42 protein-coding genes and 2 tRNA genes are annotated in these 57,671 nt (G+C 63.4%); 21 read left to right on the top strand and 23 right to left on the bottom strand.

Going from position 1 to position 57,671, the window contains the following annotated elements; translation table 11 throughout:
- Positions 1 to 125 precede the first annotated feature (125 nt).
- The 3 genes from NFX52_RS06110 to NFX52_RS06100 are packed head-to-tail and all read left to right on the top strand — an operon-like array spanning position 126 to position 5,962.
- Complete coding sequence (locus tag NFX52_RS06110; RefSeq protein ID WP_055393823.1) at positions 126 to 2,129, top strand: peptidase U32 family protein; 2,004 nt, start codon at positions 126 to 128, stop codon at positions 2,127 to 2,129.
- Positions 2,130 to 2,184: 55 nt separating this feature from the next.
- Positions 2,185 to 3,267, top strand: a complete 1,083-nt coding sequence (locus NFX52_RS06105; RefSeq protein ID WP_238385464.1) for a sodium:calcium antiporter — start codon at positions 2,185 to 2,187, stop codon at positions 3,265 to 3,267.
- Positions 3,257 to 5,962 carry a cation-translocating P-type ATPase gene (locus NFX52_RS06100; RefSeq protein ID WP_055393822.1) on the top strand — a complete coding sequence of 902 codons (2,706 nt, stop codon included), beginning with the start codon at positions 3,257 to 3,259 and terminating at the stop codon, positions 5,960 to 5,962. The genes NFX52_RS06105 and NFX52_RS06100 overlap by 11 nt, the downstream gene beginning before the upstream one ends.
- A gap of 623 nt (positions 5,963 to 6,585) precedes the next feature.
- On the opposite strand, the gene NFX52_RS06095 is transcribed toward NFX52_RS06100, so the two are convergent.
- Positions 6,586 to 9,765 (bottom strand): transglutaminase-like domain-containing protein, encoded by a 3,180-nt coding sequence (locus NFX52_RS06095; protein ID WP_055393820.1) that lies wholly within the window; start codon positions 9,763 to 9,765, stop codon positions 6,586 to 6,588.
- Between the two features lie 59 nt (positions 9,766 to 9,824).
- Positions 9,825 to 14,120 carry a carboxypeptidase regulatory-like domain-containing protein gene (locus NFX52_RS06090; RefSeq protein ID WP_207401876.1) on the bottom strand — a complete coding sequence of 1,432 codons (4,296 nt, stop codon included), beginning with the start codon at positions 14,118 to 14,120 and terminating at the stop codon, positions 9,825 to 9,827.
- 723 nt (positions 14,121 to 14,843) lie between these two features.
- Between NFX52_RS06090 and NFX52_RS06085 the strand changes: the two genes are divergently transcribed.
- Positions 14,844 to 16,127 (top strand): O-acetylhomoserine aminocarboxypropyltransferase/cysteine synthase family protein, encoded by a 1,284-nt coding sequence (locus tag NFX52_RS06085; protein WP_055393816.1) that lies wholly within the window; start codon positions 14,844 to 14,846, stop codon positions 16,125 to 16,127.
- A gap of 141 nt (positions 16,128 to 16,268) precedes the next feature.
- Here the strand turns inward: NFX52_RS06085 and NFX52_RS06080 are convergent, their stop codons facing one another.
- From NFX52_RS06080 to NFX52_RS06060, 5 genes are all read right to left on the bottom strand, one after another.
- A complete protein-coding gene (locus tag NFX52_RS06080) occupies positions 16,269 to 17,111 on the bottom strand; it encodes an SPFH domain-containing protein (RefSeq protein ID WP_055393814.1) in 843 nt (280 codons plus the stop codon).
- Between the two features lie 154 nt (positions 17,112 to 17,265).
- Positions 17,266 to 18,462, bottom strand: a complete 1,197-nt coding sequence (gene egtB, locus NFX52_RS06075) for an ergothioneine biosynthesis protein EgtB (RefSeq protein ID WP_055393812.1) — start codon at positions 18,460 to 18,462, stop codon at positions 17,266 to 17,268.
- Positions 18,463 to 18,474: 12 nt separating this feature from the next.
- A complete protein-coding gene (egtD, locus tag NFX52_RS06070) occupies positions 18,475 to 19,392 on the bottom strand; it encodes an L-histidine N(alpha)-methyltransferase (protein ID WP_055393810.1) in 918 nt (305 codons plus the stop codon).
- A gap of 403 nt (positions 19,393 to 19,795) precedes the next feature.
- On the bottom strand, positions 19,796 to 20,386 hold the full coding sequence (locus tag NFX52_RS06065) for an OmpW/AlkL family protein (RefSeq protein ID WP_055393808.1): 591 nt from the start codon (positions 20,384 to 20,386) through the stop codon (positions 19,796 to 19,798).
- Between the two features lie 130 nt (positions 20,387 to 20,516).
- Positions 20,517 to 21,503: a DUF808 domain-containing protein gene (locus NFX52_RS06060; protein WP_055393806.1), complete on the bottom strand. Its 987-nt coding sequence runs from the start codon at positions 21,501 to 21,503 to the stop codon at positions 20,517 to 20,519.
- Between the two features lie 276 nt (positions 21,504 to 21,779).
- On the opposite strand from NFX52_RS06060, the gene NFX52_RS06055 reads away from it, so the two are divergent.
- Positions 21,780 to 22,463, top strand: coding sequence for a class I SAM-dependent methyltransferase (locus NFX52_RS06055; RefSeq protein WP_055393804.1), 684 nt, complete (start codon positions 21,780 to 21,782; stop codon positions 22,461 to 22,463).
- 193 nt (positions 22,464 to 22,656) lie between these two features.
- Here NFX52_RS06055 and purL read toward each other — a convergent pair whose 3' ends face one another.
- On the bottom strand, positions 22,657 to 26,664 hold the full coding sequence (gene purL / locus NFX52_RS06050) for a phosphoribosylformylglycinamidine synthase (protein ID WP_055393801.1): 4,008 nt from the start codon (positions 26,662 to 26,664) through the stop codon (positions 22,657 to 22,659).
- A 137-nt stretch (positions 26,665 to 26,801) separates the two neighbouring features.
- Between purL and map the strand changes: the two genes are divergently transcribed.
- Both map and NFX52_RS06040 read left to right on the top strand, forming a co-directional pair.
- Positions 26,802 to 27,617 carry a type I methionyl aminopeptidase gene (map, locus tag NFX52_RS06045; RefSeq protein WP_252635578.1) on the top strand — a complete coding sequence of 272 codons (816 nt, stop codon included), beginning with the start codon at positions 26,802 to 26,804 and terminating at the stop codon, positions 27,615 to 27,617.
- A gap of 86 nt (positions 27,618 to 27,703) precedes the next feature.
- Entirely contained in the window at positions 27,704 to 30,313 is a 2,610-nt protein-coding gene (locus NFX52_RS06040) for a [protein-PII] uridylyltransferase (RefSeq protein WP_055393797.1), read from the top strand.
- A gap of 186 nt (positions 30,314 to 30,499) precedes the next feature.
- On the opposite strand, the gene def is transcribed toward NFX52_RS06040, so the two are convergent.
- Positions 30,500 to 31,039 (bottom strand): peptide deformylase, encoded by a 540-nt coding sequence (gene def / locus NFX52_RS06035; protein WP_055393795.1) that lies wholly within the window; start codon positions 31,037 to 31,039, stop codon positions 30,500 to 30,502.
- 105 nt (positions 31,040 to 31,144) lie between these two features.
- Here def and NFX52_RS06030 point away from each other — a divergent pair, with 105 nt between their 5' ends.
- From NFX52_RS06030 to NFX52_RS06005, 6 genes are all read left to right on the top strand, one after another.
- Positions 31,145 to 31,564, top strand: coding sequence for a YbaN family protein (locus NFX52_RS06030; protein WP_055393793.1), 420 nt, complete (start codon positions 31,145 to 31,147; stop codon positions 31,562 to 31,564).
- Positions 31,565 to 31,701: 137 nt separating this feature from the next.
- Positions 31,702 to 31,777 (top strand) — tRNA-Asn (locus NFX52_RS06025).
- Between the two features lie 52 nt (positions 31,778 to 31,829).
- Positions 31,830 to 31,905, top strand: a tRNA-Asn gene (locus NFX52_RS06020).
- Between the two features lie 198 nt (positions 31,906 to 32,103).
- Entirely contained in the window at positions 32,104 to 32,859 is a 756-nt protein-coding gene (aat, locus tag NFX52_RS06015; RefSeq protein WP_055393791.1) for a leucyl/phenylalanyl-tRNA--protein transferase, read from the top strand.
- Positions 32,856 to 33,617: an arginyltransferase gene (locus NFX52_RS06010; RefSeq protein WP_055393789.1), complete on the top strand. Its 762-nt coding sequence runs from the start codon at positions 32,856 to 32,858 to the stop codon at positions 33,615 to 33,617. The genes aat and NFX52_RS06010 overlap by 4 nt, the downstream gene beginning before the upstream one ends.
- Positions 33,618 to 33,673: 56 nt before the next feature.
- Positions 33,674 to 34,501, top strand: coding sequence for an IclR family transcriptional regulator (locus NFX52_RS06005; RefSeq protein ID WP_055393786.1), 828 nt, complete (start codon positions 33,674 to 33,676; stop codon positions 34,499 to 34,501).
- Between the two features lie 199 nt (positions 34,502 to 34,700).
- Here NFX52_RS06005 and pbpG read toward each other — a convergent pair whose 3' ends face one another.
- From pbpG to NFX52_RS05975, 6 genes are all read right to left on the bottom strand, one after another.
- Positions 34,701 to 35,777, bottom strand: coding sequence for a D-alanyl-D-alanine endopeptidase (gene pbpG, locus NFX52_RS06000; RefSeq protein ID WP_055393785.1), 1,077 nt, complete (start codon positions 35,775 to 35,777; stop codon positions 34,701 to 34,703).
- Positions 35,778 to 35,893: 116 nt separating this feature from the next.
- Entirely contained in the window at positions 35,894 to 37,432 is a 1,539-nt protein-coding gene (locus NFX52_RS05995; RefSeq protein WP_055393783.1) for a 2-isopropylmalate synthase, read from the bottom strand.
- A 213-nt stretch (positions 37,433 to 37,645) separates the two neighbouring features.
- Positions 37,646 to 38,479: a CDP-diacylglycerol--serine O-phosphatidyltransferase gene (pssA, locus tag NFX52_RS05990; protein ID WP_055393781.1), complete on the bottom strand. Its 834-nt coding sequence runs from the start codon at positions 38,477 to 38,479 to the stop codon at positions 37,646 to 37,648.
- 193 nt (positions 38,480 to 38,672) lie between these two features.
- Entirely contained in the window at positions 38,673 to 39,689 is a 1,017-nt protein-coding gene (gene ilvC, locus NFX52_RS05985; RefSeq protein WP_055393779.1) for a ketol-acid reductoisomerase, read from the bottom strand.
- A gap of 61 nt (positions 39,690 to 39,750) precedes the next feature.
- Positions 39,751 to 40,242: an acetolactate synthase small subunit gene (gene ilvN / locus NFX52_RS05980; RefSeq protein ID WP_007857867.1), complete on the bottom strand. Its 492-nt coding sequence runs from the start codon at positions 40,240 to 40,242 to the stop codon at positions 39,751 to 39,753.
- 143 nt (positions 40,243 to 40,385) lie between these two features.
- The gene (locus tag NFX52_RS05975; protein ID WP_055393777.1) at positions 40,386 to 42,179 is read right to left on the bottom strand and encodes an acetolactate synthase 3 catalytic subunit; all 1,794 of its coding nucleotides are present in this window, start codon (positions 42,177 to 42,179) and stop codon (positions 40,386 to 40,388) included.
- A gap of 293 nt (positions 42,180 to 42,472) precedes the next feature.
- Here NFX52_RS05975 and NFX52_RS05970 point away from each other — a divergent pair, with 293 nt between their 5' ends.
- Genes NFX52_RS05970 through NFX52_RS05945 form a run of 6 tightly spaced genes read left to right on the top strand, consistent with a single transcriptional unit; the run spans position 42,473 to position 46,052 of the window.
- Complete coding sequence (locus NFX52_RS05970) at positions 42,473 to 43,042, top strand: RNA polymerase sigma factor (protein WP_055393776.1); 570 nt, start codon at positions 42,473 to 42,475, stop codon at positions 43,040 to 43,042.
- A complete protein-coding gene (locus tag NFX52_RS05965; protein WP_055393774.1) occupies positions 43,039 to 43,491 on the top strand; it encodes a DUF3619 family protein in 453 nt (150 codons plus the stop codon). Before NFX52_RS05970 ends, NFX52_RS05965 begins: the two co-directional genes overlap by 4 nt.
- 24 nt (positions 43,492 to 43,515) lie before the next feature.
- The gene (locus NFX52_RS05960) at positions 43,516 to 44,406 is read left to right on the top strand and encodes a DUF3106 domain-containing protein (RefSeq protein WP_207401877.1); all 891 of its coding nucleotides are present in this window, start codon (positions 43,516 to 43,518) and stop codon (positions 44,404 to 44,406) included.
- A gap of 45 nt (positions 44,407 to 44,451) precedes the next feature.
- A complete protein-coding gene (locus NFX52_RS05955) occupies positions 44,452 to 45,000 on the top strand; it encodes an RDD family protein (protein ID WP_055393768.1) in 549 nt (182 codons plus the stop codon).
- A 55-nt stretch (positions 45,001 to 45,055) separates the two neighbouring features.
- The gene (locus tag NFX52_RS05950; protein WP_055393766.1) at positions 45,056 to 45,466 is read left to right on the top strand and encodes a diacylglycerol kinase; all 411 of its coding nucleotides are present in this window, start codon (positions 45,056 to 45,058) and stop codon (positions 45,464 to 45,466) included.
- On the top strand, positions 45,459 to 46,052 hold the full coding sequence (locus NFX52_RS05945; RefSeq protein WP_055393764.1) for an LOG family protein: 594 nt from the start codon (positions 45,459 to 45,461) through the stop codon (positions 46,050 to 46,052). Before NFX52_RS05950 ends, NFX52_RS05945 begins: the two co-directional genes overlap by 8 nt.
- A gap of 112 nt (positions 46,053 to 46,164) precedes the next feature.
- Here the strand turns inward: NFX52_RS05945 and NFX52_RS05940 are convergent, their stop codons facing one another.
- Complete coding sequence (locus tag NFX52_RS05940; RefSeq protein ID WP_007857855.1) at positions 46,165 to 46,503, bottom strand: P-II family nitrogen regulator; 339 nt, start codon at positions 46,501 to 46,503, stop codon at positions 46,165 to 46,167.
- 56 nt (positions 46,504 to 46,559) lie between these two features.
- Positions 46,560 to 48,218 (bottom strand): NAD+ synthase, encoded by a 1,659-nt coding sequence (locus NFX52_RS05935; protein ID WP_055393928.1) that lies wholly within the window; start codon positions 48,216 to 48,218, stop codon positions 46,560 to 46,562.
- Positions 48,219 to 48,298: 80 nt separating this feature from the next.
- Here NFX52_RS05935 and NFX52_RS05930 point away from each other — a divergent pair, with 80 nt between their 5' ends.
- Together NFX52_RS05930 and NFX52_RS05925 are read left to right on the top strand one after the other, a co-directional pair.
- Positions 48,299 to 49,480, top strand: a complete 1,182-nt coding sequence (locus tag NFX52_RS05930; RefSeq protein ID WP_055393762.1) for a GNAT family N-acetyltransferase — start codon at positions 48,299 to 48,301, stop codon at positions 49,478 to 49,480.
- Between the two features lie 194 nt (positions 49,481 to 49,674).
- Complete coding sequence (locus tag NFX52_RS05925; protein ID WP_010461104.1) at positions 49,675 to 50,025, top strand: hypothetical protein; 351 nt, start codon at positions 49,675 to 49,677, stop codon at positions 50,023 to 50,025.
- An 84-nt stretch (positions 50,026 to 50,109) separates the two neighbouring features.
- Here NFX52_RS05925 and NFX52_RS05920 read toward each other — a convergent pair whose 3' ends face one another.
- From NFX52_RS05920 to NFX52_RS05895, 6 genes are all read right to left on the bottom strand, one after another.
- Positions 50,110 to 51,294: a Gfo/Idh/MocA family protein gene (locus tag NFX52_RS05920; protein ID WP_055393760.1), complete on the bottom strand. Its 1,185-nt coding sequence runs from the start codon at positions 51,292 to 51,294 to the stop codon at positions 50,110 to 50,112.
- Between the two features lie 53 nt (positions 51,295 to 51,347).
- Entirely contained in the window at positions 51,348 to 52,358 is a 1,011-nt protein-coding gene (locus NFX52_RS05915; RefSeq protein ID WP_055393758.1) for a sugar phosphate isomerase/epimerase family protein, read from the bottom strand.
- A gap of 113 nt (positions 52,359 to 52,471) precedes the next feature.
- The gene (locus tag NFX52_RS05910) at positions 52,472 to 53,452 is read right to left on the bottom strand and encodes a substrate-binding domain-containing protein (RefSeq protein ID WP_055393756.1); all 981 of its coding nucleotides are present in this window, start codon (positions 53,450 to 53,452) and stop codon (positions 52,472 to 52,474) included.
- 94 nt (positions 53,453 to 53,546) lie between these two features.
- Positions 53,547 to 54,602: an ABC transporter permease gene (locus NFX52_RS05905; protein ID WP_202907106.1), complete on the bottom strand. Its 1,056-nt coding sequence runs from the start codon at positions 54,600 to 54,602 to the stop codon at positions 53,547 to 53,549.
- Positions 54,583 to 56,073: a sugar ABC transporter ATP-binding protein gene (locus tag NFX52_RS05900; protein WP_055393754.1), complete on the bottom strand. Its 1,491-nt coding sequence runs from the start codon at positions 56,071 to 56,073 to the stop codon at positions 54,583 to 54,585. The genes NFX52_RS05905 and NFX52_RS05900 overlap by 20 nt, the downstream gene beginning before the upstream one ends.
- The gene (locus tag NFX52_RS05895; protein ID WP_369801313.1) at positions 56,070 to 57,308 is read right to left on the bottom strand and encodes an ROK family transcriptional regulator; all 1,239 of its coding nucleotides are present in this window, start codon (positions 57,306 to 57,308) and stop codon (positions 56,070 to 56,072) included. The genes NFX52_RS05900 and NFX52_RS05895 overlap by 4 nt, the downstream gene beginning before the upstream one ends.
- Between the last annotated feature and the right edge of the window lie 363 nt (positions 57,309 to 57,671).

The following is a 57,671-nucleotide window of genomic DNA, read 5'->3' as shown; positions in this document are numbered from 1 at the left end:
TGCACGCTGCGCCCGTTGTACCAGACCCCCACCGCACAATGCATCGTCACATGGTTACCAAAAGTGCAGTGCCCGATACCCGACGGAAGCTCCACGGCACCGCGAAACTGAAATAATCACGCCCCATGTCTCTCCTGCCCCACCAGCTCGAACTGCTTTCGCCCGCGCGCGACGCAGACATCGGCATCGAAGCCATCAACCACGGCGCCGATGCCGTCTACATCGGCGGCCCCGCCTTTGGCGCGCGGGCCAGTGCGGGCAACGACATCCGCGACATCGAACGCCTGGTGAAGCATGCGCACCGCTTCAACAGCCGCATCTTCATCACGCTCAACACCATCCTGCGCGACGACGAGCTGGAGGCCGCTCGCAAGATGGCCTGGCAGGTGTACGAGGCGGGCGCGGATGCATTGATCATCCAGGACATGGGCCTGCTCGAAATCGACCTGCCGCCCATCCAGCTGCACGCCAGCACCCAGACCGATATCCGCACGCCCGAAAAAGCACGCTTCTTGCAGGACGCGGGCCTGTCGCAGATCGTGCTGGCACGCGAGCTGACGGTGCAGCAGATCGCCGCAGTGCACAAGGCGCTGGGGCCCGTGGATGCGCCGGGGCGCGCCAACATCGAGTTCTTCATCCACGGCGCGCTGTGCGTGGCCTACAGCGGCCAGTGCAACATCAGCCATGCGCAAACGGGCCGCAGCGCCAACCGCGGCGACTGCAGCCAGGCCTGCCGCCTGCCCTACCAGGTGACCGACGCGCAGGGCCGCTTCATCGCGCACGACAAGCACGTGCTGAGCATGAAGGACAACAACCAGAGCGACAACCTGCGCACCCTCATCGACGCGGGCGTGCGCAGCTTCAAGATCGAAGGGCGCTATAAGGACATGGGCTATGTGAAGAACATCACCGCCCACTACCGCACGCTGCTCGACGAAATCATCGAAGAGCGCGAGGCCCAGGGCCGGCCGCTCTCCCGCTCGTCCAGCGGGCGCACCACTTTTACCTTCACGCCCGACCCGCTGCAGAACTTCAACCGCGAATTCACCGACTACTTCGTCACCGGCCGCAAGGAAGACATCGGCGCGTTCGACACCCCCAAGAACCCGGGCCAGGCCATCGGCTGGGTGACGAAGGTAGGCCCCGACTTCGTCGAGCTGGAAGTGAGTGACCCCGTCACCGTGCTGCACAATGGCGACGGCCTGTGCTACTACGACCTGCACAAGGAGCTGGTGGGCATGGCCATCAACGTGGCCGAGCCCGTGTCGGCACGCAGTGTGGGCCAGTGGCGCGTGTACCCCAAGGACCCGATGGAGGGCTTCAAGGACCTGCGCAAGGGCACCGAGGTCAACCGCAACCGCGATATGGACTGGGTGCGCACGCTGGAGAAAAAATCCAGCGACCGCCGCATCGGCCTGTGGGCGCAACTGAGCGAAACGCCCACGGGTTTCAGCCTGCTGCTGACCGACGAGGACGGCAACGTGGGCTGTGCCGAAGTGCAGCAGCCACACCAGAGCGCCACCGATGCCGCCAAGGCTGAGGCCAGCCTACGTGAACAGCTCGGCCGCTTTGGCGCCACGGTGTTTGCGGTGCATGACATTGCGCTTCAACTCTCGCAGCCCTGGTTTTTGCCCGCCTCTGTGCTCAATGCCCTGCGCCGTGATGCCGTGGCCGACCTGGAGGCCAACCGCGTCCGCAACTTTGCCCGCCTGCCACGCGCCACGCCCGTGGAACCCCCTGCGCTCTACCCAGAGGACACGCTTTCTTTCCTGGGCAACGTGTTCAACCACAAGGCCCACGACTTCTACGTGCGCCACGGCGTGAAGGTGATCGCCGCGGCCTACGAGGCGCACGAAGAGGAAGGCGAAGTCAGCCTCATGATCACCAAGCACTGCGTGCGCTTTTCGATGAGCCTGTGCCCCAAGCAGGCCAAGGGCGTGACGGGCGTGCAGGGCACCATCAAAGCCGAACCCTTGATGTTGATCAACGGCAAGGAGAAGCTGACCTTGCGCTTTGACTGCAAGCCCTGTGAAATGCACGTGGTGGGCAAGATCAAGCGCCAGGTGCTGAACCAGGCCAACGAGATCCCATTGACCTTCTACAAAGCCCGGCCGCACAAAGCACATTGATGCACCTGCATGTGGCGGCTCAACAGCAATGCCCCATGCACACTGACCCGTTTTCATGCCCGCCCTGCGGGCCAGCACCATGACGGCCACGCTGCTGGTGTGGCTGCAGTTCGCAGTCTGCGCGGGGCTGATTGGCGCGGCGGGCTACCAGCTGTCGCGCTACGGTGATGCCATTGCCCAGCGCACAGGCTTGTCGGGCAGCTGGATAGGCCTCACGCTGGTGGCCAGCGTGACTTCGCTTCCAGAGCTGGCCACCGGCATCACCAGCGTCACCATCGCAAACACCCCCAACCTGGCTGTGGGCAACGCACTGGGCAGCTGCGTGCTCAACCTGGTGTTTCTGGTGGTGATCGACCTGCTGTACCGGCCAGCACCGGTATGGACCCGGGCCGCCCACGGCCACGTGCTGGCAGGCGCTTTTGGCGTGGTGCTGCTGGGCTTTTTGCTGCTGGGGCTGCTGATGGGCCAACTGGGGGCTACTGCCAGTGCTTCCACCGGCGCTGGCACTGCCTCCCAGCGCAGCGTGGGCCTGCTCACTCCCGTGATCCTGCTGCTGTATCTGGTGGCGATGCGCACCGTCTTTGCGTATGAACGGAGCCACCCCGCTGCGCCACCGGCCGACACAGTGCCGCCCACCAACAACGCAGCACCTACGCTGCCCAGCCTTCGACAAGCGGCCACCCGCTTTGCGATGGCGGCTGCCATCGTGGTGGGGGCCGGCATGTGGCTGCCCTTTGTGGCGGTCAACCTGGCCACCACCATGGGCTGGAACCGCAGCTTTGTGGGCAGCCTGTTTGTGGCCCTGGTCACAACCCTGCCCGAGCTGGCGGTCACGTTGTCCGCCCTGCGGCTGGGTGCGCTCGACATGGCCATTGGCAACCTGTTGGGCAGCAACCTGTTCAACGTGGCCATCGTGGGCATAGATGATCTGTTCTACCGCCCCGGCGATCTGCTGGCCCATGTGTCGCCCGTGCATGCCATCACCGCCGCATCGGCCGTAGTCATGACCGGGCTGGCGGTGGTGGGCCTGTTCTTTCGCCCGCGCAGCCGTGTACTGCGCGCGGTGGGCATGGTCAGCATCGGTATGGCGGCGGTGTACCTGGTCAACACCTACGTGGTCTTTCTGTATGGAAACTGATGCCGTGAAACACCCCCATCCTCATCTGCGCGATGCCATAGACGTGGCACGCGAGCACGCCGTTGACCCTGACGCGGGCCTGCGCCCCGACGAAGCCCTGCGCCGCAGCGCCACCCACGGCGCCAATGAGCTGGCGGCGGGGCAAGACCGCCCCTGGTGGCATCTGCTGGCCGACCAGTTCAAGGACTTCATGGTGCTGGTGTTGCTGGGTGCGGCCGTCATCTCGGGCCTGGTGGGGGAGGTCACCGACACGTTGGTCATCCTGGTGATCGTGGTGCTCAATGCCGTCATCGGCTTTGTTCAGGCATGGCGCGCCGACCAGGCCATGGCCGCGCTGCGCCAGCTGGCGGCGGCGCACGCCACGGTGCTGCGCAGCGGAGCCGTGCAAGTGGTGCCCGCCACGGCGCTGGTGCCGGGTGACATCGTGCTACTGGAGGCGGGCAACCAGATTCCGGCCGACCTGCGGCTGATCGAGATTGCGCAGCTGCAGGTGGATGAATCGGCCCTCACGGGCGAGTCCCTCACCGTAGCCAAGCAGACGGAGGCCCTGGCCGCCGAGGATGTGGGCGCGCTGGGCGACCGCACCAACATGGCCTTCAAGGGCACCACGGCCACGCATGGCCGGGCACGCGGCCTGGTGGTGGCCACCGGCATGCACACCGAGCTGGGCAAGGTGGCCACGCTGCTCGACACCGGCGACCGCAGCACGCCGCTGCAACTGCGCCTGGCGGCCTTTGGCAAGCGCTTGGCGATCGCGGTGCTGGGCATCTGCGCGGTGATCTTTGTGGTCGGCGTGCTGCGCGGCGAGGCGCCGCTGCTCATGGCCCTCACCGCCATCAGTCTGGCCGTGGCCGCCATCCCCGAGGCACTGCCTGCGGTGGTCACCGTGCTCCTGGCCCTGGGCGCACGCCGCATGGTGGCCGTGCATGCGCTGGTGCGGCGCCTGCCTTCGGTGGAGACCCTGGGCTCGGTCACCACCATCTGCTCGGACAAGACCGGCACCCTCACGCAAAACCGCATGCACGCCGAGCTGCTGATGGCCCACGGTGTGCGCTGGGTGCCCGGTGACCCCCTGCCCGGCCCCGCCCATGCCGAGGCCCTGCGCGCCGCAGCGCTGTGCAACGACGCCACGCTCCAGGCGCAGAACGAAGAGGGCCAGTTCGGCACCCGCTGGCAGGGCGACCCCACCGAAACCGCGCTGGTGCTGGCCGCCCATGCGGGCGGACAGGACAAGGCCCAGCTAGATGTGAGCAGCCCCCGCATGCAAGAGCAGCCCTTTGACTCGGACCGCAAGCGCATGACCACCTTCCACCGCGCTGCCGATGGTTTTGTGGCCTACACCAAGGGCGCGCCAGAATCAGTCTTACCCCGCTGCACCGCCCACTGGACGCCAGAAGGCGCTGCCGCACTGGACACCGCCAAGGTCCTCGCCACTGCCCAGCAACTGGCCGCCCAGGGCCTGCGGGTGCTGGCCCTCGCCCGCCGCAGCCACGCCCGCCTGCCCGACACCAACGACATCGACGCGGTCGAAAACCAGCTGGAGCTGCTGGGCCTGATCGCCCTCATCGACCCACCCCGCGCCGAGGCCCAGGCCGCAGTGCGCGACTGCATCAGCGCGGGCATCACGCCCGTAATGATCACGGGCGACCACCCCGCCACCGCACGTGCCATTGCGCACCGCCTGGGCATTGTGCGCAGCACCGATGCGCCCGTGCTGACTGGTGCCGACCTGGCCACGCTGGACGATGCCGCACTGCGCGCCCGCGTGGAACAAGTGCAGGTCTACGCCCGCGTGGACCCGGCGCAGAAGATCCGCATCGTCGAAGCGCTGCAGGCCCAGGGCCACTTCGTGGCCATGACAGGCGACGGCGTGAACGACGCCCCTGCGCTCAAGCGCGCCGACATCGGTATAGCCATGGGCCAGGGCGGCACCGACGTGGCGCGCGAGGCATCCAGCCTGGTGCTGCTAGACGACAACTTCGCCACCATCGTCGCGGCGGTGCGCGAAGGCCGCCGCATCTACGACAACATCCGCAAGTTTGTGCGCTACGCGATGACGGGCAACTCGGGCGAGATCTGGACCATCTTCCTCGCGCCGCTGTTGCTGCTGCCCATCCCTTTGCTGCCCATCCACATCCTGTGGGTCAACCTCGTCACAGACGGCCTGCCCGGCCTGGCGCTGGCCGCCGAACCGGCCGCACGCGGCATCATGCAGCGCCCACCCCGAGCACCGCGCGAAAGCCTGTTTGCCCACGGTATGTGGCAGCACATATTGGGCGTGGGCCTGCTCATTGGTGGGCTGTGCCTGGCGGTGCAGGCCTGGGCACTGCACACCGGCCACGCGCACTGGCAGACCATGGTGTTCACCGTGCTCACGCTGGCGCAAATGGCGCACGTGATCGCCATCCGCTCCGAATCCGAACCCATCTGGCGCCTGGGCCTGCTGAGCAACCGCCCGCTGCTGGGCGCCGTGCTGCTCACCTTTGCGCTGCAGATGGCAACCATCTACGTGCCCTGGCTCAACCCCATCTTCCGCACGGAGCCGCTGAGCCTGGGCGAGCTGGCGCTGTGCATTGGCGCCGCGCTGGTGGTGCTGGTGGTGGTAGAGATTGAAAAGGCCTGGCGCCGAGGCCTGCAGGCGCGGCGCACTGCGGCAGAGTCGGATGGCAGCGCGATGGATGAGCCTGCTGCGTGAATGGCGTTGATCGCTGCCTGTAGATCGTCATTTCTCACCCAGTGGGTATGCCGCAGGTGCCCGATGTCCATGTTCAGGCCCTGAGAGCCTGCTCAAAGTACTTTTGAAGCTGATCTTGGAGGCTGAAGCCGATGGTCACGACGCGGTGTTTGAAGAACTTTTTAGGACGGCCTGCATAACCCTCGCGAGCCGGAGGTGGTGTAAACCGCCCGAGCCCACTCCATCACAGACCGCATGGAGTTATGCAGGCCATCCTTTGCGACTCCACAACACCAATTTTCGAGAAAATAGAAAGAAATTCACAACAAAATAAAAGGCAATGAAAAATCCAAGCGCCCACGGCAGATAAATCATGTCAAAAAAATATGCATTCTCAGTAATTCTGAAGGATGTCAACGCAATTCCTGAGGATATCCACAATCCGAAGATCAGACCCAATCCATTTATGGCCCACATTTTCCTCATTCCGCCCTTCCCCAAGGCCCTTCCGACTATTTCAAGCAAATCAACACATGGCACAAAGAACACAAAAGCCGTAATTAAATAATATGCAAAATCATAGAGATTGAAATACCAAACATAGGCACAATTCAAAATCCATATTATCATCGATAAAACTATCATCAGCAGACACCAGGTATTCTTTTAATAGCACCGGCGACATCAGCATAAAGAGCCGAAATGAGATATCCAGCTATTGCCAATGCAATCGCAGCACCCACCGCACCTCCAAGCAGACCGATCCCGAACACAATAGCAGTTAGCGCCCCAAACAATGCTTGCAAGCCAAGGACACCACATTCCGCATTCGCGATCGCCATCATGTCGTGGTAGATAGAAATAGCAGAAATAACAAAAGACATCAACAACAGAATTGCACCAAGCCACCCTCCAATCCCTGCCACTATTCCCAAGACCAAGGCAGCAATTGCGGACCACCCTGGATTATCTTTCACCCAGTTCACCAAATCCATCCACCCACCATTACCCCTGCCCTCGATCATGTAGGCCCCAGCTCCCGTTTCCGGGTCCGTTATCACATACCCGTACCCCGAAAATCCATGCGCGTTAATCGCACGTTCATGGAATGTCACTTCCTTGCCTGCCTGGACAGCCGAAGTAATCTCCTGTCCCACTGTGCCGCCAAGCGGCAGTCTGGGCAAGGCAGTAGCTGCGTTGCTTTGGTTGATGGTGTAGATGCGCTGGCCTGCAGCTTGGGCGATTGCAATGGCATTCACTGCGCTGATCCCTTGCGCGCATTCCGCCAGCGTGGGGTTGCTGATTTGCCCTTGCTCATCCGTGTACCGGCATTGACTTTTGTCCACCCACAGCTGCTCGGGCACCGCGTGCTCCATAGCGCTGCTGTATTGCCCCCGCAGCTTGTTGTACGCAATCCACCGGTTTTGCGCTGCAGTTTTGCCGTTTGCGGTGAGTTCCGGTTTGGCGTTGATCGCCGCCTGGGGATCGTCATTCTTGACCCACCGGGTGTGCCGCAGGTGCCCGATGTCCATGTTCAGCCCTTGGAAGGTAATGCCCGTGGTCACGATGCCATACAGCTTGTTCGGCCTTACCTGGGCGTGGAACAGGCCGTAGCTCAAGGCGGGCCGGTCGATCATTTGGGCCTGGGCGCTGGCGATGGCGCCGTGGCTCTGCAGGCTGGCGAAGTAACTCCACATCGTTCCTGTCAGCAGATCCCCCGTCAAATTTTCGCCAGTAATGCCTTGCAAGATGGCCGCCCGCTGCGCTTCAGGAGCGGCCTGCGCTTGTTCAAGCTTCTGCTTGTTCACCTTCATCCGGGCTCTCAGCGCTTCCAGTTGGGCTTGGCTGATGCCCTGGATGCTCACGCCAAGGGCTGTTTGCTGGCCTGCGATGAGCTGGTCTTGGGTTTCATCCCAGTCTTGTTGCCCATAGCGGGTAAAACCGCCTTGACCTACGGGTTCGCTGCCTGCACGCATGCCGGGGCCGGTGGCTACCACAGTGCCGTCTACCGAGATTTGGGGCTTGAGGCTGATGCTGCTGGGCAGGCCTCTGGGCAGTTGGCTGGGGTCTAGCTGTTGGCCGGGGGATGGCTTGGGGATGAGGGCTGCGATGGCGGCTTCGTCGGCAGCGCTGGCTGCCACCCAAGCGAGGGTGATCTTTTTACCGGCAATGGCGGCGGTGGGGGTTTGCCAGCTCAGCAGGGGGCTGTCGCCCCAGGCGGCGCTGCGGGCGTCTGCGTAGATTTCGTATTTGAACTGCGCTTTGCTGCTGGCGGGCAGGTCGCTGTGGGTTTGGCTGCGCGTTTTGATGCTGTAGGGCAAGGTGCCTGCCAAGTAGGGCAAGGGGTCGATAGTGGCTTGCCGGGTGCCCAGGACGTCGCCTACTGTGCTCTTACCGGCGTTTTGGCTGTCGATGTAGGTTTTAAGGCGGGCCTGGTAGTTGCTGAGCTGGCTTTGCAGGGCTGTGGTGTTGAGGTTTCTCACCCAGCCTTCAGCCTGGTTGGTTTCTGCGCCTTGCTGGGCTGCATTCAGCAGGGCCTGGGCGTCCAGGGGTACGGCGCTTTGAAGGTCCATGCCTTCTTGGAAGGTGTATTGCTTGTAGCTGCCGTCCAGGGGCACCCAGGTGTCGGGCGTGCTTTGACCGGGCGTGTGGCGGATACCTCGGCCGGGCTGGTATTGGATGAGGGCTTCGACCCAGGTGTGTTCGATGCGCAGGGCTTTGGTTTGTGCGCCCGAGACCAGGGCGACGTTGTTGACCCCGCCTTGGCCCCAGATTTGTTGGGCTGCGTCTACGGTCTGCGCGCCGCCCACCCAGTTGAGGGCCTGGGCGGTGGGGATGTCTACAGTGCCGGTGACGTACCGCGCGGGGATGCCGCTGGCGCGCAGCAGGGCAATAAGCAGGCTGGCGGTGTCAACAGCGTTGCCGGATTTTTTGTCAAGCGTGTCTTGCGCGCCTTGTACGCTGCCTTGCGTGGGCACGTAGTAGATGTTGTCGTGCACCCACTGGTAGATCTTGTGGGGGTTGTGGCCCAGGGTTTGCGCCAGGTTTTTGATGGCGTCGGTATGGGGGGCATCCACAGTGGGCGCCAGATCGGCAACGCTGGGGGCGCTGGCGGCTTTGGTGGTGCTTTGCAGGGTAGCGGCCTTGGCGGCAGCTGCTGGCTGGTCTGCCTCGGAGGCATCCACCTGGATGGGCGCTTGGGGGCGGGCACGCTCTGCCAGCCAGGGCAGCTTGTTCAGGTTGACGGGCAGGTGGGTTTTGCGGGGGGCTTCTGCGTCCACAAACTCTTTGAGCACCTGCAGGGCTGCGGCCTGGCCGCTGCCGCCGGCCTGCACGGCCTCGATCCGCTTGACCAGCTGCTCGTGTTTGTCCCGAAAGACGGCCTCCTGGGCGAGCTGGCGGTCTAGCACGCTGCCTTCCACACCTGCGGTGTGCCAGGTGTTGCGCAGGGTTTGCCATTCTTGCTGCAGCGCCTGGGCCTGGCGGTCCAGGGTTTGCACACCGGGCAGGCTGGACGCTACGTCGGAAAAACTGGGCGCAACGCCGGAGGGGCCGGATTCAGGGTTCAGTGCGTTGACCAACTGCTCCAGGGTGTCGGCATATTGCTCGGAGGGCGCTCCGCTTTTCATGCGCTGCTGGGCCGCCAGCTGGTTGCGCTGCGCCATTTGCGCGTGCACCAGCGGCAGCCCAACGGTGTTGAGCACCGAGGCGGTGAGCAGCCACACGACCGCACGCTTGAACCAGCCGACCGGGCGGTGCTGCAGGGTTGGCTGAGTGGGTTGGCTGCGGGCGTGCTCGTGCTCGGGGGCCTGCGATGGGCGCATGGGGACTTTCTCTCTCAAATGGGGGGTGATCGCGGTGACAGCGGGGTGTTGCAACGACTTCATTGCAGACCTCCGCGCTGGCGCGCCTGGCTGGATGGGCGGGCGCCAGCCAGCAGGGGCTGCGCAGCTGCGGCCGCCAGCAGCACGCCAATGAGCCACAGGAACCAAGGCTGATTGACAGGAATGGGGTTGGCCACGCCAGGCGTGCCGGGGCCGCCAGGGGTGCCGGGCCCGCCTGGTGCGTTGGCCCGCACCACAAAGGTGGCGGTGGCCGTTGCCAGGCTCACATCTACGTCATAGGCCTTGGCCTGGCTTGTGGGCGGCGTGGTTGCGGCCTTGAGGTTGTTGCCGCTGCCGATGAGTACGGCCTCTACCGTGTAGGTGCCCTCCATCGCCGTCTTGAGCGTTTGTTGGGTGTCTGTGGACCGAAGGCCGTTGGCCTGCAACTGGCCCAGCACGTGGACGTGGGTGTAGACCACAGCGTTCTGCGGGTTGCGCACGGTGATGCGTACACGTGCGTTGTCCACCGGCGCATTCACCGTGAGGTTGCGGGCCAGGTTGCTAATGCGCACGCGGTCGTTGGGTGCGTATTCGGCCCTGTCCACTGCCACGGTCAGTGCGGCCTTGCCAGCGCCTTGCGCGGCGTCGGCAATGATGGTGAACAGGGTGCTGCCCACATCCACCACCTCACTCTGGGCGTTCAGGAGCGTGGCAACCAGCGTGTAGGTACCAGCGGGGTAGCGCGCGGTATTCCAGGGCTGTGCATGGGGCACCGTTGCGCCCGCAGCCACTGCACCCAGGTCGTGCGCCGCAAATCGGGCAACCTCCACCCCAGTGGCGTCGTTGATGCGCAGCACCAGCGACAACGCTGCTGGTGTCGTGCCAAGGTTGAGCACTGAGGCTCCCAACTCTACTGCTGCGTCTGCAGGGTATGAAGGCTTGTCGGTGCTGGCACTGACACGCGCCACGATATCGTCGGGTGATGCACCCGCCGAGTACTTGGCACCGATGATGGTCAGATAGCTGTCGTCCTGGCTGAAACCTGCGATGGTGGCCAGAAACGGCTTGGCTGCCTTGATGCGCCCGGGGCCGGTGGGGATCGCGACATGGCCCACGCTGTAGCCACTGGTACCCAAGGGCGTGAAGCCCGAAACGTTCACCGCAACACCGTTGAGCTGGAGGGTGTTCAGCGCAGAGGTCGGAATCGCTACGTTCAGGTAGTTTTCTTTGTAAGGCGACAGATTGGTCGGCGCCGTGAAAACGTAGTCAGAGAGGGTCTGGTCGATGCCGCCCACATAAGTGAATGCGGGGTCACCCAGCACCCCTCCGGTGGTGATCGTGGACCCCTTCAGGAACTGCCCCACCAGCACGGGCGCAGAGGCAACGATGTGGAGGCTCTCTGCATCAGTCACCTGATGAAACTCCCCAGCGTTGAGAGTGGCCACCAGGGCTCCATTCACCCGCACTTGGGTAGCAGCGGTGTTGGCCACAATGCGGACAAGGTTGCCCGCAGCGCCCGTGTTGGCAGTTTTGGGCGCCACGTATTCCGCAGACCAGTATTTCACCGGTGGCAACTGGGTGAACAAATGGTCACAGTACCCGGCGTTGACAGGCACGTTGGCGCATTGCCCTCCTGCGAAGACGGCCACGGGTTTGTTGGTCTGTATGTGGGTGCCCGTGATTTCATTACCGGAGTAGGCGGTGTAAATCACAGACTGGCCTTTTTGCAGGGTCACGTCAAAAGGCACATTGGCAGGTTGACCCGTCGTTAGGCTGCTGGCTGGCGTGATGGTGGCTATCGTGCCGTCCTCCACCGCCGTCAGCGAAAACTGGATCACGCTGTAAGCGTAGTTCCAATCGACGATGCGGTACTCCTGCCCCAAAGCCGTGGCATCAAGCAGATACGACATGTCCGTGGTGTACATCTCGCGGTTCAAGAAATACGCGCTGACACCTTTGCTGGCATACACCTGCAAGGCTTTGTCCACCACCTTGCCCGCTTCGTGCAGAAACTGGTCGTTGGGCACCATGAGTTCTGCCACGCCACTGGCGCCGATGACAAAGCTGTAGTTGATTGCGCCGTCGTTACTCAGAACCTGGCCTGTGGTGCCCTGTTCACCAAAGATGAAGAGATAACCCACAGGTCCCGCCGAAGTCGTCGGATAGTTTGGATGCCCCACTGCCACAGCGCGCAGCGTGTTGTTGGCATCCAGGCCCAAATCTGGCCTCAGCGGCAGGTTGATGACGGTGCTCGTGGCTATGTCAAACCCACTACTGCTGCCTTGATAGCCTGGAGCGTTTGCGGCCAGGTTCCAGCGGCCTGGGGTGATGTTGGCAAACTCATATCGACCATCGGCGCCTGATGTGGTCTCCAGCAAGCTGACGCCAGCCAGAACCACCTTGGCCCCGGCCAGCGGGCGTTGGCTCTGGGCATCCAGCACCACTCCGTGGATACGGTCCTGTCCTAGCACCTTCGGTGTGAGTTCCACTGGCAGCACATAGCGTGTGCCCGCAACCAGATCCACGGCAAAAGCCACGTTGTCATAGCCTTGCGCAGACACCTGCACCTGCGTGGCTCCCGCATTCAAGCCGGAAATTTCCGCCACACCTTGCGCATTGGTCTGGACTACATGCGGGTTGCTGCCCGAAAGGGTGAGCGTTGCACCCGCAATGGGCTGGAGGGTGGCTTTATCCGCAACGGTGGCCTGGACAGAAATGGGTTGCTGAGGATCGACGCTGGGATGCAATGGCACGTCAAACTGGTGCGTACCGTTTTGCACCAGCGTGATGGCTTGCTCGAACCGCTGATAGCCCGTCTTCTGCATGGACACGGTGCGCGAGCCAGCGATGTCCGGCACACCGCCAATGGAGTAGCGCCCGGTAGCATCTGTGGTGGCTGTGCGGCCTGTTCCATCCACGGCCACAGTGACACCTTGCAGGGGCAGCCGTGTGGCGGCATCCGACACGATGCCTTGCAGCAGCGTTTGACTGGGGGGCGTGCTTTGCGCTGTCAACGTCACAGGCAGCGTGATGGTGTGATGGCCTTGCACGTTCATGGTGAGGATGCGGGTATCAAACCCACTGGCAGACACCGTGACGGTGTTGTCGCCCGCTATCACACCAGCATCAAAAGCGGCTTCGCCTTTGGCATTGGTGTTGCGAACCAAGCCATTGAGTGACACGCTGGCCATGGCAATCGCTGCGCCTGTTCCCTGGCTGGTGACAACCACCTTCAGCGTGCTTTGCGCCGTGCTGCGACGGAAGACAGGGTCGAAACGGACCTGTTGCCCCGCCACGCCACTGAAACTGACTTCCACAGCTTGATAGGACGAATAACTTGCCTTGATGTCCACCGCACCTGGCGCAACACCCTCCAGGAGGTACTCCCCACTGGCGTTGGTCTGCGTGGTCCAGTTGCCGACCGAAATGGTGGCGTTCGTAGCGTTTTGGTAACTCACCCCGTCATTGGTGAACTTGGCAACACCTGCAATGGTGACTGTGCTCCCGTTGCCCACGGTGAGCGCCTTGAGGCGGATGGTGCCCAGATCCAGCTGCTGGCCCTTGAGCAACCCGAGGTCTGCAGAGAGCGAAAGGAAGCCGGTAGCATCAACAGCCAACTTGTGGGTTCCAGCCGCCAATTGCAGAAACTCGAAACGCCCCTGGGCATCAGTGATGCTGGATAGGGCGCTGCTGGTCAGACGCACTTGCACCCCCGCCAATGGCAGGCCCGTAGCGTCACTGACCAAAGCCCCTCGGAGACTGGCCAAGTCAGGGTCCGTCACAGGCTGGCTTGCAGCCACGGAAGCGCGCAGGGCCAGGGCTGTGGTGTAAAGGTCTGCATCCCAGCTTCCGTCAGGGCGCTGAGATGCTCGCAGCGCGTCCACAGCAACCTGCACGGTGGCAGCGTTGGTCATGCCGGGCAGCACCGCGATCAGCGCATGTGCACTGCGCACAGAACTGCCCCAGGCGGTCGCACCGTTGCGCTCGGCCAGCATCCAGGAGCGGGCTTTGCTGAGTGCCGAGGCGACGGCAGAAGTCTGTCGGTAAGGCTGAAGCGCCTGAATCGCCAGTGCTGTGGGGATGAGGGCATCGCCATCAGGCGCCAGGCTCCATTGCCCACCCGATTGCTGCGCGCCAAGGAGCCAAGTCACAGCCTGGCCCGCCTGGCCACCATAGACGCTCGCCGAAGCAGTCAGTGCCGACAGCGCCCATGCAGTGTCTTGCGCATTGCTGGCGTAGCCTTTCGCAGCACCAAACCCGCCGTCGGGGTTCTGGTGGAGCACCAGCGCAGCCAGATGGGCGGTCGAAACAGCGGACAACTGCTTGGCCAGGGCCTTCCTGGCCAATACCTCCACAGTGTTATCGCTTGCGGACTCGATAGCATCCAGCAACTGCGGCGCAACCGACCCTGCCAGCGCTTTGAGTGTTGTGGCTGTTTCAGACCGGCTTTGCAAGGGCCATGCTATGGATGTCCCCTCCTGAGCAAGGCTGCCATTGGCCTGAACTTGGGCCTGCAGCCACGACACGCCAGCAGCGTCGCTGGCCCACACAGAACAAGAAAACAAAAAGACAAAAGCACAGCACAACCACTGCGAAAACGCAGTGGTTGCGCGGCTGGCAGCCGCGACACGCATGGAGACCCTCTCTCGTTTTATCTGTGCACCGTGCGCAGGGAGTCGAAATTGGGTTGGTCTGTGGCCACCGCAGATTTCTTGCGCGAACGATGAGCGATGCCTCTACTCGATAGGCAAAGGCAAGCGGATCATAGTTACCGATTTGTTTTATAAATGTGTGGAAATGTGATGTTTGTTGCAGAGCACAAAAGCACGACCAGTCTGCATACCGACGTGCTTCACAAACCGCCTGGGAGCGCTTGCTCCGCCACCCGCCCCCAGATTCAGCGGCCCTAAACCTGCTCACGCAGAGAGGCCGAAAGCCATAAGCACATAGCCAACGATTCGATGACTTGGCGCGCCGCTGGTGCCAGAATGGCCCGCGCTGTCGAACCAGCAAGCTCATTGAGCGAACACTGCCCCCGATGTACCCCTCCCTTCCAACCAACGAAAGAGACAGCACCCATGCAAATCGAAACCCTGGCCGTCCACGCTGGCTACAGCCCCGACCCCACCACCAAGGCCGTGGCCGTGCCCATCTACCAGACAGTGGCCTACGCGTTTGACAGCGCCCAGCACGGCGCGGACCTGTTCGACCTGAAGGTGCCGGGCAACATCTACACCCGCATCATGAACCCCACCACCGACGTGCTCGAAAAGCGCGTCGCAGCGCTCGAAGGCGGCATTGCCGCGCTGGCCGTGGCCTCGGGCATGGCAGCCATCACCTATGCCATCCAGACCATTGCCGAGGCGGGCGACAACATCGTGTCGGCCAGCACGCTCTACGGCGGAACCTACAACCTGTTTGCCCACACGCTGCCGCAGCAAGGCATCACCACGCGCTTTGCCGACCCGCGTGACCCGGCCAGCTTTGCGCAGCACATCGACGCGCGCACCAAGGCCATCTTCATCGAGTCCATCGGCAACCCGCTGGGCAACGTGACCGACATCGCCGCGCTGGCCAAGGTGGCGCACGACCACGGCGTGCCGCTGATCGTGGACAACACGGTGCCCAGCCCCTACCTGCTGCGCCCCATCGAGCATGGCGCCGACATCGTGGTGCACTCGCTCACCAAGTACCTGGGCGGCCACGGCAACAGCGTGGGCGGCGCGATTGTGGACAGCGGCAAGTTCCCGTGGGCCGAGCACAAGGCCCGCTTCCCGCGCCTGAACGAGCCCGATGTGAGCTACCACGGCGTGGTCTACACCGAGGCCCTGGGCCCGGCTGCCTTTATCGGCCGGGCGCGCGTGGTGCCGCTGCGCAATACCGGCGCGGCGCTGGCGCCGCTCAATGCCTTCCTGATCCTGCAAGGCATCGAAACCCTGGCGCTGCGCATGGACCGCATCTGCGACAACACGCTGGCCATTGCCAAGTACCTGCAAAGCCATCCCAAGGTGGAATGGGTGCGCTACGCCGGTCTGCCCGACCACCCGGACCACGCGCTGGTGCAGCGCCAGTCAGGCGGCAAGGCCTCGGGCATTTTGAGCTTTGGCGTGAAGAACAGCGACGCCGACCCACGTGCGGCCGGTGCACGTTTTCTGGATGCGCTGCAACTCTTCACACGCCTGGTCAACATCGGCGATGCGAAGTCCCTCGCCACGCACCCCGCATCAACCACCCACCGCCAGCTCAACCCCGAGGAGCTGGCCAAGGCCGGCGTGAGCGAGGGCATGGTGCGCTTGTCGGTGGGCATCGAGCACATCAACGACCTGCAGGCCGACCTGGCCCAGGCGCTCGACAAGGTGTGAACTGCGAGTGGCCATGCCCTGAAGGCGCGTGGCCACTCAAAATTTCAAGTGTTTTTAGCCTCCAGCGCTTGATTGGTAAGCGCTATTAGCTATTATTTCAATAGCAAATCAACCCACAGTGGCACTGCTTGGCGCCCTGATTCACCGGCCCACGCTGACCAGTGGTGCAGCGCCGCCGCCCATCAGCACCGTGTTGCCCTGCTTGCTGGCAATGGCCAGGGCGGTGTCGCGCTGGATCTCGGCCAGCCGGATTTCCTTGAGCGCGGGCGTGAGCGATGCGCTGATGATCTGGTTGGCCCGTGCCTCGCCTTCGGCCTGCACGATCAGGCGCTCTGCCTCGGCCTTGGCCAGGTCGATCTCCTTGCGCTTTTTCTCGATCGCCTGGTCCGTCTCGGCACGCTGGCGGATGGCGGATTCGATGGCCTTGTCCGTCAGCATGTTGCGAACATTCACGGCGGTGACAGTGAAAGCGCCTTTGTCCGTGGCGTCCAGCTCGGCCTGCAAGGTGGTGCGCACGCTTTCTGCCAGCTCGGCGCGCTTGGTGTGCATGGTGGTCGCATCCATCTGCGCAATGGCCTTGTAGATGGCTTCACGGGCTTCGCGTTGCACGCGGCTGTAGGCCACCAGCAGGTCCGCCGTGCCGTCTTTGACCACTTGTCTGTGCTGCACCACATCGCCCTGGTATTTGACGAACAGCGTAGGGATGGAGGCCGGCGTGGTCTTGAAATAGATGTCGATGTCCACGTCCTGCATGGTCAGGTTGTCACGGCTCTTGGGGGTGAGGTTCTCCAGCGAAAAGCTCACCTCTTTAGCCGTGAATTCATCCACCGTCTTGAACAGCGTGAAGTAAAGCCCCGGCGGCAGGGCCTCCTGCCCCACCTTGCCCAGCGTGCGCTCCACACCCACATTGCCGGTATCGATCTGGCTGCACGCGCCCAGCGCAACACTCAGGCACAACAGGGACAAGGTACGCAAAGCGGTCATGGGAGTCTCACGGATCAAAAGGGGATTGGTAGGCAAGGCGCGCCGTGGCTGCGCCGGCAGGGCGAGCGAGCGCGATTGTAGGAGAGCCCTACCCCACCAAAAAAGTGTGGTTCGCCGGTGCCTACGGCAGTCTTCGGGACGGCAGAGCCCGGTATCAACCCAGGTCGCGTGCCAGCCGGATGCCCGTGAACTGCCAGCGCGCGGTGGCCGGGAAGAAGTTGCGGTAGGTCAGCCGCGCATGCCCCGGTGGCGTAGCGCAGGACGAGCCCCGCAGCACGTACTGATTCACCATGAACTTGCCGTTGTATTCGCCCACGGCACCTGCCGCCACCCGAAAGCCGGGATACGGGGCGTAGCTCGACTGTGTCCATTGCCAGGCGACGCCAAAGAGCTGCGCCACGGGGTCGGCACCCTGCGCGGCCGCGTGCTCCCATTCGGCCTCGGTGGGCAGGCGGGCTCCCGCCCAGCGCGCGTAGGCATCGGCTTCGTAGTACGACAGATGCACCACCGTTTGGTCGCCCTCCAGCGGCTGCAGGCCGGCCAACGTGAAGCAGTACCACTCGCCTTCCACGCGGTGCCAATACAGCGGGTGATTCAGACCCTGTGCTGCCCGCCAATCCCAACCTTCCGCCAGCCAGAGCATGGGGTTCTGGTAGCCCCCGCCCTCCACAAAGGCCGCAAATTCAGCCTGGGTAACAAGGCGCGAGGCCAGTGCGTAAGGGTGCAGGTACGTGCGATGGCGTGGGCCTTCGTTGTCAAACGCAAAGCCTTCGCCTTTATGGCCGATTTCGATGAGCCCTCCGTCGAAAGAATGCCACGTCAAAGTTGCAGCCACGGGCGGTGGCACCACATCGCAAGCCGCCGCATAGACAGGGAACAGCGGGTTGCACGACAGCAGGTGCAGGATGTCGGTAAGCATCAGCTCCTGATGCTGCTGCTCATGCTGCAGGCCCAGTTCGATCAATGCGCACAAAGCGGCACCGTGCGCCACGGTAGACAACAGGCGCGCCATGCGGGCATCCACGTCGGCCCGGTAGGCCAGCACTTCATGGAGCGCGGGGCGCGTAAGCAGCCCCCTCTGCGGGCGCGGGTGCTTGGCCCCCACACCGTTGTAGTAAGAGTTGAAAAGCACTCGGAACGCGGGCGCAAACGGCGCAAACCCGGGCTCGTGTGCTTCGAGCACGAAGGTTTCAAAAAACCAGGTGGTGTGCGCCAGGTGCCATTTGGTGGGGCTGGCGTCCGGCATGGACTGCGCGCTGCAGTCCTCGGGCGACAGGGGCGCCGCCAGTGCCACCGAGCGGCCGCGCACGGCGGTGTAGCGGGACTGCAGTGTGTTGGATGCCATGGTCATTGCAGCCACTGATCAGGGACGCGCGTGCACCACCGCAAACCAGCCGCGCTCGTCCGTCCACGCCTGGGCCTGTGCAAAACCAGCGCGGGCCAGCATGTCGGTGAACACGGGCAAGGGGTATTTGTAGCTGTTCTCGGTGTGAATGCGCTCGCCCTGCTCAAACCTGCGGCCGCCGCCGGGCCAGCACACCTCGGTATCGGATGTCGCCTCCAGGTGCATTTCAATGCGCGACGCCTCGGGGTTAAAGAACGCACGGTGCTGCCACTGCCCCACATCGAAGTCGCTGCCGATCAGGCGGTTCACGTGGCGCAGCACGTTGCGATTGAACTCGGCCGTCACGCCCGCCGCATCGTCGTAGGCCGCCTCCAGCACGGCCACGTCCTTGGGCAGATCGATGCCGATGAGCAGGCCGCCATCGTCATCCACAAGCTCGCGCATGTGGCCCAGCAGCTCCAGGGCGTGCGGAGGATCGAAGTTGCCGATGGAAGATCCCGGGTAGAACACCAGCCGGCCGGTGCGGGGAATGTCGTCCGGCAGTGCCACCCCCAGGGTCATGTCACCCGCCAGTGCGCGGGCATCCAGTGCGGGGAAGTCGTCGCGCAGCCCCTGCACCGCCTGTTCCAGAAAATCCGCTGAAATGTCCACACCCACAAAACACGCCGGCTGCACCAGGCGGCACAGGGTGCGGGCCTTCTGGCAATTGCCTGCGCCCAGTTCGATGAGGGTACGCCCCGGGCCCACCGTGCCTGCAATGCTGTCCGCGTGCGTCTGCATCAGGGCCATCTCGGTGCGCGTGGGGTAGTACTCCGGCAGGCGCGTGATGGCCTCAAACAGCTGCGAGCCGTGCTGGTCGTAAAAATACTTGGGGGAGATGCGTGCGGGCCGCTGGGTCAGCCCGTGCGTGATGTCGGAGTAGCGAGGCAGGAGCATGGGTCAGTGAGACGTTCGGTGCGGCAGCGCCGCCGGGTGGTCAAAAAGCAGAGGCACCTGGGGCGCACGCACCGCGGCAGGCCCCACACGCTCCCTCACGCCATTGTGCGTCGCCTCGCCTGCAACTGTGTGTAGGCCATTTCCGCACCCCGAAAAAAAAGGGCTGGCGCAGGCGCCAGCCCTTTTAACCTTGGAGAACTCTTGCTGCCAGGAATGCAGGGCCAGCCTTGACCCCAGCCTCCCTCGTATGGTGTTGCACGCTATCCGGCACTTAAAACCGCGTCTTTTCGGCCAGGGCTGCGTTGCAAATCCTCGCGATACCTACTGGTATCGCTGTGGTTTGCGCCTTGCCCTGACCAAAAATCCATCGGTTTTAATGTGCCGTCCAGCCTGCAACACCACACTAGAAGCGCCAGCCCAGACCCACGCCCACCAGAACGGGGTCCACCTTGAAGGTGCCCAGCTTGGCACCGCCCGCGCTCACGTCGGTCTTGATGTAGACCTTCTTCACGTCGAAATTCAGGTACAGGTTCTTGGACAGCGGAATGTCCACACCGGCTTGCAAGGCGGGGCCAAAGCTGTTGCGGTCAATGTCCACACCAGCGGGCAGGTGCACGCCGGAGAAGCGCGTGTAGTTCAGGCCCGCACCCACGTAGGGCTTAAAGCCGGCTACGTCAAAGTGGTATTGCACAGTGAGCGTGGGAGGCAGGTGCTTGAGCGTGCCAATGGCAGCGCCGCCCGCACGCAGGGTGTGCTTCTGGGGGACGGTGAGGATCAGCTCGGCGGCGATGTTCTTGTTGAAGAAGTAGGTGATGTCTACTTCAGGGATGGTCTTGTCGTTGACCGTCAGGCCCAGCGGCGTGCTGTCCTTGTTGGCGCTGTCAAGGTTGACAACGCGCGCGCGGACCATCCAGGGGCCTTCTGCTTGTTGCGCCAGCGCAGCGCCAGAAGACAGAACACACAGAGCGGCTACAGCCAGCAGAGTTTTTTTCATGGTGATTTCGCATCGGTTGGACGGGGACGACCCCCGTGCATGTATTGAACCGCTGCATCCACCCGCCAACCTTGCCCTATCTCAAGACCTCCGTACTAACCCTTAGACCTAGATCAAGGCATACCCATTCTCACGCTGTGGACTTGCCGCGCAGGCGCTGCACCAGCGTGACACCGGCCAGCACCAGCCCCCCGGCCACGATGCCCACCACCGCGTTGAGCAGGTTCTCCACCACCACCTTCCACAACCCGCCCGTCGGCCATTGGCCTGCTGCGGCAGCTGCGCCCTCCACAGCATGGTGCAGCACCGGAACGCCATGCACCAGGATGCCACCGCCCACCAAAAACATCGCCGCCGTGCCAGCAATAGACAGGCCCTTCATGAGCCAGGGAGCAGCGCGCAGGATGCCTGCCCCCACGGCACGGGCCGCGCTGCTGGCCTTGTTGTTGAGCCACAGGCCCAGGTCATCGAGCTTGACGATGCCCGCCACCAGGCCATACACACCGATGGTCATGATGACCGCAATGCCCGACAGCACGGTCAACTGCTGAACAAAAGGCGCAGAGGCCACGGTGCCCAGCGTGATCGCAATGATTTCGGCCGAGAGGATGAAGTCGGTGCGCACCGCGCCCTTGATCTTGTCCTTCTCAAAGGCCACCAGGTCCACCGCCGGGTTCGCATTGGCCTTGGCATGGCTTTCGTGCTCGGCCTCATCCTGGTGCTGGGCATGCAGCAGCTTGTGAGCCACTTTTTCAAAGCCCTCAAAACACAAAAATGCGCCCCCCACCATCAACAAAGGCGTGACCGCCCAGGGAGCAAACGCGCTGATCAGCAGCGCTGCAGGCACCAGGATGACCTTGTTGATCATCGAGCCCTTGGCCACGGCCCAGACCACGGGGATTTCGCGCTCGGCCCGCACCCCGGTGACCTGCTGGGCATTGAGTGCCAGGTCATCCCCCAGCACACCCGCCGTCTTCTGGGCGGCCACCTTGGTCATGACCGACACGTCATCGGCCATGGCAGCGCTCTTCTTGGCCGCCACCTTGGTCATGAGGGCCACGTCGTCGAGGATGGTGGCGATATCGTCCAACAGGGCAAGCAGGCTGCCAGTGGCCATGGGGAATCCTTGAAATAAGTCTGTACAAAATCGGCGGGCATGCCGCCATGCGTGCGCCGGACTATAGCAACGCCCAGGCCAACGGCGCCGCGCGGCACAGACCCCTCGATCTGGGCGGCCCTTGCACGACCTGTTTCCCACTGGTGGGCCGCCCCTTGCTCCGCACAGCGATGGATGGCGCGAATGCCGCCCCGCACAAAGCGCATACTCGCGCCCTCACCCATCACCTCTGGGGTCCTGGAGCATGTGCTCTTATTCGGGCTTCATGCCCAAGCCATGCCCGGCTACCTCACCAAACACGAAGACATCGCCATCACTGGCGCAGCCGACCTGATCATTCGATCATTGCTCGACAAGCAACAGTTCTCTGATCCACTGGGAGCCGCCGAGGCGCTTGGCATATCGTCGGCCGCGTGGCCCCTGTTCGGCCTGCTTTGGCCATCGGGGGCACAGTTGGCACAACGCATGGCCAGCCGCCCTTTGCTGACCGGCGAGCGCGTGCTGGAGATTGGCTGTGGCCTGGGCCTGGCAAGCCTGGTGTGCCACCGGCGCGGCATGGATGTGACCGCCAGCGACTGCCACCCGCTGGCACCAACGTTTCTGCTGGAAAACCTGCGGCTCAACGGCCTGCCGCCCCTCAAATACCGCACGGGCCAGTGGGGCGCGGACGCCGCCGCGGGAACAGGCGCGGTACAAGGTCAGTTCGATCTCATCATGGGCAGCGATGTGCTGTATGAACGCGACGCCCGCGCCTCGCTGGCCAGGTTTCTGGACCGCCACGCCGGCCAAGGCGCGCAGATCTGGATCGTGGACCCGAACCGGGGCAACCGCCCTACCTTCCACAAACAGATGGCAGTGCACCGGTTTGAGGTGGTGGAGGAGCGCCTCGACCACCCGGCCCTGGAAGACCGCCCGGCCTACAAGGGCCGCCTGCTGATCTACCAACGCAAGATGGAATAAGCCCCTGAGCCGCCGGGAGCACCCTCACCCGAGGGGGGCCCAGGCCCTCGTTGCGGAGCAGCCCTTGGCTTGCCGCCTTTCACCCGCACCGCCCACCTTCCTCAAGGGTTGGCTCCACGAAAAAAGGCCGACCCCATGAGGGGCCAGCCTTTTGGCAACAACCGCCGCAGCGGTGCAGATGATCAGCGCCGGATCAGCCTACCCACTTGCGCGCGTTGCGCCAAATGCGCATCCAGCCGCTGTACTGCGCCTTGTCTTCACTCGTCCAGCTCATCTGCACGTTGCGGAACACGCGCTCGGGGTGCGGCATCATGGCCGTGAAGCGGCCGTCGGCCGTGGTCACCGCCGTCAGGCCGCCTGCGCTGCCGTTGGGGTTGAAGGGGTACTGCTCCGTCGCGTGCCCGTGGTTGTCCACGTAGCGCATGGCGGCAATGGCCTTGTCGGCGTTGCCCCGGTACTTGAAGTTGGCATAACCCTCGCCATGCGCCACCGCAATCGGCAGTCGGCTGCCGGCCATGCCCTGCAGGAACAGGCTGGGTGATTCGAGCACTTCCACCAGCGAAAGGCGGGCTTCGAAACGCTCGCTCTGGTTGGTGGTGAAGCGTGGCCAGTCCTGCGCGCCGGGGATGATGTCGGCCAGCTCGGCAAACATCTGACAGCCGTTGCAAACACCCAGGCCAAACGTATCGGGGCGGCCAAAGAAGCCCTGGAACTGCGCGGCCAGCACGGGGTTGAAGGTGATGGACCGCGCCCAGCCGATGCCCGCGCCCAAGGTGTCGCCGTAGCTGAAGCCGCCGCAGGCCACCACGCCCTTGAAGTCTTCGAGCTTGACGCGGCCAGTCTGCAGGTCGGTCATGTGCACGTCATAGGCCTCAAAGCCTGCTTCCGTGAACGTGTAGGCCATCTCGATGTGCGAGTTCACACCCTGCTCGCGCAGGATGGCGACCTTGGGTTTGGCGAGGTTCAGGTACGGCGCCGCCACGTTGTCAGTGGCGTCGAACGTGAGGTGCACGTGCATGCCGGGGTCGGTGGGCTCGCCCGCTGCGGCGTGTTCGGCATCGGCATTGGCGGGGTTGTCGCGCTGCTGGCAAATCTTCCAGCTCACCGCGTCCCACACCTGGTGCAGGTCGGCCAGCGGCGCACTGAATACGGCCTTGGCATCGCGCCAGACCTGCAGCTCGCCCTTGCCTGCGTCGATCTCGGACGATGCAGGACGCGTTTTGCCGACGAAGTGGCTGAACTTGGACAGGCCATGCTCGCGCAGGATCTGCATCACGTCGTTGCGCTCGGCCGTGCGCACCTGCAGCAACACACCCAGTTCCTCGTTGAACAGGGCTTTCAGCGTGAGCTCTTCGCGGCGAGCCCCCACCTGGCCTGCCCAGTTCTTGGCATCGCCCGTGTCCATGCGGCTGTCGCTGATGCCGTCGCCTTCAGTGACCAGCAAGTCCACGTTCAGCGCCACGCCCACATGGCCCGCAAAGGCCATTTCGGCGGCGGCCGCCAGCAGCCCACCGTCGCTGCGGTCGTGGTACGCCAGGATCTGGCCCTTGGCGCGCAGTGCGTTCACTGCGTTGACGAGGTTGACCAAGTCTTTCGGGTCGTCCACATCGGGCACCACATCGCCGCTTTGCTCCAGCGTCTGGCCCAGGATGCTGCCGCCCATGCGGTTCTGGCCCTTGCCAAGGTCGATCAGCACCAGCGTGGTGTCGGTCTCGGTGGCGTTGAGCTGGGGCGTGAGCGTGCCGCGCACGTCGGCAAGCGAGGCAAATGCGCTCACGATCAGGCTGACGGGCGAGGTAACTTTCTTCTTCTCAGAACCTTCGCTCCACTGCGTGCGCATGGACAGGCTGTCCTTGCCCACGGGGATGCTGATGCCCAGCGCAGGGCACAGCTCCATGCCCACGGCCTTCACGGTTTCGTACAGCGCGGCATCTTCGCCGGGCTCGCCACACGCGGCCATCCAGTTGGCCGACAGCTTCACGCGCGGCAGCTCGATGGGCGCGGCCAGCAGGTTGGTGATGGCCTCGGCCACGGCCATGCGGCCTGAAGCCGGCGCGTTGATGGCGGCCAGCGGCGTGCGCTCGCCCATGCTCATGGCCTCGCCCGCAAAGCCCTTGTAGTCGGCCAGGGTCACGGCGCAATCGGCCACGGGCACCTGCCAGGGGCCGACCATCTGGTCGCGGTGGCTGAGGCCACCCACGGTGCGGTCGCCAATGGTGATGAGGAAGCGCTTGGAGGCTACCGTGGGGTGGGCCAGCACGTCGATCACGGCTTTTTGCAGCGGCACGCCGGTCAGGGCCATGGGTGCGAATTCGCGCACCACCGTCTTCACATCGCGGTGCATCTTGGGCGGCTTGCCCAGCAGCACGTTCATGGGCATGTCCACGGGCAGCTTCTGGTCGTCGGCCGTGGCAGCAGGGTCGTGCAGCACCAGCTGGCGCTCTTCGGTGGCCGTGCCGATCACGGCAAACGGGCAGCGCTCGCGCTCGCAGAAGGCCTTGAACTGTTCCAGCGACTCGGGCGCGATGGCCAGCACGTAGCGCTCTTGCGATTCGTTGCTCCAGATTTCCTTGGGCGCCATGCCCGACTCTTCGAGCTGCACGGCACGCAGGTCAAAGCGCGCGCCACGGCCTGCGTCGTTGGTCAGCTCGGGAAAGGCATTCGAGAGGCCGCCTGCACCCACGTCGTGGATGGCGAGGATCGGGTTGGCCGCGCCCTGCGCCCAGCAGTGGTTGATGACTTCTTGCGCACGGCGCTCGATCTCGGGGTTGCCGCGCTGCACCGAGTCAAAGTCCAGCTCGGCCGCGTTGGTGCCCGTGGCCATGGAGCTGGCGGCGCTGCCGCCCATGCCGATGCGCATGCCGGGGCCGCCCAGCTGGATCAGCAGCGAACCGGCGGGAAACTCAATCTTCTTCGTCAGCTCGGCATCGATCACGCCCACACCGCCCGCGATCATGATGGGCTTGTGGTAGCCGCGCTGCACGCCGCCGACTTCTTGCTCGTACTCACGGAAGTAGCCGTTCAGGTTGGGCCGGCCGAATTCATTGTTGAACGCCGCGCCGCCCAGGGGGCCTTCAACCATGATCTGCAACGGGCTGGCAATGTGCTCGGGCTTGCCCACTGTGCTGCCCCAGAGCTTGGACACCGTGAAGCCCGTGAGGCCCGCCTTGGGCTTGGAGCCCCGGCCTGTGGCGCCTTCGTCGCGGATCTCGCCGCCTGCGCCGGTCGATGCGCCGGGGAAGGGCGAGATGGCCGTGGGGTGGTTGTGGGTTTCCACCTTCATCAGGACATGCTGGGTAACACTACTCTTTTGATAGCTATTGGCGCTTGATGGATCAGCGCCAGATCCCATTTTTGCCACAAACCGCTCGACCTGGTGGCCTTCCATCACCGAAGCGTTGTCCGAATACGCGATCACCGTGTGCTGGGGCGCCAGCTGGTGCGTGTTGCGGATCATGCCGAACAGGCTCTTGTCCTGCGCCACGCCGTCGATGGTGAACTGCGCGTTGAAGATCTTGTGGCGGCAGTGTTCGCTGTTGGCCTGCGCGAACATCATCAGCTCCACGTCGGTGGGGTTGCGCGCGAGGCCCGTGAAGGCGGTCACGAGGTAGTCGATTTCATCATCGGCCAGGGCCAGGCCAAAGCGGGTGTTGGCGGCTTCGAGTGCAACGCGGCCGCCGGCCAGCACGTCCACATGCTCCATGGGCGCGGGCTGCAGTTCGGTGAACAGCGCGGCGGCGGCGCTGCGGTCGGCCACCACCGATTCGGTCATGCGGTCGTGCAGCAAGGCGGCCACCTGGCCCAGCTGCTCGGCCGTCAGCTCAGGGGTTTTGCCCAGCAGACCGGATTTGAGGCTGATGCGGTATTCGGTGATGCGCTCGACCCGGCGGATGGCGATGCCGCAGTTGCGGGCGATGTCGGTGGCCTTGGAGGCCCAGGGCGACAGCGTGCCTTGGCGGGGCGTGACGATGAGCACGGCGCCGTCTTCGGGGCCCGCATAAGGGTCGCCGTAGGTCAACAGCGCGGCCAAACGTTCTTGCTCAGTGGGTGTAGGGGCCGCGTCGGTAGCGACCAGGTGCACAAAACGCGCTGCAATGCCGCTGATCTTGGGGTGGATCGCCTCCAGGGCGGGTTGAAGTTGCTGGGCGCGGAAGGAGCTGAGGGCGTTGCCGCCCGCCAGCGTGGTCATGTGCAAGGTCACGGTAGCGGCCTGTTGGGGGGTGTCAGGGGTAGAGGGTGGCTCCGGGCGCCAGCGTGCAGCCAGGACCGGAGCCCGCTATTTTACCGGGCATGGCCGCACCGCCTGCGTGGCGCGGGGGCCAATGGGATAATCCGGGGATGAGCATCACCATCAAAAGCGCTGAGGACATCGAGGGCATGCGCCTGGCCTGCCGTCTGGCCTCCGAAGTACTGGACTACATCGCCCCCCACATCAAGCCCGGCATCACCACCAAAGAGATCGACCGCCTGGGCGCCGAATGCATGGCCCAGCAGGGCACCATCTCGGCCACCGTGGGCTACCAGCCACCGGGTTATCCACCCTACCCGGCCTCGCTGTGCACCTCGGTCAACCATGTGGTGCGCCACGGCATCCCCAACGACAAGCCTTTGAAGAAGGGTGACATCGTCAATGTGGACGTGACTGTGATCACCAAGGACGGCTGGTATGGCGACAACAGCCGCATGTACCTGATCGGCGAATGCTCGATCGCCGCCAAGCGGCTGTCGGCCATCACGTTTGATGCCATGTGGCACGGCATCGTGCAGGTCAAGCCCGGCGCGCATCTGGGCGACATCGGCCACGCGATCCAGAAGTTTGCCGAAGGCCAGGGCTTTTCCATCGTGCGCGAGTTCTGCGGCCATGGCATTGGCAAAAAATTCCACGAAGAGCCCCAGGTGTTGCACTACGGCCGCCCCGGCACGCTCGAAGAACTGGTGCCCGGCATGGTGTTCACCATCGAGCCCATGATCAACGCTGGCCGCCGCGAGGTGAAGGACTTTGGCAACGACGGCTGGACCATCGTGACCAAGGACCACAGCCTGTCGGCCCAGTGGGAGCACACGGTGCTGGTTACCGAAACAGGCTATGAAGTCATGACGCTGTCGGCAGGCTCGCCGCCGCTCCCGGCGTTTGTGACCGCGACCAAGACCTGACCCGCTCGCCGGCCCCTGCCAGCCGGCTCGCACAACTCTTGCATGGTTTTTTGCATGGCCCTTCTTCAGCGCGACCTTCGACGACCATGACCAAAATCCATGCCCTGCCTGAAGTGCACGTCCTGCGGGACGCCTACCGCAGCGACAAAGCGGCGCTGCTGGCCGCCATGAAAGCGACGGGGGCCTCGACACGCGGCATCCGGGTGCTGCTGCGCAAGCTGTCCACCCTGGCAGGCAACCTGCTGCAAACGCTGTGGCAGCGCGCCGAACTGCCTGCCGACATGGCCCTGGTGGCGGTGGGCGGTTTCGGGCGCGACCAGCTCTTTCCCTATTCGGATGTGGATGTACTGCTGCTGATGCCCGATGGTGCGGCGCCCGAGGCGGGCAGCGCACTGCGCACCCAGCTCGAAGGTTTCATCGGCAGCTGCTGGGATGCGGGGCTGGAGATTGGCTCCAGCGTGCGCACGGTGACCGAATGCCTGGCCGAAAGTGCGGGCGATGTCACCGTGCAGACCTCCCTGCTTGAATCACGCCTCGTGTGCGGCAACGCAGCGCTGTTTGAAGACTTCCAGCGGCAGTACCGCGCGCAGATGAATCCCCAGGCGTTTCTGGTGGCCAAGACACTGGAGATGCGCCAGCGCCACAACAAGTACGAGAACACGCCCTATTCGCTGGAACCCAACTGCAAGGAGTCTCCTGGGGGGCTGCGCGACCTGCAGATGATCTTGTGGGTCTCCCAGGCCGCGGGGCTTGGCCGCAACTGGAAAGAGCTGGCCGCCAGCGGCATGGCCACCGCGTTCGAGGTGCGCCAGATTGAGCGCAACGAGGCGGTGCTGTGCCTCATCCGCGCCCGCCTGCATGCAGCGGCCGGGCGGCACGAAGACCGCCTGGTGTTCGACCTGCAGACCGCCGTGGCCGAGTCGTTTGGCTACCGCTCACAGGCGCCCGACGGATCGCGGCTGCCCATGCGCGCCAGCGAGAGCCTCATGCGGCGCTACTACTGGGCGGCCAAGGCTGTATCGCAGCTCAGCCAGATCCTGCTGCTGAACATCGAAGAGCGCCTGAATCCCTCGACGCACGAGCCGCGCCCCATCAACGAGCGCTTCTTCGAAAAGGCTGGGCTCATCGAGGTGGCCAGCGATGACCTTTACACGCGCGACCCACACGCCATCCTCGAAACCTTTTTGCTCTACCAGACCACGGTGGGCCTGAAAGATCTGTCAGCCCGCACCTTGCGTGCGCTGTACAACGCACGCGGCGTGATGGATGGCGCTTTCCGCCGCGACCCGGTCAACCGCGACAACTTCATGCGCATCCTGCAGCAGCCGTCGGGCATTACGCATGCCATGCGGCTGATGAACCAGACCTCGGTGCTGGGCCGCTACCTGTGGGCGTTTCGCGGCATCGTCGGGCAGATGCAGCACGACCTGTTCCACGTGTACACGGTGGACCAGCACATCCTGATGGTGCTGCGCAACGTGCGCCGCTTCTTCATGGCCGAGCACGCGCACGAGTACCCCTTTTGCTCGCAGCTGGCTGGCGGCTGGGACAAGCCGTGGATCCTGTACATCGCCGCACTCTTCCATGACATTGGCAAAGGCCGTGGGGGCGACCACTCGCAGATCGGTGCCGTGGAAGTGCGCCGCTTTTGCCGCCAACACGGCGTCGCCCGCGAGGACGCAAAACTCGTCGAATTCCTGGTCAGCGAACACCTGTCGATGAGCCGCATCGCCCAAAAGGAAGACCTGAGCGATCCCGACGTGATCGCCGCGTTCGCGCAGCGCGTAGGCAACGAACGCTATCTCACCGCGCTGTACCTGCTCACCGTAGCCGACATCCGTGGCACCAGTCCCAAGGTGTGGAATGCGTGGAAGGGCAAACTGCTGGAAGACCTGTACCGCGCCACGCTGCGCACCCTGGGCGGCCGGGCGCCCGACGCTGCCGCCGAAATCGAGGCCCGCAAGCGCGAGGCGCTGGTGCTGCTGGCCCTGAGCGCCCTGCCCTTCGAGGCACACAAGGCCCTGTGGGCCACACTGGACGTGAGCTACTTCATGCGGCACGAGGCTGCCGACATCGCCTGGCACACGCGCCACCTGTCGCGCCATGTCGGCACGGCAAAGCCTGTGGTGCGCGCGCGCCAGTCGCTGGCAGGCGACGGGCTGCAGGTGATGGTGTATGCGGCCGACCAGGCCGATCTGTTTGCGCGCATCTGCGGATATTTCGACCGCGCGGGGTTTTCCATCCTGGATGCCCGCGTGCACACCGCGAACAACGGCTATGCCCTCGACACCTTCCAGGTGGTGGCCTCATCGCAGCCGGGGCACTACCGGGAGCTGACGCACATGGTCGAAAGCGATCTGGTGCGTGTGATCGAGGCCGGTGGCCCGCTGCCCGAGCCCGCCCGCAAGCGGGTCTCGCGCCGGGTCAAGAGTTTTCCGGTGGCGCCGCGCGTCACCCTGCGACCCGACGAAAAGGCCCAGCGCTGGCTGCTGGCCATCTCGGCCAGCGACCGGGCGGGCCTGCTCTACCTGGTGGCCCGCATCCTGGCGCAGCACCACCTGAGCGTGCAACTGGCCAAGGTCAGCACCTTGGGGGAGCGGGTGGAAGACACCTTCCTGATCCAGGGCCCCGAGCTGCAGAACAACGCCCGCCAGATCGAGATCGAGACCGAGCTGCTGCGCGAACTGTCCGCGTGAGCCACGCTCGACAAAATGCTATCTTTTTAATAGCCACCAGAGCTTTACCAGAAAGCGCTAGCGGCCTTTTTTGACATATGGCACCTTGATCAGCTTCAGCAACCACGCGTACGAAGCCCTCACCCACAGCAAGATCTATCCCGGTGCGGGTACACCGGTGACAGATGTGCCTGTCAGGCGGAGGCATCAGTCGTCCTCGGTGGCGCTGATCTCCGGGAACAGCACTTCGGTAAAGCCGAACTGCGTGAAATCGCGCACCCGCATGGGGTAGAGCTTGCCGATGAGGTGGTCGCATTCGTGCTGCACCACCCGGGCATGAAACCCTTCCACCGTGCGGTCGATCGGGTCGCCATACGGATCAAACCCGGTATATCGAATGCGCGACCAGCGGGGCACCTTGCCGCGCAACCCTGGCACCGAGAGGCAACCTTCCCAGTCCTCATCCTCCTCATCACCAAGGGGCGTGATGACCGGGTTGAGCAAGACGGTGGGAGGGACCACGGGCCGGTCAGGGTAGCGTGGATTGCGCTCGCCAGACCCAAAAATCACGAGCTGCAGATCCACGCCAATCTGCGGCGCAGCAAGCCCCGCGCCATTGACAGACTGCATGGTCTCGAACATGTCGCGCACCAGAAGGTGAAGCGCATCGGTATCGAATTCAGTGACTGGCTGGGCAACACGCAGCAGGCGCGGATCGCCCATCTTCAGGATGGTGTGGATGGTCATCGAAGGTGCATTCAGGTCAAGAGAACAGCGGAGCATCCGCTGCTGAGGCAGCATAGCGCGTGCGCACGCCCCGGCGCTGCCGCCGGGGCATTCACAATAACGGACATGCCCCAGCCCCCCACCGAGTCCCACGAAGACGCCGCGCCGCCCCTGCGCACCCTGCCCTGGCCCGTGCGCTGGCTGCTGCTCGCATTTGCCGTGCTGTGCCTCGTCATGGGCATCATCGGTGTGATCGTCCCCGGGCTGCCGACCACGGTGTTCATCCTCATGGCGGCCTGGGCCGCTGCCCGCAGCTCGCCACGGCTTTACCGTTGGCTGTGGAACCACCGCTTGTTCGGCCCCCTGCTTCGCAACTGGGCCCAGGGCGGCAAGGTCAGCCGACGGGCCAAGTGGAGTGCCACACTGCTCATGGCGCTGAGCGGCATCGTGCTGTTCGCCACTGGCACCCGCCCGTGGGTGGTGGGTATCGCCATCACCTCCATGGTTTGCGTGGCAGCCTGGCTGTGGCACCGCCCCGAGCCCTGAAGCCCACCCTTCCCCTCACCGGAGTAGTGAAAGTTGGCCGTCATTCGCACACCTCGGCACGCGACCGCAACACCACGCAAGAACACGCCGTCAAACCTTCGGAGCCCCAATTTTTATGTATATAATCTAAGTCTTGTTCCTCGATAGCTCAGTCGGTAGAGCGCCGGACTGTTAATCCGTAGGTCCCTGGTTCGAGCCCAGGTCGAGGAGCCAAGAATTTTGCAGGCCCTGCATGTGTACGCGGGGCCTTTTACATACCGATCATTCCTCGATAGCTCAGTCGGTAGAGCGCCGGACTGTTAATCCGTAGGTCCCTGGTTCGAGCCCAGGTCGAGGAGCCAGCCAAGAAGCCCGCCATGTTCACGCATGGTGGGCTTTTTCATTCATACGCCTCAAGAAAATCCACCACCCCTGTGCCTGCCTGACAATACAGTTCTTTGTCATGACTTGCGCAAAACAGGCCCAGGCAATCGGCCCACCCCAAGGCGAGGCGGCCGTTGCACCCCGATTTGCGCAAGTCCTATTTGTATTGCAACCCCATGCCCCCGCAACTGCCTTGGCTGGAGCTTGAAGATCCGCTACCAGACCCTGCGAAAGCATGGGGACCCGACGACCCCGCCCCCGGACTCCTGGCTGCCGGTGGCACGCTGGATGTAGCGCATCTGCGAGCGGCGTATGCCCAGGGCACGTTCCCCTGGTACGGCCCGGGGCAACCCATCCTGTGGTGGGCTCCCGATCCACGAATGGTCTTGCCCGTGGCGAACTTCCGACTCCATCGCTCGCTTCGCAGGACCCTGCAGGCATTCCGAGCGAATACAGCCTGCGAGATCCGCATAGACCACAACTTCCTGGAAGTGATCACGGCCTGCGCTACCAAGGAGCGCGACGGGCAGGCTGGCACCTGGATCGTGCCCGAGATGGTTGAAGCCTACACCCGCCTCCATGCAGCGGGCAATGCTCATAGCGTTGAAACCTGGATCGATGGAAAACTGGCAGGCGGCCTGTATTGCGTCGCACTGGGGCAGGCGGTGTTCGGTGAATCGATGTTCGCCCACGCTACCGATGCATCGAAAATCGCGCTTGCGGCCCTGGTGGCCTTGTGCCGCCGCCAGGGTGTGGCAATGATTGATTGCCAACAGAACACCCGGCACCTGGCCTCATTGGGAGCCCACGAAATCTCGCGAGCCCAGTTCCTGTTTCACATACAAAACGCACTGGACCAGCCCGCCCTCTCGTGGTCGTTTGAACCCGTATACTGGAACGAGCTGCTGCCCTTCACGGCGCCCACGGCATGACGCAACTCAATGACCTACCACTGCAGACCCTGCAGTTCTACGCGACAGCCCCTTACCCCTGCAGTTATCTGCCGGACAGGCAGGCACGGTCGCAGGTCGCCACGCCCAGTCACCTGATCCAGAGCGATGTGTATTCCGATCTCGTGGCCAAGGGGTTTCGCCGCAGTGGCATGTTCACTTACCGCCCCTATTGCGATGGCTGCCAGGCCTGCACCCCCTTGCGCGTGCTGGTGAACGAGTTTCAGCCGGATCGGAGCCAGCGGCGCGCTACCGTGCGGCACGGCAATCTGCAGGCGCGGGTATTGCGCCTGTGTTTTGTACCCGAGCACTATCAGCTGTATCTGCGCTACCAGAACGGCCGCCATGCGGGCGGCGGCATGGACCATGACAGCATCGACCAATACACGCAGTTTCTGCTGCAAAGCCGGGTGAATTCACGTCTGGTGGAGTTCCGCGAAACAGATGGCATAACAGGAGAGCCCGGCGCGCTCAAGATGGTGTCCATCCTGGACGTGCTCGACGACGGGCTTTCGGCGGTCTACACCTTCTACGAACCCGAGCCACATTGCAGCTACGGCACCTACAACGTGATGTGGCAGATTGCCCAGGCACGTTCCCTGGAGTTGCCCCATGTGTACCTGGGCTACTGGATCGAGGCCAGCCCCAAGATGAACTACAAGGCGCGCTTTCACCCCCACGAAATCCGGACCGATGGCCAATGGCATCGCGCCAGCCAGGGCGCCAATCAGAGCGGATGAATGCAGGTTTGCATTTCACAAGATAAAATGCTGCGGCCGTCACTGCATCGCCGCCCATGAAAAAAAACGATCCCAGCATCCCCGTCAAACCCAGCGTTCAGGTGCTTGAGCGCATGTTTACGCTGATCGATGTTCTGGCGTCACGCGAAGAGGCAATATCTCTCAAGGAAATCAGCGAGAAAACAGGGTTGCACCCGTCTACCACGCACCGCATCCTGAACGACCTCACGATTGGCCGTTTCGTGGATCGGCCAGAATCGGGCAGCTACCGACTGGGCATGCGCCTGCTGGAACTGGGCAACCTCGTAAAAGCGCGCCTGAGCGTGCGCGATGCCGCCCTGACCCCGATGCGCAACCTTCACAAGCTGATCCAGCAGCCCGTCAATCTCAGTATGCGCCAGGGAGATGAGATTGTGTATGTCGAACGTGCCTACAGTGAACGCTCCGGCATGCAGGTGGTGCGCGCCATTGGCGGACGGGCCCCTCTGCACCTTACCTCCACAGGCAAGCTCTTTTTGGCCCTGGACGACCCCCAGCGCGTGCGGGCCTATGCCACCCGAACCGGTCTGGCCGGACACACCCGCAACAGCATCACCCAATTGCCCATCCTGGAGCGTGAACTCGCCAAAGCGCGCCAGTACGGTATTGCCCGCGACAACGAAGAGCTGGAACTGGGCGTGCGCTGCATGGCCGCTGGCGTCTACGATGACCAAGGCAAGTTGGTAGCCGGACTGTCCATATCAGCACCCGCTGATCGACTGGACGAAGGATGGCTTCCCAAGCTCCAAGCCACGGCCAACGAGATTTCTCTGGCTCTGGGTCACACACCCAGCATGGAAGCGTCGGCATCCGGTGATGCAGGTTTGCGTCCGGGACTTCGCTGAGCATCGGGACACAACAGCTACCGTAGCCGCAGCCGAGCCTGATTCTTGCAAAAAAACCGACACAGGCAGTGATGCCCGGTCGGCCGGCGGATCCATCAAATCAGCGCACAAGGCGGACCGCACGAAATCCCGCCGACGCTACCAGCACCAAATGCTTGGCGCACGGGGGATGGATGTGCAAGCTACAGGATTAACTGCCTCACCCATTGGACCCTGCACGGGCCTGCAAAGGCGCCGTCAATGACGGCATCGACTCCACCCAATGGCGCACACGCTCAGCATCACCCAAGCGGCTGAATTTGCCCGCCGAATCCAGAAACACCATGATGAGCTTGCGACCGGCGATCTGGGTTTGCATCACCAGGCAGCGCCCTGCTTCCGAGATGTAGCCGGTTTTCTGGAGGCCAATGTCCCAGGTGGGGTTTTTTACCAGCCCATTGGTGTTGTTGTACTGCAGCGTCTTGGGGCCCACTGCCACCTCATATCCCGGTGACGTGGACAGTTCTCGCAGCAGGGGATCACCATGCGCCACATTCACCAAGGTAGCCAGGTCACGTGCGCTGGACTGGTTGCGGCTGGAAAGGCCGGTTGGCTCTACATAACGGGTATCGGTCATGCCTAGCAGGCGGGCCTTGACATTCATCTGCACGACAAACGCTTCGAGGCCACCAGGATACGTACGACCCAACGCATGCGCTGCGCGGTTCTCGCTGGACATGAGCGCCAGGTGCAGCATCTCGCCCCGGGTCAACGTTGAGCCCACCGTCAGGCGCGAGCGGCTGCCTTTTTCGGTATCAACGTCATCCTGGGTGATCGTAATGGGCTCATCCATCGGCAGCTTGGCCTGGGAAATCAGCAAGCCCGTCATGAGTTTGGTCAGGGACGCAATAGGAAGCACGGCCTGATCATTCTTGCTAAGCAGGACTTCATGCGTGTCCTGGTCGATGACGAGTGCGACGCTGGACTTCAGGTCCAGCGGATCACTTACCTCATGCAGCCCCGCCATTTGCCCGAACGACTGCTTGGCAGGCACAAAGGCCACACGGGTTGGCACCTTGGCGGTCTTGGCCGTGACACGCACGGCCCGGGTATTGGTAGCGACCTTGCGGGCCGGAGCAGCGCGCTTGGCATTGGCCGAACTGACTTGCTGCTTTTTGGCTGGCGCCTTGGAGCGCTCACCTGAGTGCGCAATCGGCACAACCAGCGCCGTACTGACGACGACAAAGCCCAAAAGCTGGAAAAAACGGGTCACTGCGGCGCGGTGGCGATGGTGCATCAAAGTGCTCCAAACGGTAATAAGTGTTGAGCAGTGTACAGAATCAAAAAAAGTCGCGCAAGATCAATACCTTGCGCGACTTTCCAAGAAAGTGAATGAAATTATAAATTGATCATTCAACCCTGTGCAGCCACCCGGTCAGCTTTACTTTGTAACTTGTTCAGCGCACTCAGATAGGCCTTGGCCGAAGCGACCACGATATCGGGGTCTGCGCCCACGCCGTTGACCACGCGGCCACTGTTCTGCAGGCGCACGGTGACCTCGCCTTGGCTCTCTGTCGAGCCGCTGATGGCGTTCACCGAGTACAGCACCATCTCCGCACCACTCTTCACATGCGATTCGATGGCCTTGAGTGAGGCATCCACAGGGCCGTTTCCTTCGGACTCGCCCCGCACCTCCTGGCCGTCTACCGTAAAGACGATGCGTGCTCGGGGGTGCTCACCCGTTTCACTCTGCTGGAACAGAGAGACAAAGCCATATTGCTCCCTTTCGCTGGTCACGCTCTCATCACTCACCAGCGCCAGGATGTCCTCGTCAAAAATCTCGCTCTTGCGATCGGCCAGCTCCTTGAAGCGCGTGAAAGCGGTGTTGACTTCGGTTTCACTGTCCAGGCTCACACCCAGTTCCTGCAGGCGCTGCTTGAAGGCGTTGCGGCCGCTGAGCTTGCCCAACACGATCTTGTTGGCGCTCCAGCCCACATCCTCGGCACGCATGATTTCGTAGGTATCTCGCGCCTTGAGCACGCCATCCTGATGGATGCCACTGGCGTGCGCAAAAGCATTGGCCCCCACCACGGCCTTGTTCGGCTGCACCACGAACCCCGTGGTCTGGCTAACCATCCGGCTGGCCGCAACGATGTGCTGGGTATCAATGTTGAGATCGAGGTTGAAATAGTCGCGACGGGTCTTAACCGCCATCACCACCTCTTCGAGCGAACAGTTGCCAGCGCGCTCACCCAGACCATTGATCGTGCATTCCACCTGGCGCGCACCGCCAATCTTCACACCGGCCAGCGAATTGGCCACGGCCATGCCGAGGTCGTTGTGGCAGTGCACGGACCAGATGGCCTTGTCGCTGTTGGGAATGCGCTCGCGCAGGGTCTTGATGAAGTTGCCGTACAGCTCGGGGATGGCATAGCCCACGGTATCGGGCACATTGATGGTCGTGGCACCCTCGGTGATCACAGATTCGAGCACACGGCACAGGAAGTCTGGGTCGCTGCGGTAGCCATCTTCGGGGCTGAACTCAATATCTCCAACCAGATTGCGCGCAAAACGCACCGACTGCTTGGCCTGCTCAAGCACCTGCTCTGGCGTCATGCGCAGCTTCTTTTCCATGTGCAGCGGGCTGGTGGCAATGAACGTATGGATGCGCGCGCTGTTCGCCCCTGCAAGCGCTTCGGCTGCGCGGGAAATGTCGCGGTCATTGGCGCGCGACAGCGAGCAGATGGTGGACTCCCTGATGGCATTGGCAATCGCCTGCACCGCCTCGAAATCTCCGTTAGAGCTGGCCGCAAAACCGGCTTCGATCACGTCCACCTTCAGGCGCTCCAGCTGGCGGGCAATTCGCAGCTTCTCATCCTTGGTCATCGAGGCGCCGGGGGACTGTTCGCCATCGCGCAAGGTGGTGTCGAAAATGATGAGTTTGTCAGCCATGTTGTTTCTCCTGGTACTGGTGGGGTGGGATTGGCCCGCAACACTAAAAATCTGGCGCCCAAAACAAAAGGCCCGTTGCGGGTGCATACGGGCCTTTGTGGAAAACGTGTGCGCGTGCGCCTACTGTCTCCGCCCGTGGGGAGGTAGCAGTAGGGCCAGTGCAAACGTATTCATGCGGTGCAATGTAGCACAACTGGCCAGGCATCATTCCAATCACTTGTGCAGTCCACGTTCGTCCGGTTCGTCCGTCGAGGTGCTGATCACGCTGCTGTGCTGCCCTTTGGCCTTGCGCCAGGCGTACACGCCGTAACCGCTCAGGCCGTAGAACACGAACACGCCAAACAGCACGATGGGCGGGTGGATGTTGATGATGGCAATGCCCAGCGCGATCAGCACAATGGCTGCAAAAGGCACGCTCTTTTTCATCTGCACATCCTTGAAGCTGTAGAACGGCACATTGGTCACCATGGTGAGCCCCGCGTACAGCGTGAATGCGAACATGATCCAGGTCGTCTGACTCCAGGTCAGCCAGTGGTCTTCACCAGGATGCACGCCCAGCTCGGTCATCAGCCAGATGAACCCCGCCACCAAAGCTGCAGCGGCTGGCGAAGGCAGCCCCTGAAAATAGCGCTTGTCCACCACGCCGGTATTCACATTGAAGCGCGCCAGGCGAAGCGCGGCACAGGCACAGTACACAAATGCGGCAATCCAGCCCCAGCGGCCCAGCCCCTGGAGGGACCACTCATAGGCGATCAGGGCAGGCGCCGCCCCAAAGGACACCATGTCGGAAAGCGAATCCATTTGCTCGCCAAACGCACTCTGGGTATTGGTCATGCGCGCTACCCGGCCATCGAGGCTATCGAGCACCATCGCACAAAAAACGCCCACGGCCGCCATATCGAAACGGCCGTTCATGGCCATCACGATCGAATAGAAGCCCCCAAACAATGCCGCCAGCGTGAACAGGTTGGGCAGGATGTAGATGCCCTTGCGCCGTTTGCGCACCATCACACCGGGGTTGTCGGTGGATTCATTGCCGTCATGCATTAAATTGACCTCCAGCGCTTACCCATATTGCGTGAGCAGCTATTAAATTTATAGTATCCGGCAATTCCCCGCTGCACAGGCAGGTCGCCGCGCGCCATCAAGGCGAAGGCCGCAGTGTAGCGCCTGCCCACAGGACCGACCGCCAACGAAAAAGGCCACCGAAGTGGCCTTGTGATGCTCCAGCGATGGAGAATCAGTTGCGGGTCTGATCGACCAGCTTGTTCTTGGCTATCCAGGGCATCATGGCGCGCAGTTGGCCGCCCACCTTTTCGATGCTGTGGTCGGCCGTGTTGCGGCGACGGGCTGTCATCGATGGGTAGTTCAGACGGCCTTCCTGGATGAACATCTTGGCGTAGTCGCCGTTCTGGATGCGCTTCAAGGCATTGCGCATGGCGGCGCGCGACTGCTCGTTGATCACTTCGGGGCCGGTCACGTACTCGCCGTACTCGGCGTTGTTCGAGATCGAGTAGTTCATGTTGGCAATGCCACCTTCGTAGATCAGGTCCACGATGAGCTTGAGCTCGTGCAGGCACTCGAAGTAGGCCATTTCAGGGGCGTAGCCAGCTTCGACCAGGGTTTCGTAACCCATCTTGATCAGCTCGACGGCACCGCCGCACAGCACGGCTTGTTCGCCGAACAGGTCGGTCTCGGTTTCTTCCTTGAAGTTGGTCTCGATGATGCCGGCCTTGCCGCCACCGTTGGCAGCTGCGTAGCTCAGAGCCAGGTCACGGGCCTTGCCGGACTTGTCCTGGTGCACAGCGACCAGGTGGGGCACGCCGCCGCCTTGGGTGTAGGTGTTGCGCACGGTGTGGCCAGGGGCCTTGGGGGCGACCATCCACACGTCCAGGTCAGCACGGGGCACGACCTGGTTGTAGTGCACGTTGAAGCCGTGGGCAAAGGCCAGCGAGGCGCCTTGCTTGATGTTGGGCTCGACGTTGTTCTTGTAGACGGCTGCGATGTCTTCGTCAGGCAGCAGGATCATGACCACGTCAGCGGATTTGACGGCGTCGTTGACTTCCAGAACCGTCAGGCCGGCCTTGCCAACCTTGTCCCACGATGCACCACCCTTGCGCAGGCCGACCACGACCTTCACGCCACTGTCGTTCAGGTTTTGTGCGTGGGCATGGCCCTGCGAGCCGTAGCCGATGATGGCCACGGTCTTGCCTTTGATCAGGCTCAGGTCGGTGTCTTTGTCGTAGAAAACTTTCATGGGTCGCTCCGGTTGAAATGCGTTGTTGGGGGTTGAAATGGGAAAAACGGGGTGAATTGTCTTACACGCGCAAGATGCGCTCGCCGCGGCCGATGCCGCTGGCACCCGTACGTACGGTTTCCAAGATGGCGGTGCGGTCAATGGCCTGCAGAAAAGCGTCGTTCTTCGACTGGTCGCCGGTCAGCTCAATCGTGTAGCTCTTCTCGGTCACGTCGATGATGCGGCCACGGAAGATGTCGGCCATGCGCTTCATCTCCTCGCGCTCCTTGCCCACCGCGCGCACCTTCACCATCATGAGCTCGCGCTCGGTGTAGGCACCTTCGGTGAGATCGACCACCTTCACGACCTCAATGAGGCGGTTCAGATGCTTGGTGATCTGTTCGATCACATCGTCGGAGCCCGTGGTCTGGATCGTCATGCGCGAGAGCGATGGATCCTCAGTGGGCGCCACGGTGAGCGATTCGATGTTGTAACCACGGGCAGAAAACAGGCCGACAACGCGCGACAGCGCACCGGGTTCGTTTTCCAGCAGAACGGCAATGATGTGTTTCATAGGTGCAGATTCCTCTTTTCGCTGCCCTCCCCCGTGCACGGTAATGCATGGGCTTGGCAGGCAATAGATTCGTCAAAAAAGTGAATGCTATCTATTCGATAGCTGGTAGCGCTTGATGAACAAGCGCTGGAGGCCGATTTGGCTTAAAGGTCCTCCGACCCCAGCAGCATCTCGGTAATGCCCTTGCCGGCCTGGACCATCGGGAACACGTTCTCGGTGGGGTCGGTGCGGAAGTCCATGAACACGGTGCGGTCCTTGAGCTTGCGGGCTTCGCGCAGAGCGGGCTCTACGTCCTTGGGACTCTCGATCAACATGCCCACATGGCCGTACGCCTCTGCCAGCTTCACGAAGTTGGGCAGCGCGTCCATGTAGCTGTGGCTGTAGCGGCCGGAGTATTCGATCTCCTGCCACTGCCGCACCATGCCCAGGTAGCGGTTGTTCAGCGAGCAGATCTTGATCGGCGTGTTGTACTGCAGGCAGGTGGACAGCTCCTGGATGTTCATCTGCACCGAGCCTTCGCCAGTGATACAGAACACCTCGGACTGCGGCTTTGCCAGCTTGATGCCCATGGCGTACGGGATGCCCACGCCCATGGTGCCCAGGCCGCCAGAGTTGATCCAGCGGCGTGGCTCGTCAAAGCGGTAGTACTGCGCGGCCCACATCTGGTGCTGGCCCACGTCGGACGTGATGTAGGTGTCCGCGTCCTTGGTCATGTTCCACAGCGTCTCGACCACGTACTGGGGCTTGATGACGTCTGGGCTGCCCATGCTGTACTTGAGGCAGTCGCGCTTGCGCCAGCCTTCAATGGTGTCCCACCAGGCGGCCAGAGCACCCGAGTCAGGGCGCGTGCTGCTCTCGCGGATCATGGAGATCAGCTCGGTGAGCACGTCCTTGACGTCGCCGACGATCGGGATATCGACCTTCACGCGCTTGGAAATGCTCGACGGGTCAATATCGACGTGGATGATCTTGCGGTCGTTCTGCGCAAAGTGCTTGGGATTGCCGATCACGCGGTCATCAAAACGCGCGCCCACAGCCAGCAGCACGTCGCAGTTCTGCATGGCGTTGTTGGCCTCGATGGTGCCGTGCATGCCCAGCATGCCCAGGAACTTGCGGTCCGACGCGGGGTATGCACCCAGGCCCATCAGCGTGTTGGTGACTGGGTAGCCCAGCATGTCCACCAGCGTGCGCAACTCATTGGTGGCATTGCCCAGCAGCACGCCACCGCCGGTGTAGATGTAGGGGCGCTTGGCCGCCAGCAGGAGTTGCAGCGCCTTGCGAATCTGACCACCATGGCCCTTGCGCACAGGGTTGTACGAGCGCATTTCCACGCTTTGCGGATAGCCGCTGTACGGTACCTTCTTGAAGGAAACGTCCTTGGGCACATCCACAACCACGGGGCCAGGACGGCCGGTGCGGGCAATGTGGAAGGCCTTCTTCATCGTCATGGCCAGATCGCGCGGGTCCTTGACGAGGAAATTGTGTTTGACGATGGGGCGGGTAATACCGACCGTGTCGCACTCCTGGAAGGCATCCAGCCCGATGGCGGGGGTGGGCACCTGTCCGGAAATGATCACCATCGGGATGCTGTCCATGTACGCCGTAGCGATACCGGTCACTGCGTTGGTGAGACCTGGACCGGATGTGACCAGCGCAACGCCCACTTCACCCGTGGCACGTGCGTAGCCGTCAGCAGCATGCACGGCAGCCTGCTCATGGCGCACCAGCACGTGCTGGATGGTGTCTTGTTTGTAGAGCGCGTCGTAGATGTAGAGAACTGCACCGCCGGGATAGCCCCAGATGTACTGGACGTTCTCAGCCTGAAGCGACTTGATGAGGATCTCGGAACCCATGAGGTCCTGAGCACCGGAAGCGGGGGAGGTGTTGCCCTGCGAAGCAGCGGCCGCTGAAGAGATTTCAGCCTTGGAGATTTCCATGATCGATCAACCTTTGTGAATTTCTCTGACGAAAAACCTTGGGTGCTCCTAACATGCGCTCTTGTGAAGCCAGCTTGGAACTTGAGGCCAAGGACATGGGCGGGATGATTGCCGCGCCGGACCGTGACCCGTTTGCCTTTGAATTGCAGTAGCGATTATCGCACTGCAACACATGTAAAACTGCCATCCCCCGAAAAAAACCCTGGCGGATGCGATAATCAAAGGCTCCACGTGCCGGATAGCCACATTTTTGTGAACTCACCGGCACCGATCCCCTCCCGGGCTGACCCGTCTTGGCAACCGAACGAGAACTCTCCGACTTCCTCAAAAGTGTAGAAAAGCGCGCATTCAAGCGCTCGGTCTACCACGTTCGCAATGAGGAAGCGGCGCTCGACATCGTGCAGGACAGCATGCTCAAGCTGGCAGAGCACTATGGTGACAAGCCGGCGGCTGAGCTGCCCATGCTCTACCAGCGCATACTTTCCAACTGCACGCTGGACTGGTTTCGCCGCCAGAAAACCCGCAATGCACTGTTTTCGAGCATGAGCGACTTTGAAGGTCCCGGCGAAGATGGCATGGATTTTGATCTGCTTGAAGCGTATTCAGGACCGGAAAATGGGGAACGAGCGGAGAGCGCCGAGGATCTGACCCGGCGGGCGCAGATCTTTCACGGGATCGATGCCGAGATTGCCGAGCTGCCCCCACGTCAACGGGAAGCGTTCCTGATGCGTTACTGGGAAGAAATGGATGTAGCAGAAACGGCAGCCGCCATGGGCTGCTCCGAAGGCAGCGTCAAAACGCACTGTTTTCGTGCCATACAAACCCTCAGCAAGGCACTGAAGGCCAAAGGAATCGAGCCATGAACACTGTACAGACCCCATCGACACAGGCAGAAGCTGCGGCAGAGCGCTTTGCACTGCGCGTCACGGCGCGCTTGTCCAGCGGCGCCGACGAATTGCCTTACGACATTTCCGAACGGCTGCGCGCCTCGCGCATGCAAGCCCTTGACAAGCGCAAGAAAGACACCGTGCCGGTGCGTCTGGCGGCACCCGTTGTGGTGCATGCGGGTGGCAGTGCCACGCTGGGCCGTGGCGGCAACGAGGGTGGCGGCTGGTGGAATGCACTGGTGTCTGCCGTTCCGCTGATGGCACTGGTAGTGGGGCTGGTGGTCATCAACATTGCCCAGGACGAAAGCAGCGCCAATGACCTGGCCGAAGTCGATGCAGCCCTTTTGACCGACGATTTGCCGCCAGCAGCCTACGCTGACCCTGGCTTCGTACAATTCCTCAAAACCTCTGCCCCGTCGAACTGAGCCCCGCCCCCGACCGCGTACTGCATGCACCCAAGTTCACCCGACGCTTCCCCTGCCCTGCCAGCCTTCGTGCTGGCTTTGGCGCTCTTGGGCGTGCTCGCAGCGGTGGGTGGCCAGGTGCTGGTACAGATGCGCATGGCACCCGGCACCCTGCTGCCTGCGGGGGCTGAAGCTGCGGTTGCCAGTCCCAACAATGCCCGCACGTCCACCCGGCCTGGCGCCATGGCAGTGCCACAGGTCGAGACCGGCCCGGGCTGGGAAACCCTGACCACGCCCCAGAAACTGGCGCTGTACCCACTGGCAGAGCGCTGGGCGCTCATCAGCGAAGCGCAAAAGCGCCGCTGGCTTGCGCTGGCCGCCAATTTCTCGGCGCTTCCTGAAGAAGAACAGGCCAAGTTTCATGACCGCATGACGGACTGGGCCAGCCTGAGCGCACAGCAGCGCAACCAGGCCCGGCTGAACTATGCAGTCACCAACCGGCTTGCCCGCGACGACAAACGCGCCCAGTGGGAGGCCTACCAGGCGCTATCCGACGAGGAAAAACGTGCGCTGGCTGCGCGTGCCGCCCCCAAGCCCAAGGGCGCCGCCACGGCCTTGCGCCCCGTGTCGCCCAAGAAGCTGGCCCAGGTTCCTGCGGCCACGCAGGCCAACCCCAGCCGCCCCAACGCACCGAAGATTCCGCCCGTGCTCGACCACAGCGCCCCCCGTGTGGCGGCACCGGTCACCCCCACGGCGCCCCCGGCGACCGGCGTGCCCACGCAAAATCCGGCCTCCAACGTGGTCGAGACTGCCCCCGTCTCGATTCCGGTGGCAGTACCAGCAGCACTCCCCCCTCTGGGCGCAGGTTCTGCAGAAACACCTGCGACAACAGCGCCCATGGTCACTCCCGACAACTCTGGCCTGTATCCTCAGTAGTCCCGTCGCTGGCCGACACTCTCCGCCTTGCTTTCGCCTTCTGGAATGACCGCCACCCCTCCCGCCCCAGCACCGCAGGCATCCCTCTCTGCAAAGACCTCTTCCGCCGCCCTCGGCCCCACGCCCAATTTGTGGCGCCGCATGGCCTGCTGGCTGTATGAGGGCATGCTCATGTTCGGGGTGGTCTTCATTGCAGGCTACCTGTTCGGCACCCTGAGCCAAACCCGCCACGCCCTGGACAACCGGCACGCCCTGCAGGCCTTTCTGTTTGTGGTGTTTGGCATTTACTTCACCTGGTTCTGGGCCAAAGGCCAGACCCTGGCTCAAAAGACCTGGCTCATCCGTGTGGTGGACACCGCCGGGCAACCCATCACCCAGGCGCGTGCGCTGCTGCGCTACCTGCTGAGCTGGGTGTGGTTCCTGCCGCCCTTGGCAGCCTATCTGTTGGGGGTCTCGGCCATTGAAGTGCTGGTGCTGCTGTTCGGCTGGGTTGCCATCTGGGCCATCCTGAGCCGCTTTCATCCAGAGCGGCAGTTCTGGCACGACGCCCTGGCAGGCACGCGCCTGGTGCACTTCGAGCTTCCGAAAAAGTAGCACCCGCGCGCGGGCTGCAACGCCCGCTGTCATGCGGCTGCGACACAATATCCCTATGCCCCTGTCCCCACCCGAGTCCTCCGCGCCCGCCAACCCCCAGAAGGCCCGCACGGGCTTGAACCGCATCTGGCACGCTGCGGGTTACTCCATCGAAGGCCTTCGCGCAGGCTGGAACGAAAAGGCATTCCGCCAGGAAGCCATTGCAGCCATGGTGCTGCTGCCCGCGTCTCTCTGGCTGGGGCAAAGCTGGGTAGAAACCGCGCTGCTGGCAGGCTCTGTGGTAATCGTGATGATCGTGGAGCTGCTCAACACCGGCATCGAAACCGCCATCGACCGCATCGGCCCCGAGTGGCACGACCTTTCCAAACGCGCCAAGGACATGGGCAGCGCTGCCGTGCTGCTGGCCTTGCTGCTGTGCGCGGGCATCTGGGGTGCAGCGGTTTTTCAGAGGATTTTCCATGGCTGAACCGACTTTTTCCGTGTGTGTGTATTGCGGCTCGCGACCTGGCGAGAACGCGGCCTTTGCCGACGCTGCCAAAGCCGTGGGCCAATGGATTGGCCAGCACGGCGGCCAGCTGGTGTATGGCGGCGGCCGCAGCGGCCTCATGGGTACGGTGGCCGAGGCCACGCGGCTTGGGGGCGGGCGCGTGGTGGGCGTGATTCCCCAGGCCCTGGTCGACAAAGAGCTGGCCAACCGCCAATGCGACGAGTTGCACATCGTGCAGACCATGCACGAACGCAAGGCCATGATGGCCGAGCGCAGCGATGCCTTTTTGGCCCTGCCCGGCGGTATCGGCACCTTTGAAGAACTGTTTGAAGTGTGGACCTGGCGTCAGCTGGGCTACCACGACAAGCCCCTGGGCCTGCTCAATGTGGCCGGCTACTACGACGGCCTGCTGGGCTTCCTGCAGACCAGCGTGGCCAGCGGCTTCATGGGGGAATGGCAGATGGGCCTGCTGCACGCCTCCACCGATGCCGAGGCACTGCTGCGCACGCTGGTGCAAGACGCCGGCCCCGACCAAGCGCCCATCCCGCTGCGCTCGGTGATCTAACGGCCTTCAAAGACTGGCGCAGCGCAAGGCAAGTGCCACCGTGGAACTGGCTTTGCCAGGCCACTGGTGGCGTCCCCCTCAGGGGGAAGGCGCGAAGCGACTCAGGGGGAGCTTATACAGCCGCGTCGTCCAGATCCCCAGTACGGATACGCACCACACGCTCCACGGCCGTCACAAAAATCTTGCCGTCGCCAATCTTGCCGGTGCGCGCCACATTCACGATGGCGTCCACACAGCGGTCCACGTCCTCGGTTTTCACGACAACCTCGACCTTGACCTTGGGCAGGAAGTCCACCACGTACTCGGCGCCACGGTACAGCTCGGTGTGGCCCTTCTGACGGCCAAAACCCTTCACCTCGGTCACGGTGAGACCGGTCACGCCACACTCGGCCAGGGCTTCGCGGACTTCTTCGAGCTTGAAGGGCTTGATGACGGCGGTGATCATTTTCATGGCGGGTCTCCTGGAGGATGTAAAAAAATGGGGGCTGAAAGCGCAGCGCCGAAGCGTCACGCCCTGAATTTGCTGGTGATAGGGTAACGCCAGTCCTTGCCAAAGCTGCGGCGCGTGACGCGAATCCCTACCGGCGCCTGGCGGCGCTTGTACTCGTTGAGCTTGATGAGGCGCGTGACACGCTCCACATCGGCACGTTCAAAGCCGCTGGCGATGATGGACTCGATGGGCTCGTCGTTCTCCATGTAGCGCGCCACGATGGCATCCAGCACCTCGTAGGGCGGCAGGCTGTCCTGGTCTTTCTGGTCGGGCCGCAGCTCAGCGCTGGGGGGGCGCGTGATGATGCGCTCTGGAATCGGACTGGCGCCCGTGCCATACGGGTCGTTGGCGTTGCGCCAGCGGGCCAGGTCGAACACGCGGGTCTTGGCCACGTCCTTGATCACCGCAAAACCGCCCGCCATGTCGCCATACAGCGTGCAGTATCCCGTGGACATCTCGCTCTTGTTGCCTGTGGTGAGCACGATGGAGCCGAACTTGTTGGACAGCGCCATGAGCAGCGTGCCCCGGATGCGCGCCTGCAGGTTTTCTTCGGTCGTGTCTTCGGGCAGCCCTGCAAAATCGCTGGCGAGTGCGGCCTTGAAGGCCTCGAACTGCGGCTTGATGGAGATCTCGTCGTAGCGCACGCCCAGGCGCTCGGCCATATCGCGCGCGTCGATCCAGCTGATGTCGGCCGTGTAGGGCGAAGGCATCATCACCGTGCGCACCTTGTCGGCCCCCAGCGCATCGACGGCAATCGCCAGCACGAGGGCCGAATCGATGCCCCCCGACAGCCCGAGCAGCGCGCCAGGGAAGCCGTTCTTGCCCACATAGTCGCGCACGCCCAGCACCAGGGCATCCCACAGGTCAGCCTCCAGGCTTTTCTCTGGAGCTACGTCTGCTTCAATTTTTATAGCATTTTGCGCTTGATGGACCTGCGCAAACACCAGTTTTTCTTCAAAACCCGGCCCCCGGCAGGCCACCGAGCCATCGGCGTTGAGCGCGAACGAGCGGCCTTCAAACACCACTTCATCCTGCCCGCCGACCAGGTGCGCGTACACCAGCGGCAAACCCGTCTCGGCCACACGCTCGCGCATGGTGGCTTCGCGCTCGGCACTCTTGCCCAGGTGGAAAGGCGATGCATTGATCACCGCCAGCATTTGTGCCCCCGCTGCTGCGGCATCGCGTGCAGGGGTAGCAAACCACGCGTCTTCGCACACCAGCACCCCCACGCGCACGCTTTCCACCTCGAAGATGCAAGGCTTGTCGCCCGCCACAAAGTAGCGGCGCTCGTCAAACACCTGGTAGTTGGGCAGCTCGCGCTTGGCATAGGTCTGCTCGATCTGCCCATCGCGCAGCAGGCTGGCGGCATTGAAGCAGGCGCTGAACGCCGGAGCGTCGGGCGCCACGGCCTGCGGGTGGCCCAGCACGATGGCCAGGCCTTTCAACCCCGCAGTCTCGCGGGCCACGGTTTTCACGGCATCATCACAGGCCGCAATGAAGGCGGGGCGCAGGAACAGGTCTTCGGCCGCATAGCCGCAAATCGCCAGCTCGGGCGTCAGCAGCAAGCGGGCGCCCTGGGCATACGCCTCGCGGGCCGCCGCAATGATCTTTTGGGCGTTGCCGGGCATGTCGCCCACGACAAAGTTGAGCTGCGCAGTGCAAATGGAGAGCGTCATGGAACTGGAATCGGCCCCTGCGGCCAGGTTGAACACCGCCCACACGGGCCCGCAGCTTGCAAAACAAAACCGGGGCGTGCATGGCTGAATCTGCCATTATCGCCCGCGTACTTGCCACTGCGCTGGACGTGGATGCTGCGGCCTGGAACACCCTGCTGGCCCAGCAAAGCCACCCCACGCCCTTCATGCGCCACGAGTACCTGGCCGCCCTGGAGACCAGCGACAGCGCCACCCCACGCACCGGCTGGGCGCCGCGCTTCATGACCCTGTGGGAGGGCGACACCCTGATTGCCGCCTGCCCGCTGTACCTCAAGAACCACTCCTACGGCGAGTACGTGTTCGACTGGGCCTGGGCCAGCGCCTACGAACAGCACGGCGTGCCCTACTACCCCAAGGCCGTGATCGCCGTGCCCTTCACCCCCGTGCCGGGCAGCCGCCTTTTGGCCCGTGACGATGCTGCACGCGCTCTGCTGGTGCAGGCGGTGTGCCAGTGGTGCGAGGACGAAAACGTGTCGTCCGTGCACATCCTGTTTGCCAGCGACGACGACGTGCTAACCAGTGCGCAGCAAGACCTGATGCTGCGGCACACCGTGCAGTTCCATTGGAAGAACAATCAATACTCAGACTTCGACCATTTTTTGGCCAGCCTCGCCCAGGACAAACGCAAGAAGATCCGCCAGGAGCGCCGCCGCGTGGCGGATGCCGGGGTCACGTTTCGCTGGTCGCGCGGCGCGGACATCAGCGCAGCCGACTGGGATTTTTTCTACCGCTGCTACGAACGCACCTACCTCGAACACGGCAACCCGCCCTACCTCACGCGGGACTTCTTCGCCCGCATGGCGGCCCACATGCCCGAGGCCTGGCTGCTGTTTGTGGCCGAGCGCGACGGCCAGCCAATTGCTAGCAGTTTGATAGCTATCAGCGCTTTACCATCCAGCGCTGGCAGCCAAAAAGACCAAAACATTGTGGCCTACGGCCGGTATTGGGGCGCGCTGGAGCGCGTGGACTGCCTGCACTTTGAAGCGTGCTACTACCAGCCGCTGCAATGGTGCATCGAGCACGACGTGATCCGCTTTGAGGGCGGCGCCCAGGGCGAGCACAAGATGGCCCGCGCCCTGCTGCCCGTGCAGGCCACCAGCGCCCACTGGCTGGCGCACCCGGCTTTTGCCGACGCGGTGGAGCGGTTCCTGCAGCGCGAAGGCGCCGGCGTGGCCGAGTACCTGAGCGGACTGCACGAACGCAGCCCGTTCAAGACAGCCTGAGCGAGCGCAACGCCTGCCCGCCCCACACCAGCTTGCACCAGCCTGACAACGCCACTAGCGCGTTGGATGCGCCCAACCTCGGGTTCTCCCGACCTCGGCACAGCTTTTGCAACGGCATACTGGCGGCCGCCCGCACCCGGGCTGCGCACCACGGCGGCCCATCCGCCCGCCCGTCAACCCACAGCACCCTCACCATGGCCGCTCCGCAGCATGTCCCATTTCTGACGGTGGAAGACGAAGACGACTGGGTCGTCTCATTCGCGCTGGGCCCACAGGGCGCCCACCGCCTCACCCTGGTACGCACCCCCCGGCTGGAATTCATGCTGCGACCCGAGCAGCGCGGTGTTTCGGTGGGTGCCGAAGCGGGCCAGCGCCCCGCCCTGCTGGTCGCTGTGCAGTGGGGCCCCAAAAGCGTGGACGTGGTGTCCACCGCCAAGCGCTACAGCCTGGACATCAGCAAGGTAGACAACGCCACCCGCACGGCGGCACTGCGTGTGCTGGGCAAGATGAACTTTGACCAGCGTTTTCAGCTGGCAGGCAACTGACCAACGGCTGCCGACGGCCCGTCAAATGCTCACAAATAGATAGCTGTCTGCGCTTTCCTGAAAAGCGCTACGGGCCAATTTGATTCAACCATTCAGGCCAGCAGAGTGGGCCAATGCGGTCCATTTGCGCTCGCTCGCAGCGGACTCCACCACCTTTTCGATAAAGCGCACCCCCTCGGCACCATCTTCCACGCGCGGATAGTCGGCCGCCAAAGGGTCGGCCGCGCGGCCAGCGGCACGCGCGCGGATGTCGGCCACCACACCCAGGTAGATGTTCGCAAAGGCTTCGATGAACGCCTCGGGGTGCCCCGCAGGGATGCGCCCGGCGCGCCGCGCCGATTCGCACAGCCACGGCGAGCCGCGCGTGAGGATGCGGCGCGGGCCGTCCACGGGGGAGTGGATGAGCTGGTTGGGCTCTTCCTGCCGCCAGGTGATGGTGCCCAGCGTGCCGGACACCTGCAGGCGCAGGTCGTTCTCCAGCCCCGCTGCCACTTGCGATGCCACGATGAAGCCGCGTGCGCCGCTGTCGTAGCGCAGCAGCAGCTGGGCGTCGTCGTCCAGTCTGCGCCCGGCACCAAAGGTGGTGAGGTCGGCGCACACCCAGGCGGGGTGCTGGCCGGTGACGGTGGCAGCCAGGTTTTCGGCGTGTGATCCGATGTCGCCCAGGGTGCCTGCGCTGCCGCTGCGCGCCGGGTCCAGCCGCCAGTCGGCCTGCTTGTTGCCGCCGCCCTGCTCCACCGCCGTGGCCAGCCAGCCCTGGTTGTATTCGACGGTGATCTTGCGGAGCTGGCCCAGCGCGCCGCTGTGCACCAGGTGGCGCGCCTCGCGCACCATGGGGTAGCCGGTGTAGTTGTAGGTCACGCCAAACACAGTGCCCGTCTTCTTCACGGCCGCCACCAGTTCTTCGGCCTGGGCGCTGGTGTGCACCAGCGGCTTGTCGCACACCACATGGAAGCCCGCCTGCACAAACGCCAACGCCACCGGGTAGTGCACATGGTTGGGTGTGACGATGCTCACCAGGTCGATGCGCTCATGCGCCGGGCGGCGCAGTTCGTCGGCCAGCAGGTCTTGCCAGCTACCGTGGTTGCGGTCGTCCGCGAGGCCTAGCTCGGCCCCCGAGGCGCGGGCGCGCTCGGGCGATGACGACAGCGCGCCCGCCACCAGCTCAAACTGGCCGTCAAGCGCCATGGCCTTGCGGTGCACCGCGCCGATGAAGGCGCCATGGCCGCCGCCCACCATGGCGTAGCGGAGCTTTTGGGGACTGGACATACGAAACGCCTTTGCTCGCTGTGTGTTGTTATGGTTTTGGAAATGGGCAGCGGCTAGGCCTGCTTGTCGCGCGCAAAAACGGCGTCGAACGCGCCCGCCGCCGGCTTGAAGTCGAGCCGCTTGCAGAACGCCGCGCTCTCCGTGGCACCGTGCACGCGGTCCATGCGGCTGTCTTCCCACTCCACCGACAGCGGGCCCTGGTAGCCGATGTCGTTGAGCGCAACGATGATGGATTCGAAATCGATCATCCCGCGCCCCACGCTGCGAAAGTCCCAGTTCCGCCGCGCATCGCCAAAGCTGGTGTGCCCGCCAAAGGTGCCCACCGTGCCGTCGCCCTTGCCCCACCACACGTCCTTCATGTGGGCGTTGTAGATGCGGTCGGCAAACTGGCGGATGAACTTCACGTAGTCCACGCCCTGGTAGGCCAGATGGCTCGGGTCGTAGTTGAAGCCAAAGCGCTTGTTGCCGCCCACGGCTGCAATCGCGCGCTCGGCCGAGGCGATGTCAAACGCGATCTCGGTGGGGTGCACTTCGAGTGCAAAGTTGATGTCGTGCTCTTCGAACACATCGAGGATGGGGCCGAAGCGCCTCGCAAAATCGGCAAAGCCCTTGTCCCAATACGCCTGCGTGGTGGGCGGGAACGCATAGATCGAATGCCATACCGACGAGCCGGTGAAGCCCGTGACCGTCTTCACGCCGAACTTCGCGGCAGCGCGCGCCGTGTCGGCCAGCTCGCTCGCGGCCCGCTGGCGCACGCCCTCGGGCTCGCCATCGCCCCACACATGGGGTGGCAGGATGGACTGGTGGCGCTCGTCGATCAGGTCGCACACGGCCTGGCCCACCAAGTGGTTGCCGATGGCAAAACACTGCAGGCCGTGCTGGGCCAGCAGTGCGTGTTTGTCTTTGACGTACTGGGGCGACGACAGCGCCTCCTGCACGTTGAAATGGTCGCCCCAGCAGGCCAGCTCCAGGCCGTCGTAGCCCATGCTTTTGGCCAGGGGCGCAAGTTCTGCCAAAGGCAGGTCGGCCCACTGGCCGGTGAAGAGGGTGACGGGTCTTGGCATGGCGGCTCCAAGGGGCGGGGGTTGCAGTTGCATGGCGGCAAGCAGCTATTATTTCGATAGCTGCTTGCGCTCTATGAATAGGCGCTAGCTGCCTATTTGGTTCAAAAAAACCATCAGAATGGAGAGTCCGGGAAGTAAAAGTCCTTCGCCGTTTCCTTGGTGATCAGCACCGACGGAATGATGGTGTTGGCGGGCAGCTTTTCGCCCTTGATCCGCGCCTCGGCCGTGAGCTTGATCGAGTCGTAGATGAACTTGGGGCTGTACGACACGTTGGCCTGGATGAGCGGGTTGCTGCCATCCATCAGCGTCTTGATCATGCCCTTGGCACCCGCGCCGCCAAACACCAGCTTGATGTCCTTGCGCTTGGCCTGCTCGATGGCCTTGAGCACGCCCACGGCCATGTCGTCGTCGGCGGCCCACACGGCGTCGATCTGCGGGAAGCGGGTCAGGTAGTCCTGCATCACCTTGAAGGCGTCGTCGCGGTTCCAGTTGGCGTACTTGGCGTCCAGCAGCTTGATGCCGGGGTGGTTCTTCAGCACGCTGTTGAACGCGTCCATGCGTTCGTTGTCCAGCGTGGTGGCAATGCCGCGCATGGCCACCACGTTGCCCTTGCCGCCCAGTGCCTTGGCGATGTACTCGGCCGGAATCTTGCCGAAGGCCGTGTTGTCACCGGCCACATACGCGTCCTGCGCGCTGGTGTCGGTCAGCCCCCGGTCCACCACCGTCACGTACACGCCCTTGGCCTTGACCTGGGCCACGGGCTTGGTCAGCGCGGCGGATTCGAATGGGAAGATGACCAACGCATTGATCTTGTTCACCGTGACCAAGTCTTGCAGCTGGTTGGCCTGCTCGGGCGCGCCACCTGCCGTCTTGACGATGACCTGCAGGCCGGGGTGGGCCTTTTCTAGGTCCTTCTTGGCCTGGTTGGCCCAGTACACGATGCCGCCGGTAAAGCCGTGCGTGGCCGACGGAATGGCCACGCCCACCACCGTCTTGTTGGCCTGCGCCATGGCGGGGGCGGCCAATGCGAAGGCGGCGGCGCCCACGGCCGAGAGGGCCAGGCGGCGGGTAAAAGAAGTAAGTTGGCTGTTCATGCGTTGTCTCCTGTTGCTTTGGAATAAGGCCATGGAAGCTGGCCGGCTGGGGAACACGAAAGTCAAATGACCTACCGAGAAAAACGAAGATCCATCACCGCTTGCCCCTTTGCATGAAGGCAACCGCAATAATCACGAAGCCCTGCACCGCCGCATTCAGGTACACGCTGATGATGCTGGTGAGGTTGAGGATGTTGCTGATGACCGACAGCAGGATGGCCCCCACCACCGTGCCGGTGATGCTGCCCGCCCCGCCCTTCAACACCGTGCCGCCCACGATGACAGCGGCAATCGCCTCCAGCTCCCACAGCAGCCCCGTGGTGGGCGATGCAGAGCCCAGGCGCGGCACATAAAGCAGCGTGGCGATGCCCACGCACACGCCCAGCAGCATGTACGTCAGGATCTTGATTTTGTGCACATCCACCGCCGCGTACTGCGCCACCTGCTCGTTGGAGCCGATGGCCTGCACATAGCGGCCATAGGCCGTGCGGTTCAGGATCACGCCGCCCACCAGCGCCACCAGCAAAAAGATCCACACGGGGATGGGCACACCCAGCAGGTTGGCGTAATACACCGGGCTGTAGATGTCCGACAGATCGTTCTCGAGCGTGATGGCGCCGCCGTTGGAGAAGTACGTGAGGTACGCACGGAAGATGCCCAGCGTGCCCAGCGTGACGATGAAGGGCTCGATGCGTCCCTTGGTAATGAGCAAGCCGTGCACCAGCCCGAACACTGCGCCCAGCACCACCGCCAGCAGCATGCCCACCACCACGGCCGCCATGGGCGAGCCCAGCACGGGCGCCATGGCGTTCATGAACAAGATGACCGAGCCCGCAATCAGCGCCGCCATCGACCCCACCGACAGATCGATGCCGCCCGAGATGATCACAAAGCACATGCCCACCGCGATGATGCCGATGAAGGCCGTGCGCGTGAGCACGTTCATCACGTTGTCGTAAGTGGCGAAGTTGCTGTTGAGCAGCGTGCCCGCAATGCACAGAAGCACCAGGCCAATGACTGGGCCCAGCCCGTGCAGCTTGCCCCACCAGGCCGTGGCACCGCCGTGGCGGCCTTCGCCGGGTACCGCGGGTGCGGTGGGCGCTGCCGCAGCCGCTGCGGTGGGTGCGTTTTCAGCGGGTACCTGTGGCATGTGCGATCAACTCCTCTTCGGTCAAATTAGGCTCTTGGAGCGTGGTCTGCAGCCGCCCGGCGCGCATCACCGCCACGCGGTGGCACAGGCCGATCAGCTCCATCAGTTCAGACGAGATCACCACAACAGCAAGCCCCTGCTCTGCCAGGCGCTGCACCAGGTGATAAATCTCGCGCTTGGCACCCACGTCCACGCCGCGCGTGGGCTCGTCCAGCACCACCACGCTGGGGCCGGGGTGCAGCACCTTGGCCAGCGCCAGCTTTTGCTGGTTGCCGCCCGACAGCGACGAGGCGCGCACATCGAGCGACCCGGTGCGGATGCCGAACTCCTGCACCGCACCACGCAACGCGGCCTGCTCGGCCACCGGGTTGAGCCAGGGCTTGGCGTACCGCTCCAGCGCCATCAGCGTCAGGTTGGGCCGCAGGCCAAAGTGCACGTGCAGGCCCTTGCCCTTGCGGTCTTCGCTCAGATACGTCAGGCCGTGGCGCGCCGCATCGCGCGGGCTTTTCAGCTGCACGGGCTTGCCTGCCAGCTCTACGGTGCCCGCAGAGCGCGGGCGCAGGCCCAGCAGGCCTTCAAACAGCTCCGTGCGCCCCGCGCCCACCAGCCCGGCAAAGCCCAGAATCTCGCCGCGCCGCACTTCAAAGCCAATGTCCTCGGCCCAGCCCGGCACCGTCAGGCCGCGTACCTTGATGGCCGGTGCACCGTCCTGCGGTGCGGGCAGCTTGGGCGGGAACAAATCCGCCAGCTCGCGGCCCACCATCAGGTTGGCCATCTGCCGGCGCGTCACGCTGGCCGTGGGCTCGCGCGCTACCAGCAGGCCGTCGCGCATCACCACCACCTCGTCGGTGGTACGTTCCACCTCGTCGAGCTTGTGCGATATGTAGATGATGGTCACGCCCGCGGCCTTCAGCCCGGCCATCAGCGCAAACAGGCGCTCCGTCTCGCCGGGAGTCAGCGTGGCAGTGGGCTCGTCCATGATGAGCAGGCGCGCATTGCGGGCGAGCGCGCGGGCAATCTCCACCAGCTGCTTTTCAGCCACGATGAGCTTGCGCACGCGCGTGTCGGGGTCCAGTGGCAGGCCCACTTGCGCAAGCGCCTCGCGCGTCTTTTCGCGCATCGCCTTGTCGTCCAGGAAGGGGCCCTTCTTGATCTCATGGCCCAGGAAGATGTTCTGCGCAATCGTCAGGTCGTCCGCCAGGTTGAACTCCTGGTGGATCAGCACAATGCCCTGCGCCTCGGCCGCGCGCGATCCACCGCCCGGGGCGCGCACCGCGCCGTCCACCACCACCTCGCCGGTGGTCGGGCTCTCGTACCCCGCCAAAATCTTCATCAGCGTGGACTTGCCCGCGCCGTTCTCGCCCAGCAGGCCATAGACGCGGCCCGGCTGCAGCGCAAAGCCCACGCCGTGCAGCACGCGCACCGGGCCAAACTCCTTGGTGACGTTGCGGAACTCGACGGCCACGCTCATCGCGCTACTCCTGCGCCAACGCCCGCACCCGTCACCGAGCCCGCGCGCGACAGGCTCTCCTGCATCGCCAGCACGCCCGCGCCCACCACACCGGCATCGTCGGCCAGCGGCGCGTATTGAATCTCCAGGTGCCGCGTAGACAGCGCCAGCGACCGGTGGTACACGCTCTGCCGCACCGACGCGAGGAACAGCGGCCCCATGTCCGTCACCCGCCCCGCAATGAACACATGCGACGGGTTGAAGAAGTTGACGATGGACGCCAGCATCTGCCCCACCAGGCTGCCCGCGCGCTGGATGATGGCGTTGGCCGCCACATCGCCCGTGCGGCTGGCCTGGGCTACGTCTTCAATGGTCAGCGTGCCCGTGCTTTGCAGCCGCTCGGCCAGCAGCGCGCTTTCGCCGCGCTGCGCCGCCTCGGTGGCCATGCGCGCCATGGCGGGCGCGGCCGCCATCGCCTCCACACAACCCTGGTTGCCGCAGTGGCAGCGCGGGCCGTGCTGGTCCACACAGATATGGCCCACATCGCCCGCCGATCCATTGGCGCCCCGGTACACCTGCCCATGGCACACGATGCCGCAGCCAATGCCCGTGCCCACCTTGATGACCAGGAAGTTGGGCAGATTGCGCTGCAGCCGGTACATCTCGCCCAGCGCCATGAGGTTCACGTCGTTGTCCACAAACACTGGCGCGGCAAACGCCTCGCGCAGGTAGTCGCGGATGGAAAAGCCGTCCCAGTCGGGCATCAGCGGCGGGTTGACGAGCTGCCCGCTTTCAAAATCCACCGGCCCCGGCACGCCCATGCCAATGGCAATCACCTGATTGGGCGCCAGCCCGCAGCGCGCCAGCAGCTCGCGCATCAGCCCGCGCACCCGCGCCAGGATCACGCCCGGCCCCTGGCGCACATCAATGGGCTCGCGGTGCCGCGCCAGCACCGTCATGTCGGGCCGCATCACCGCTATCTGCATGCTGGTCGCGCCGAGGTCTGCGCCAATCACCACGCCCAGGGTTTCGCTCAAACGCAGAGTTTCGGCACGCCGGCCGCCAGAGGATTCCTGCAGGCCCACCTCGTCGAGCAGCCCCTCGTCCAGCAGCGCCGCCACCATGGCGTTGGCCTTGCTCTTGGAATAGGCCAAGCGCTGCGCCAGCGCATTGCGGGACGCGCCTGCGGACCAAAAGATGGTCTGCAAGACGCTCAGGTCTTCGGTGCCGCAGTGACTCCAGCGGGTGGATGGCAAGGCTTGTCTCCTGTCATGTTTTTGTGCAGCACCTCATGGGGGTGGGTGCTTGACAGGGATGCTATGCGGTCTACTTTGGCCGGGCAAGACTGAACTTTGACCTAATTTAGTCGAAAGTTGAGATATCCGGCCGTGAGGCGCTAACCATTAAGCTTGGGCTTGCCGCTAAGCGGTAGGTTACGACGCGTCGATTTTTGGAACCTTAGCTGTCACATCCCGGACGATTGCATAGACTTCAAACGCTATCCACTCTTCATGGCGCGAGCGGTTCTAAAGGAGTTGATAGAGTCCTTGCAATCCACCCAGGGAGTGAAGCCATGTTGATAGCCCTGCACAAGAACGCCCGCACCACGCCCGCCGTGC

Source organism: Acidovorax facilis (assembly GCF_023913775.1).
In the GTDB taxonomy this organism is placed as follows: Bacteria; Pseudomonadota; Gammaproteobacteria; order Burkholderiales; family Burkholderiaceae_C; genus Acidovorax; species Acidovorax facilis.
The sequence above is the reverse complement of the archived record's forward strand: the minus strand, read 5'-3'. Positions and strand labels throughout refer to the sequence as shown.

Coding starts and splice junctions, on each gene's coding strand:
- NFX52_RS06110 (WP_055393823.1), top strand. CDS start 126: ATGTCTCTCCTGCCCCACCAGCTCGAACTGCTTTCGCCCGCGCGCGAC.
- NFX52_RS06105 (WP_238385464.1), top strand. CDS start 2,185: ATGCCCGCCCTGCGGGCCAGCACCATGACGGCCACGCTGCTGGTGTGG.
- NFX52_RS06100 (WP_055393822.1), top strand. CDS start 3,257: ATGGAAACTGATGCCGTGAAACACCCCCATCCTCATCTGCGCGATGCC.
- NFX52_RS06095 (WP_055393820.1), bottom strand. CDS start 9,765: ATGCGCCCATCGCAGGCCCCCGAGCACGAGCACGCCCGCAGCCAACCC.
- NFX52_RS06085 (WP_055393816.1), top strand. CDS start 14,844: ATGCAAATCGAAACCCTGGCCGTCCACGCTGGCTACAGCCCCGACCCC.
- NFX52_RS06080 (WP_055393814.1), bottom strand. CDS start 17,111: ATGACCGCTTTGCGTACCTTGTCCCTGTTGTGCCTGAGTGTTGCGCTG.
- egtB (WP_055393812.1), bottom strand. CDS start 18,462: ATGACCATGGCATCCAACACACTGCAGTCCCGCTACACCGCCGTGCGC.
- egtD (WP_055393810.1), bottom strand. CDS start 19,392: ATGCTCCTGCCTCGCTACTCCGACATCACGCACGGGCTGACCCAGCGG.
- NFX52_RS06065 (WP_055393808.1), bottom strand. CDS start 20,386: ATGAAAAAAACTCTGCTGGCTGTAGCCGCTCTGTGTGTTCTGTCTTCT.
- NFX52_RS06060 (WP_055393806.1), bottom strand. CDS start 21,503: ATGGCCACTGGCAGCCTGCTTGCCCTGTTGGACGATATCGCCACCATC.
- NFX52_RS06055 (WP_055393804.1), top strand. CDS start 21,780: ATGCCCGGCTACCTCACCAAACACGAAGACATCGCCATCACTGGCGCA.
- map (WP_252635578.1), top strand. CDS start 26,802: ATGAGCATCACCATCAAAAGCGCTGAGGACATCGAGGGCATGCGCCTG.
- NFX52_RS06040 (WP_055393797.1), top strand. CDS start 27,704: ATGACCAAAATCCATGCCCTGCCTGAAGTGCACGTCCTGCGGGACGCC.
- def (WP_055393795.1), bottom strand. CDS start 31,039: ATGACCATCCACACCATCCTGAAGATGGGCGATCCGCGCCTGCTGCGT.
- NFX52_RS06030 (WP_055393793.1), top strand. CDS start 31,145: ATGCCCCAGCCCCCCACCGAGTCCCACGAAGACGCCGCGCCGCCCCTG.
- aat (WP_055393791.1), top strand. CDS start 32,104: ATGCCCCCGCAACTGCCTTGGCTGGAGCTTGAAGATCCGCTACCAGAC.
- NFX52_RS06010 (WP_055393789.1), top strand. CDS start 32,856: ATGACGCAACTCAATGACCTACCACTGCAGACCCTGCAGTTCTACGCG.
- NFX52_RS06005 (WP_055393786.1), top strand. CDS start 33,674: ATGAAAAAAAACGATCCCAGCATCCCCGTCAAACCCAGCGTTCAGGTG.
- pbpG (WP_055393785.1), bottom strand. CDS start 35,777: ATGCACCATCGCCACCGCGCCGCAGTGACCCGTTTTTTCCAGCTTTTG.
- NFX52_RS05995 (WP_055393783.1), bottom strand. CDS start 37,432: ATGGCTGACAAACTCATCATTTTCGACACCACCTTGCGCGATGGCGAA.
- pssA (WP_055393781.1), bottom strand. CDS start 38,479: ATGCATGACGGCAATGAATCCACCGACAACCCCGGTGTGATGGTGCGC.
- ilvC (WP_055393779.1), bottom strand. CDS start 39,689: ATGAAAGTTTTCTACGACAAAGACACCGACCTGAGCCTGATCAAAGGC.
- ilvN (WP_007857867.1), bottom strand. CDS start 40,242: ATGAAACACATCATTGCCGTTCTGCTGGAAAACGAACCCGGTGCGCTG.
- NFX52_RS05975 (WP_055393777.1), bottom strand. CDS start 42,179: ATGGAAATCTCCAAGGCTGAAATCTCTTCAGCGGCCGCTGCTTCGCAG.
- NFX52_RS05965 (WP_055393774.1), top strand. CDS start 43,039: ATGAACACTGTACAGACCCCATCGACACAGGCAGAAGCTGCGGCAGAG.
- NFX52_RS05960 (WP_207401877.1), top strand. CDS start 43,516: ATGCACCCAAGTTCACCCGACGCTTCCCCTGCCCTGCCAGCCTTCGTG.
- NFX52_RS05955 (WP_055393768.1), top strand. CDS start 44,452: ATGACCGCCACCCCTCCCGCCCCAGCACCGCAGGCATCCCTCTCTGCA.
- NFX52_RS05950 (WP_055393766.1), top strand. CDS start 45,056: ATGCCCCTGTCCCCACCCGAGTCCTCCGCGCCCGCCAACCCCCAGAAG.
- NFX52_RS05945 (WP_055393764.1), top strand. CDS start 45,459: ATGGCTGAACCGACTTTTTCCGTGTGTGTGTATTGCGGCTCGCGACCT.
- NFX52_RS05940 (WP_007857855.1), bottom strand. CDS start 46,503: ATGAAAATGATCACCGCCGTCATCAAGCCCTTCAAGCTCGAAGAAGTC.
- NFX52_RS05935 (WP_055393928.1), bottom strand. CDS start 48,218: ATGACGCTCTCCATTTGCACTGCGCAGCTCAACTTTGTCGTGGGCGAC.
- NFX52_RS05930 (WP_055393762.1), top strand. CDS start 48,299: ATGGCTGAATCTGCCATTATCGCCCGCGTACTTGCCACTGCGCTGGAC.
- NFX52_RS05925 (WP_010461104.1), top strand. CDS start 49,675: ATGGCCGCTCCGCAGCATGTCCCATTTCTGACGGTGGAAGACGAAGAC.
- NFX52_RS05920 (WP_055393760.1), bottom strand. CDS start 51,294: ATGTCCAGTCCCCAAAAGCTCCGCTACGCCATGGTGGGCGGCGGCCAT.
- NFX52_RS05915 (WP_055393758.1), bottom strand. CDS start 52,358: ATGCCAAGACCCGTCACCCTCTTCACCGGCCAGTGGGCCGACCTGCCT.
- NFX52_RS05910 (WP_055393756.1), bottom strand. CDS start 53,452: ATGAACAGCCAACTTACTTCTTTTACCCGCCGCCTGGCCCTCTCGGCC.
- NFX52_RS05905 (WP_202907106.1), bottom strand. CDS start 54,602: ATGCCACAGGTACCCGCTGAAAACGCACCCACCGCAGCGGCTGCGGCA.
- NFX52_RS05900 (WP_055393754.1), bottom strand. CDS start 56,073: ATGAGCGTGGCCGTCGAGTTCCGCAACGTCACCAAGGAGTTTGGCCCG.